Source organism: Plesiocystis pacifica SIR-1 (assembly GCF_000170895.1).
In the GTDB taxonomy this organism is placed as follows: Bacteria; Myxococcota_A; Polyangia; order Nannocystales; family Nannocystaceae; genus Plesiocystis; species Plesiocystis pacifica.
In genome coordinates this window covers 57,672-115,342 of record NZ_ABCS01000013.1, presented here as the reverse complement: position 1 = coordinate 115,342, position 57,671 = coordinate 57,672, and the positions used below count along the sequence as shown (strand labels likewise).

At 70.5% G+C, this 57,671-nt stretch carries 37 protein-coding genes and 3 tRNA genes (2 of these 40 cut by a window edge); 15 read left to right on the top strand and 25 right to left on the bottom strand.

Going from position 1 to position 57,671, the window contains the following annotated elements; all coding sequences use genetic code 11:
* On the bottom strand, positions 1-1,970 hold the 5' portion of the coding sequence (gene acnA, locus PPSIR1_RS09065; protein ID WP_006970731.1) for an aconitate hydratase AcnA. 856 nt of this gene lie to the left of the window's left edge; only the first 1,970 of its 2,826 coding nucleotides appear in the window; its start codon is at positions 1,968-1,970; the stop codon falls past the left edge of the window.
* A 111-nt stretch (positions 1,971-2,081) separates the two neighbouring features.
* Here acnA and PPSIR1_RS47600 point away from each other — a divergent pair, with 111 nt between their 5' ends.
* Entirely contained in the window at positions 2,082-3,158 is a 1,077-nt protein-coding gene (locus tag PPSIR1_RS47600) for a hypothetical protein (RefSeq protein WP_006970730.1), read from the top strand.
* 3 nt (positions 3,159-3,161) lie between these two features.
* On the opposite strand, the gene PPSIR1_RS09055 is transcribed toward PPSIR1_RS47600, so the two are convergent.
* On the bottom strand, positions 3,162-3,614 hold the full coding sequence (locus tag PPSIR1_RS09055; RefSeq protein WP_006970729.1) for a cytochrome P460 family protein: 453 nt from the start codon (positions 3,612-3,614) through the stop codon (positions 3,162-3,164).
* A 287-nt stretch (positions 3,615-3,901) separates the two neighbouring features.
* On the opposite strand from PPSIR1_RS09055, the gene PPSIR1_RS42255 reads away from it, so the two are divergent.
* Positions 3,902-4,561 (top strand): RDD family protein, encoded by a 660-nt coding sequence (locus tag PPSIR1_RS42255; RefSeq protein WP_006970728.1) that lies wholly within the window; start codon positions 3,902-3,904, stop codon positions 4,559-4,561.
* A 163-nt stretch (positions 4,562-4,724) separates the two neighbouring features.
* Here PPSIR1_RS42255 and PPSIR1_RS09045 read toward each other — a convergent pair whose 3' ends face one another.
* Complete coding sequence (locus PPSIR1_RS09045) at positions 4,725-5,321, bottom strand: single-stranded DNA-binding protein (RefSeq protein WP_006970727.1); 597 nt, start codon at positions 5,319-5,321, stop codon at positions 4,725-4,727.
* 187 nt (positions 5,322-5,508) lie between these two features.
* On the opposite strand from PPSIR1_RS09045, the gene PPSIR1_RS09040 reads away from it, so the two are divergent.
* Genes PPSIR1_RS09040 through uvrC form a run of 3 tightly spaced genes read left to right on the top strand, consistent with a single transcriptional unit; the run spans position 5,509 to position 9,638 of the window.
* The gene (locus tag PPSIR1_RS09040; protein ID WP_006970726.1) at positions 5,509-6,168 is read left to right on the top strand and encodes a hypothetical protein; all 660 of its coding nucleotides are present in this window, start codon (positions 5,509-5,511) and stop codon (positions 6,166-6,168) included.
* A gap of 18 nt (positions 6,169-6,186) precedes the next feature.
* A complete protein-coding gene (locus PPSIR1_RS09035; protein ID WP_006970725.1) occupies positions 6,187-7,482 on the top strand; it encodes a M50 family metallopeptidase in 1,296 nt (431 codons plus the stop codon).
* An 8-nt stretch (positions 7,483-7,490) separates the two neighbouring features.
* Positions 7,491-9,638 carry an excinuclease ABC subunit UvrC gene (uvrC, locus tag PPSIR1_RS09030; protein ID WP_006970724.1) on the top strand — a complete coding sequence of 716 codons (2,148 nt, stop codon included), beginning with the start codon at positions 7,491-7,493 and terminating at the stop codon, positions 9,636-9,638.
* On the opposite strand, the gene PPSIR1_RS47595 is transcribed toward uvrC, so the two are convergent.
* The 5 genes from PPSIR1_RS47595 to PPSIR1_RS09020 form a co-directional block, all read right to left on the bottom strand.
* A tRNA-Asn gene (locus tag PPSIR1_RS47595) sits at positions 9,639-9,767 on the bottom strand.
* Positions 9,768-9,848: 81 nt separating this feature from the next.
* Positions 9,849-9,980, bottom strand: a tRNA-Thr gene (locus PPSIR1_RS47590).
* Positions 9,981-10,012: 32 nt separating this feature from the next.
* Positions 10,013-10,143: transfer RNA gene (locus tag PPSIR1_RS47585), tRNA-OTHER, on the bottom strand.
* A gap of 102 nt (positions 10,144-10,245) precedes the next feature.
* A complete protein-coding gene (locus PPSIR1_RS09025; RefSeq protein WP_006970723.1) occupies positions 10,246-11,928 on the bottom strand; it encodes a TROVE domain-containing protein in 1,683 nt (560 codons plus the stop codon).
* A gap of 156 nt (positions 11,929-12,084) precedes the next feature.
* Positions 12,085-14,541, bottom strand: a complete 2,457-nt coding sequence (locus PPSIR1_RS09020; protein ID WP_157595355.1) for a lytic transglycosylase domain-containing protein — start codon at positions 14,539-14,541, stop codon at positions 12,085-12,087.
* A gap of 214 nt (positions 14,542-14,755) precedes the next feature.
* On the opposite strand from PPSIR1_RS09020, the gene PPSIR1_RS09015 reads away from it, so the two are divergent.
* A complete protein-coding gene (locus PPSIR1_RS09015; protein ID WP_157595354.1) occupies positions 14,756-15,649 on the top strand; it encodes a hypothetical protein in 894 nt (297 codons plus the stop codon).
* Positions 15,650-15,653: 4 nt separating this feature from the next.
* Here PPSIR1_RS09015 and PPSIR1_RS09010 read toward each other — a convergent pair whose 3' ends face one another.
* Entirely contained in the window at positions 15,654-16,643 is a 990-nt protein-coding gene (locus PPSIR1_RS09010; RefSeq protein ID WP_006970720.1) for a S66 peptidase family protein, read from the bottom strand.
* Positions 16,644-16,754: 111 nt separating this feature from the next.
* Between PPSIR1_RS09010 and secA the strand changes: the two genes are divergently transcribed.
* A complete protein-coding gene (secA, locus tag PPSIR1_RS42250; protein ID WP_006970719.1) occupies positions 16,755-19,949 on the top strand; it encodes a preprotein translocase subunit SecA in 3,195 nt (1,064 codons plus the stop codon).
* A 72-nt stretch (positions 19,950-20,021) separates the two neighbouring features.
* On the opposite strand, the gene PPSIR1_RS47580 is transcribed toward secA, so the two are convergent.
* The 7 genes from PPSIR1_RS47580 to PPSIR1_RS08975 form a co-directional block, all read right to left on the bottom strand.
* The gene (locus PPSIR1_RS47580) at positions 20,022-20,324 is read right to left on the bottom strand and encodes a PA14 domain-containing protein (RefSeq protein WP_006970718.1); all 303 of its coding nucleotides are present in this window, start codon (positions 20,322-20,324) and stop codon (positions 20,022-20,024) included.
* Positions 20,276-21,859: a hypothetical protein gene (locus tag PPSIR1_RS08995; RefSeq protein WP_006970717.1), complete on the bottom strand. Its 1,584-nt coding sequence runs from the start codon at positions 21,857-21,859 to the stop codon at positions 20,276-20,278. The genes PPSIR1_RS47580 and PPSIR1_RS08995 overlap by 49 nt, the downstream gene beginning before the upstream one ends.
* A 567-nt stretch (positions 21,860-22,426) precedes the next feature.
* Complete coding sequence (locus PPSIR1_RS47575; protein ID WP_157595353.1) at positions 22,427-22,642, bottom strand: hypothetical protein; 216 nt, start codon at positions 22,640-22,642, stop codon at positions 22,427-22,429.
* Positions 22,608-24,269 (bottom strand): hypothetical protein, encoded by a 1,662-nt coding sequence (locus PPSIR1_RS08990; RefSeq protein ID WP_006970716.1) that lies wholly within the window; start codon positions 24,267-24,269, stop codon positions 22,608-22,610. Before PPSIR1_RS08990 ends, PPSIR1_RS47575 begins: the two co-directional genes overlap by 35 nt.
* A gap of 1 nt (position 24,270) precedes the next feature.
* Positions 24,271-24,834, bottom strand: coding sequence for a DUF2150 family protein (locus PPSIR1_RS08985; protein WP_006970715.1), 564 nt, complete (start codon positions 24,832-24,834; stop codon positions 24,271-24,273).
* 73 nt (positions 24,835-24,907) lie between these two features.
* Positions 24,908-38,980, bottom strand: coding sequence for a Tc toxin subunit A-related protein (locus tag PPSIR1_RS08980; protein ID WP_338047283.1), 14,073 nt, complete (start codon positions 38,978-38,980; stop codon positions 24,908-24,910).
* Entirely contained in the window at positions 38,977-39,402 is a 426-nt protein-coding gene (locus tag PPSIR1_RS08975) for a hypothetical protein (RefSeq protein WP_006970713.1), read from the bottom strand. The genes PPSIR1_RS08980 and PPSIR1_RS08975 overlap by 4 nt, the downstream gene beginning before the upstream one ends.
* A 610-nt stretch (positions 39,403-40,012) precedes the next feature.
* Here PPSIR1_RS08975 and PPSIR1_RS08970 point away from each other — a divergent pair.
* From PPSIR1_RS08970 to PPSIR1_RS45825, 4 genes are all read left to right on the top strand, one after another.
* Entirely contained in the window at positions 40,013-40,438 is a 426-nt protein-coding gene (locus tag PPSIR1_RS08970) for a hypothetical protein (protein ID WP_157595352.1), read from the top strand.
* A gap of 41 nt (positions 40,439-40,479) precedes the next feature.
* Positions 40,480-41,070 carry a hypothetical protein gene (locus tag PPSIR1_RS08965; RefSeq protein ID WP_006970711.1) on the top strand — a complete coding sequence of 197 codons (591 nt, stop codon included), beginning with the start codon at positions 40,480-40,482 and terminating at the stop codon, positions 41,068-41,070.
* 165 nt (positions 41,071-41,235) lie between these two features.
* Positions 41,236-42,507 (top strand): ATP-binding protein, encoded by a 1,272-nt coding sequence (locus tag PPSIR1_RS08960; RefSeq protein WP_006970710.1) that lies wholly within the window; start codon positions 41,236-41,238, stop codon positions 42,505-42,507.
* Positions 42,508-42,615: 108 nt separating this feature from the next.
* The gene (locus tag PPSIR1_RS45825) at positions 42,616-44,265 is read left to right on the top strand and encodes a hypothetical protein (protein WP_006970709.1); all 1,650 of its coding nucleotides are present in this window, start codon (positions 42,616-42,618) and stop codon (positions 44,263-44,265) included.
* Positions 44,266-44,442: 177 nt separating this feature from the next.
* On the opposite strand, the gene PPSIR1_RS08950 is transcribed toward PPSIR1_RS45825, so the two are convergent.
* Genes PPSIR1_RS08950 through PPSIR1_RS08940 form a run of 3 tightly spaced genes read right to left on the bottom strand, consistent with a single transcriptional unit; the run spans position 44,443 to position 47,683 of the window.
* Positions 44,443-45,621: an iron-containing alcohol dehydrogenase gene (locus PPSIR1_RS08950; RefSeq protein ID WP_045115674.1), complete on the bottom strand. Its 1,179-nt coding sequence runs from the start codon at positions 45,619-45,621 to the stop codon at positions 44,443-44,445.
* A gap of 40 nt (positions 45,622-45,661) precedes the next feature.
* Positions 45,662-46,765 carry a hypothetical protein gene (locus tag PPSIR1_RS08945; protein ID WP_006970707.1) on the bottom strand — a complete coding sequence of 368 codons (1,104 nt, stop codon included), beginning with the start codon at positions 46,763-46,765 and terminating at the stop codon, positions 45,662-45,664.
* A gap of 27 nt (positions 46,766-46,792) precedes the next feature.
* Positions 46,793-47,683 carry a helix-turn-helix domain-containing protein gene (locus PPSIR1_RS08940; protein WP_006970706.1) on the bottom strand — a complete coding sequence of 297 codons (891 nt, stop codon included), beginning with the start codon at positions 47,681-47,683 and terminating at the stop codon, positions 46,793-46,795.
* Positions 47,684-47,982: 299 nt separating this feature from the next.
* Between PPSIR1_RS08940 and PPSIR1_RS08935 the strand changes: the two genes are divergently transcribed.
* The gene (locus tag PPSIR1_RS08935) at positions 47,983-48,267 is read left to right on the top strand and encodes a hypothetical protein (protein WP_006970705.1); all 285 of its coding nucleotides are present in this window, start codon (positions 47,983-47,985) and stop codon (positions 48,265-48,267) included.
* A gap of 130 nt (positions 48,268-48,397) precedes the next feature.
* On the opposite strand, the gene PPSIR1_RS08930 is transcribed toward PPSIR1_RS08935, so the two are convergent.
* From PPSIR1_RS08930 to proS, 6 genes are all read right to left on the bottom strand, one after another.
* On the bottom strand, positions 48,398-49,201 hold the full coding sequence (locus PPSIR1_RS08930) for an SDR family NAD(P)-dependent oxidoreductase (RefSeq protein WP_006970704.1): 804 nt from the start codon (positions 49,199-49,201) through the stop codon (positions 48,398-48,400).
* Positions 49,202-49,419: 218 nt separating this feature from the next.
* Entirely contained in the window at positions 49,420-50,649 is a 1,230-nt protein-coding gene (locus tag PPSIR1_RS08925) for an NAD(P)/FAD-dependent oxidoreductase (RefSeq protein ID WP_006970703.1), read from the bottom strand.
* A gap of 19 nt (positions 50,650-50,668) precedes the next feature.
* Entirely contained in the window at positions 50,669-51,508 is an 840-nt protein-coding gene (locus tag PPSIR1_RS08920; RefSeq protein WP_006970702.1) for an MBL fold metallo-hydrolase, read from the bottom strand.
* Positions 51,509-51,555: 47 nt separating this feature from the next.
* Positions 51,556-51,876: a hypothetical protein gene (locus PPSIR1_RS08915; RefSeq protein ID WP_006970701.1), complete on the bottom strand. Its 321-nt coding sequence runs from the start codon at positions 51,874-51,876 to the stop codon at positions 51,556-51,558.
* A 228-nt stretch (positions 51,877-52,104) separates the two neighbouring features.
* Positions 52,105-53,469, bottom strand: a complete 1,365-nt coding sequence (locus PPSIR1_RS42245; RefSeq protein WP_006970700.1) for a lysophospholipid acyltransferase family protein — start codon at positions 53,467-53,469, stop codon at positions 52,105-52,107.
* 134 nt (positions 53,470-53,603) lie between these two features.
* Positions 53,604-55,157, bottom strand: a complete 1,554-nt coding sequence (gene proS, locus PPSIR1_RS08905; protein WP_006970699.1) for a proline--tRNA ligase — start codon at positions 55,155-55,157, stop codon at positions 53,604-53,606.
* A gap of 174 nt (positions 55,158-55,331) precedes the next feature.
* Between proS and PPSIR1_RS08900 the strand changes: the two genes are divergently transcribed.
* The 3 genes from PPSIR1_RS08900 to PPSIR1_RS08890 form a co-directional block, all read left to right on the top strand.
* Positions 55,332-55,682, top strand: a complete 351-nt coding sequence (locus tag PPSIR1_RS08900; protein WP_006970698.1) for a hypothetical protein — start codon at positions 55,332-55,334, stop codon at positions 55,680-55,682.
* A 24-nt stretch (positions 55,683-55,706) separates the two neighbouring features.
* Complete coding sequence (locus PPSIR1_RS08895; RefSeq protein ID WP_006970697.1) at positions 55,707-57,209, top strand: oxidoreductase; 1,503 nt, start codon at positions 55,707-55,709, stop codon at positions 57,207-57,209.
* Positions 57,210-57,382: 173 nt separating this feature from the next.
* A protein-coding gene (locus PPSIR1_RS08890) for an LNS2 domain-containing protein (protein ID WP_006970696.1) crosses the window boundary here: on the top strand, positions 57,383-57,671 show its 5' end (the start). Its footprint extends 968 nt past the window's final position; 289 of the gene's 1,257 nt are visible here — the first part of the coding sequence; the start codon lies at positions 57,383-57,385; its stop codon lies off the right edge, out of view.

Genomic DNA, 57,671 nt, shown 5'->3' with positions numbered 1-57,671 from the left:
CGGAACATCTCGGGGTTGATCGAGCTGTGGACGACCTGGCGCAGCTCCTCGTCGCCGGGCCAGATGTCCTTCAAGAACACGTCCACCCCCGCGGCGTCCTTGCCGATCGGGTCCTCGTCGAAGTTGATGTCCAAGGTGCCGGCGATGGCGTAGGCGACCACCAGCGGCGGGCTGGCGAGGTAGCTGGCCTTGACCTTGTTGTGGACCCGGCCCTCGAAGTTGCGGTTGCCCGAGATGACCGAGCCGACGACGAGCTTGTTGTCGCTGATCGCCGAGTCGATGACCTCCGGCAGCGGCCCAGAGTTGCCGATGCAGGTGGTGCAGCCGTAGCCGACTAGATTAAAGCCGAGCTTGGCCAGGTCGTCGGACAGGCCGGCCTTGTCGTAGTACTCCGTGACCACCCGGGAGCCCGGCGCGAGCGAGGTCTTGACCCAGGGCTTGGTGTGCAGGCCCTTGGCGACGGCGTTGCGCGCCAGCAGGCCGGCGGCGAGCATGACCGCGGGGTTGCTGGTGTTGGTGCACGAGGTGATCGCCGCGATGACCACGTCGCCGTGGGTCAGCTCGAACTGCGTGCCCTTGTGGTTGACCGTGGCCTTGTTGCCCAGTTCGCCCTCGGCCAGGCCGTGGCCGTGGAGGCCGAGCTTGGCGGTCAAGCTCTCGTTGAAGTGGGTCTTCATCGCCGACAGGTTGACGCGGTCCTGCGGGCGCTTGGGGCCAGCGAGGCCCGGGTCGACGTCGGCCAGGTCGAGCTCGAGGCTGTCGGTGAACTCGGGGTCCGGGGTCTCGGCCGTGCGGAACAGGCCCTGGGCCCGGAGCACGGTCTCGACGTTCTTCACGTGGTCCTCGTCGCGGCCGGTCAGGCGCATGTAGGCGAGGCTCTGGTCGTCGACGGGGAAGAAGCCGCAGGTCGCCCCGTACTCCGGCGCCATGTTGGCGATGGTCGCCCGGTCCGAGAGCGAGAGGTGGTCGAGGCCGGGGCCGTAGAACTCGACGAACTTGCCGACCACGCCCTTTGCGCGCAGCAGCTCGACGATGCGCAGGGTCATGTCCGTGGCCGTGACCCCGGCGCGCAGCTTGCCGGTCAGCTTGAAGCCGATGACGTCGGGGGCGAGCATGTAGACCGGCTGGCCGAGCATGACCGCCTCGGCCTCGATGCCGCCGACGCCCCAGCCGAGCACGCCGATGCCGTTGATCATCGTGGTGTGGGAGTCGGTGCCGACGAGGCTGTCGGGGTAGTAGCGGACCTCCTCGGCGCCGTCCGGGCCGGTGGTCTGCTTGCGGAACGCGACCTGGGCGATCCACTCGAGGTTGACCTGGTGGACGATGCCGCGGCCGGGGGGCACGGCGCCGAAGTTGGCCAGGTTTTGCTGACCCCACTTGAGGAACTCGTAGCGCTCTTGGTTGCGCTTGTACTCGATGTCGAGGTTGCGCAGCAGCGCGTCCGTGTGGCTGCCGTCGACGTCGACCTGCACGGAGTGGTCGATGACCAGGTCGACGTTGACCGCCGGGTTGACCTTCTGGGGGTCCCCGCCGAGCTCGACCATGGCGTTGCGGCAAGCCGCGATGTCGACGACCGCCGGGACGCCGGTGAAGTCCTGGAGGATCACGCGCGCGGGGATGAAGGGGATCTCCTTGCGCTCGCCCTGGGGCTTCCAGCTGGCGATGGTGCGGACGTCGTCGTCGGTGACGAGGAAGCCGTCGTGGTTGCGCAGGGCCGACTCGAGCAGCACGCGGATCGAGAAGGGCAGCTTGGCCAGCTCGGTCCAGCCCGCGGCCTCGAGGGCGCCGAGGCGGTAGATGACGCCCTGGCTGCCGTCGGCGAGGGCGATGGATTCACGGATGTCGTTGGGGAGTGCGCTTGTTGCCACGGGTTGCTTCTCGCTGATCAGGTTGCGGTGCAGGGCCGGCTCGGGAGGGTCGAGGGGCCGCTCGGCGGGCGGACTATAGCGCAGTCCCGCGGGTGTCCCCATAGCCCTCGGATCGCCCCGATTCGCGCAAATTTGCCGGATTTTCATGGGTGAGCGCGGCTCGCTGGGCCGCGCCGGCTCCGCGGGCCTTCGCTTTCGTGTAGCGTTCGCTCCGTGGCCACGGGCAAGCGCGTTCAAGGCGGCACGAGCACCTCCAAGCTCGTGCAATCGGCACACATCGGTGACAACGCCGAGCTGTTTCGACGGATCATGGAGCTCCACGTCCCCGTGCACAGCCGCGTCGCGGACGTCACCTACGGCAAGGGCGTGTTCTGGAAGCTGATTCAGCCCGGCACCTACGAGCTGTGGGCCTCGGACATCGAGCTCGCCATCAAAGAGCAGGACATGTTCGTGCGCTATCGCGACGCAGTCGATTGTCGCGAACTGCCCTACGAAGACGACAGCCTCGACTGCGTCGTCCTCGACCCGCCCTACATGGAGGGCTTCTTCCGCCGCTCGCAGACCCACCGGGCTGGCTCGGGCACCCACGCCGCCTTCCGCGACGCCTACGCCGACGGCCGAACCTACCAGGCCGACGAGGGTGCGCCCAAGTGGCACGACGCCGTGACCGATCTCTACCTGCGCGCCGGGCTCGAGGCGCGGCGCGTGCTCAAGCCCGGCGGCAAGCTCATCGTCAAGACCCAGGACGAGGTCAGCGCCAACAAGCAGCGCCTGACCCACGTCGAGATCATCACGGGCTACGAGGACATGGGCTTTTACTGCAAGGACCTGTTCGTGCTCGTGCGCAGCAACGCGCCGGCCGTCAGCCGCCTGCTCGAGCAGGTCCACGCGCGCAAGAACCACTCCTACTTCCTGGTCTTCGAGCTGTGGAAGAGCCGGGCAAAGCGGCCCCGGAGCGTGCGCTGGTCCCCCGAGCGCGCCGACCCGCCCTCGCTCGAGCGCGGCGCGGACTCGGCCGCGGCGGTCGACGACAGCCCCAAGCCGAAGGTCGCCAAGCCGCGCAAGAAGGTGTCGAAGAAGCGGGCGAAGAAGGCGACCGCCAAAAAGAAGGCGACCGCCAAAAAGAAGGCGACCACCAAGGAGGTGACCGCCAAGAAGGTGACCGCCAAGAAGAAGGCGGCCGCCAAGAACAAGGCGACCGCCAAGAACAAGGCGACCGCCAAGAAAAAAGCGGCCGCCAAGAAAAAGACGGCCGCCAAGAAGAAGGCGACCGCCAAGAAAAAGCGCTGAGCCTCAGCGCAGCTGGTCGGCCTCGAGGCCGATCACCAGATCCGTGTCCGCGCCCATCTGCGAGTGGCAGTCGCGGCAGAACTCGACGTCGGCCCCGTTGCCCGCCTTGTTGTCGAGCACGTTGCCGTCGAGGTCGACCATGGCGAAGAACCAGTCGTTGCCCAGCGGGTTGTAGCCCTCCTCGAACTTGGCCATGACCGAGAGCATCCCGTGGGAGATCTGCGCGGAGTCGAAGTTCTCCTTGACCAGGATCGAGCCGCGGGGAAAGGTCGCCGTCGCGTCGGGATCGCCGGGGTCGATGGAGCGGAACACCTCGGCCGCCTCCGAGTTGGCGTAGAAGGCCGCCGTGCCCATGCCGTCGCCGTGGACCGAGGGAACCGGCTCGACGTCGAGGCGCTCGAGCGCGGTCTGGTAGTCGGCGGCCGTCGCCAGGACCTCCTCGGGGTCGTAGGTCACCTCCTCATCCGCAGGCTTGCACGCCGAGACACCCAGGAGGAGGGCAGAGGCCAGACACGGGAGAACGAGGCGGGCGAAAGGGCGGGGGGGGACGCGCTCCATCCCAGGCATGCTAGCCGGTCTCACCGCGCGGGAGGTCGAATTCAGGAGACCACGCCACTTTGGAGCAGACTCCGAGCCACATCGCGCATCCGGCGCAAGGTTGCCATGCGCGCCCAACTTCGAAGCTCCCCAGCCGGTGATGGAACCGGAACACGAGGCGGCCTAAGATTGTACGTCAGCGCTGCATGCCCACGCTGGAGAGCCACGTGAACGACAACCCCTACGCCTCCAACTCGCCGGACCAAAACCCCTACGGCTTGCCCCCGCAAAATCCCTACGCGGCGCCGCCCGGCTCCGAAGCGGCGAACCCCTACGCCTCGAACCCACCCAACTCGGGAGGGGTGCCGGCCAACGTCGGCCAGCCTGCCTACAACCCCTACGCCCCGCCGAGCGCCGCCGTCGACACGGCCTGGGCGAACCCGACCCCCGCGCTCCACCAGCCCCTCGCCGAGCGCGGCACTCGACTCGGCGCGGCGATCGTCGACGGGATGCTCTACGTCGTCCCGGCGATCTTCGCCGGCATTGGCTTCGGCGCCGAGCTCATTCCGCTGGGCCTGCTCGGCTTCGTGGGCATCTTCGCCCTCGCCATCTACCAGTGGTACCTGATCTCGACCACGGGCCAGAGCCTGGCCAAGAAGTGGATGGGCATCCGGATCGTGATGGAGGACGGCAGCCCCGTCGACTTCGTCCACGGCGTGCTGTTGCGCAGCTGGGTCATCGGCGTGGCTAACCAGATCATCCCCTTCTTCGGGCTCGTCGACGCCCTGATGATCTTCGGCGAGCAGCGTCGCTGCCTGCACGACCACATCGCCAGCACCAAGGTCATCGTCGCCGCGGACGGCTGATCCGAGACGCACCCTCGAAACGAAAAGGCAGCGCACGGCTTCGTGCGCTGCCCTTTTTGTTCGAGCCGTACTCTCGGGGGCGACCCCCGTTGCCCACCAAGCCAGAGCGGAGGAGCGGGAGCGACGAAGCGTCCCCGGCTCCGAGCCGACCGTGGGGGCAAGATCAAAAGGGGATGTCGTCGTCGTCGCCCCCGCCCCCGCCCACGGGCGAGTAGTCGCCGGGGTCGTAGGGCGCGGGGCCTCCACCGCCGCTGTTGCCTCCGCCGCCGCCACCTCCGTAGCCGCCGCCTCCGCTACCACCACCGCCGTAGCTGCTTCCGCCGCCACCTCCGTAGCCGCCTCCGCCGCCGCCACCTCCGTAGCCGCCGCCTCCGCCTCCGCCGTCGTAGCCACCGCCACCTCCGCGACCTCCACCGCCGCCGCCATCACGGCCGCCCAGGAACTGCACGGTGTCCGCGATGATCTCGGTGGAGTAGCGCTTGATGCCTTCCTTGTCGTCGTAGCTGCGGGTCTGGAGCCGACCCTCGACGTAGACCTGCCGGCCCTTGGACAAGTAGTTGTTGCAGTGCTCTGCGGTCTGGCCCCACACCGTGACACGGTGCCACTCGGTCTCCTCGACCATCTCGTTGGACTGCTTGTTGCGCCAGCGCCGGGTGGTGGCGACGGACAAGCGGGCGACGGCCGTGCCGCCTTGGGTGTAGCGAAGCTCGGGGTCGCGCCCGAGGTTACCGACGAGGATGACTTTGTTGATTCCGGCCATGGCGGCTCCTGATTCGGGAATGTTCGGGCCTGGACACGAGGATGGCAAGCGGCGGGGGCCCGAGCGAGACGCGCCTGCCCTCCCTCATCGGCCGCGGCGGCCCGACGTTGCGCGCAACATGTTGAAGCAGCCGGGGGCCTCCCTTGACCCGCGGTGATCGGCCGGGTCAAGCTCCCTGCGCCCCGCCATGCCCGACCTGTCCATCGCCCTGTGCCTGCGTGACGACGAGACCCGCCTCCCCGAGATGGCCCGGGCCGCCGCGGAGGTCGCCAGCAGCCTCGCCGCCGAGCTCGAGGCCGGCGAGTGGCGAGACACGACCACGCCCCCCCAGCGGGGTGAACGTGAGGAAGCCACGATCTCCGGAGATCTGCCCCTGCGTCACGAGCTCCTCGCCCTCGACGAGGGCTCCCGGGACAACACGCTGAGCGTGCTGAGCATCCTCCACCGCAAGTTGCCCGAGCTACGCTCGATCCAGGACCTCCCGCGGGGCACGGCCGTGCGCCAGCTCGCGCGTACGGCCCGCGGGCGGGTGTGGCTCATCGTCGATGCGCCATTCGAGGTCGATCGGGCTCTGTGGGCGGCGCGCCAGGTCTTCTGCGGCGATCCAGCCGCGCTCATCCCGGGCGAAGTGCTCGCCGTCGGGCGAAACCTCGGCCAGGCGGCCCTCGGCTGGCACCGCGGCGGGCTCGTCAGCGCCCAACGCGAGGTTCAGGCCATGCTCGACTCCCACGGGCAGCACGCGGCCTGGAGCCCGCCGCGCGATCACGGCTTGCGCCAGCGCGCGACCTTGTTCGTCCGCGGCCGCCTCGGCCGGGTGGGCTTGGGCCACTTCGACCGCAGGCGCTGAGCCGACTATAGTCCCGGGGTGTCCTGGCTCCTGGCCATTCTCGCCCTCTCGCTCCTGATCGTCATCCACGAGTTCGGTCACTTCATCTGCGCCAAAATCGGCGGGATGCACGTCGACCGCTTCAGCGTGTTCGGCATCGGCCCGGTCATCCTCCGCCTGTTCACCTACAAGGGCACGGAGTACGTCATCAGCGCGATCCCCTTCGGCGCCTACGTGCACATCGTCGGCATGGAGCCCGAGGAGTACTCCCTCGACGAAGAGGGCAACCTGCCCCCGGCCCCCGTCGGCTACCGCAACTTCCGAGACAGCCCGCTGTGGGCCCGGCTCCTGGCCATCGCCGGCGGCCCGATCACCAACTACCTCGCCGCGATCATCATCATGGCCGGGGTGTTCGCCTCCGTCGGCGTGCAAGAGCCCGTCGGCGTCGAGATCGGCGGTTTTGGGGTCGGCAGCCCGGCCGCCGCCGCGGGCCTCGAGGTCGGCGACGAGATCATCGCCATTGACGGTGAAGAGGTTCGCGGCCCCGAGGCCCAGGGCAAGGTCATCGAGATGACCAAGGAGAAGCTCGGCGAGACGGTGGTCATCAGCGTCGAGCGCACCTCCGAGGGCGGCGAGGTCGAGCCCCTCGAGTTCCCCGTGGCCCTCAACGCCGAGGCCCCCGCGCTCAACACCACCTTGGCCGTCAAGGGCGACTACATGCCCGTCAACCCGGCCAAGGCCGTGTGGATGGGCGTCGAGTGGCCCTTCGCCCAGACCAAGCGCCAGCTCCAGTTCATGGCCAAGGCCATCAAGGGCGAGAGCAAGGGCAAGGTCGGCGGGCCCGTGGCCATCGCCAAGGCCATCAAGACCAGCGCCGACCAGGGCGTGATCGACTTCCTGGTGATCAGCGCGCTGATCTCCACGGCCCTGGGCATGTTCAACCTCTTCCCCATCCCCGCCCTCGACGGCGGGCGCCTGGTGTTCCTGTTCTACGAGCTCATCGCTCGCCGGCCGCCCAACAAGATGCTCGAGGAGCGCGTGCACATGGTCGGCATGATCGCGCTGCTGGGCATGGTCGCCTACGTCACCGTGTTCAACGACATCGGCGGCGACAAGGGGCCGGTGTGGCGCCAGGTCGCGGCGGAGTTCGAGGCCGAGGCGATGAAGATCGAGGCCGGCGAGTCCGAAGGTGAGGGTGAGGCTGCGCCCGAGGCTGAAGAGGGCGAGAAGGCCCCCGAGGCCGAGGCCAAGCCCGAGCCTGCGGCTAAAGACCCGGCCCCCGAAGCCGAGGCCAAGCCCGAGCCTGCCCCCGCCGAGCCCGCCCCCGCCGAGTGAGCCCCGCCATGGCCCGAAGCCGTCGCCTCGCGCCGGCCGACGAGGCCGCCGACATCCCCCCCGACTGGAAGCCCCGGGCCCGCAACCGCGAACAGCTCGTCGAGCTCGTCGAGCGCCTGCCCGCGGACCCGGGCGTCTACGTGATGCGCGACCGCAAGGGCCGGGTGGTCTACGTGGGCAAGGCCCGGCGCCTGCGTCAGCGCGTGCGCCAGTACTTCAACGGCCACGACACCCGGCGCTTCGTCCCGACCCTGGGCCGCATCCTCGGCGACATCGAGGCGGTCATCACCTCCAACGACAAGGAGGCGATGCTGCTCGAGAACAACCTGATCAAGCGCTACCACCCGCGCTTCAACGTCAAGCTCCGCGACGACAAGCAGTACCTGGTGCTGCGCCTCGACCCGGACAAGGACTGGCCCAAGCTCGACGTCGTGCGCAACATCGCCAGCGACAAGGCCAACTACTACGGCCCCTACCACTCGGCGACCTCGGCCCGCCACACCCTGCGCGTGGTCAACCGCCACTTCCAGCTGCGGACCTGCTCGGACTTCGTGCTCCGCAACCGCAAGCGGCCCTGCCTGCAATATCAGATCGGCCGCTGCCCCGCGCCCTGCGTCTACGAGGTCGACGAGGGCGCCTACGCCGAGCAGGTCAAGGACGTCGGCCTGTTCCTCTCGGGCCGGCACACGGAGCTGGTCAAGGGCCTGAGCGCGCGCATGGAGGCGGCGGCCGAGAACCTCGAGTTCGAGCAGGCCGCCCGGATCCGCGACCAGCTGCGGGCGATCGAGACCAGCCTCCAGCGCCAGGAGGTCGTCGGCACCGACGAGCTCGACCAGGACGTCATCGGCATGTACCGCGAGGGCGGGAGCGTCGAGTTCGTGGTCATGCACGTGCGCGCCGGCAAGCTCATCGGCAGCCAGCGCTTCGGCGCCTCGGGCATGGAGCTCCCCGACCCCGAGGTCCTGTCGAGCTTCCTCTCGGCCTACTACGACGAGGCCCCGCTGGTCCCCGAGGAGCTGCTCTTGCCCTTCGAGCTGGCCGAGGACGACGCCGCGCCCCTGGCCGACTGGCTGTCCGAGCGGCGCGGGGAGCTGCTCGCCGACCGCCGCCGCAGCGTGGCCATCAAGGTCCCCAAGCGAGGCCCCCGCAAGCGCCTGACCCTGCTCGCCGAGCGCAACGCCGCGAGCAACTTTGCGACCCGCCGCAGCAAGCGAGACGACGCCGAGCAGGCGCTGACCCGGCTGCGCGAGCGCCTGCGCCTGAGCCGGCTGCCCCGGCGCATCGAGTGCTACGACGTCAGCCACATCCAGGGCAGCGATCCGGTCGCGTCCATGGTCGTGTTCACCGACGGCCAGCCCGACAAGGCCGCCTACCGCCACTTCAAGATCAAGGGCCAGGTCGACGACGGCGGCGCCGGGCTCAGCCAGGGCGAGCGCCAAAACGACGACTTCCGCTCGATGTACGAGGTCCTGACCCGCCGCTTCCGCCGGGCCCTCGACCGCGGGGCCGAGGACGACAGCTGGGCGCTCCCCGACCTGATCGTCATCGACGGCGGCAAGGGCCAGCTCGGCCGGGTCATCGCCGCCATGCAGGACATGGGCATCGCCCTGGGCGACGAGGGCGTCGACCTGGTGTCGCTGGCCAAGGAGCGCCGCTTCGCGCCCACGGCCACCCGCGCGGGCCTCGAGGAGCTGCGCGAGGCCGCGGCGGAGGAAAAGGCAGACGCCGAGGCCAAGGTCGCGGGCGAGTACGCCGGCCAGGCCCTCGCCGACTACGTCGTGGCCACGGCCGACGCCGAGCAAGACGACGGCCAGAGCGATGAGGGCAAGGTCAAGCCCGAGCGCGTGTTCGTCCCCGGGGCGCGCGACGCCATCGCCCTCGCCCACGGCTCGTCCGAGCTCTACCTGATGACCCGGCTCCGCGACGAGGCGCACCGCTTTGCGATCACCCACCACCGCAAGCGCCGCGGCAAGCGAGCCCTGACCTCGACCCTCGACGGCATCAAGGGCGTGGGGCCGGCGACCAAGAAGGCGCTGCTGCGGCACTTCGGGACGGTCAAGGCGATCCGCGCAGCAGACGTGGACGCGCTCGCCGAGGTCAAGGGCGTGGGGCCCAAGCTCGCCGAGCAGATCCACGCGAGCTTGAGCGGGGGATAGGCGCGCCGGTCGGACTCGAACCGACAACCCTACGATTAACAGTCGCTAACGATCATTCCTTCGGCCCAGCTCGCGCCGGGCAAGGCGTGGACGACCGCGTGAAGTGCTCTGCCATTGAGCTACGGCGCGCATGTGGCTATTCGATTGTGATGGTCACCAGCCATGACGAGCGATACCCGTCATGGTGGTCTCGAGAGCGGCGCTCTCGAAGTGCTCCGGCCGGAGTCGAACCGGCACCTCAACATTACAAGTGTCGCGTTAACGGTCCTTCCTTCGGCCCGACTCATATCGGGCAAGGCACGGATGACCGCGTTTTGTACTCTACCATTGAGCTACGGAGCACATGGTTCCGCACAGTATTGATTCGTGCGAAGGCGCGTCGACCGGACTCGAACCGGTAACCTCGCGTGTTTCAGACGATAACGGTCTTCCCGCGGCCCAGCTCTCGCCGGGCAAGGTTTGGAGGACCGCGTTTTCGCGCTCTATCCCATTGAGCTACGACGCGCGTGAAGGGTGGTCGGGCAAGGTGTGTCCTGGAAGTTCCCCCCGCGAGGAGGGACGAGGTTCCAGTTCGCGTTAATCCAGGACCTCGGCCCGACCGAGGAACTCAGCTCCGCGTGAAGTCGGCCATGATGGCCGGCGCGGCGCTGTCGAAGCCCACGACGTCGAGCATGCCGGCGTCGTCGGGATCGGCGATGGTGAACTTGGTCGCGGTCATGCCCACGACGATCAGCTTCGCCGGGATGCCCGTGCGCTCCCGGTAGGTGCGCAGGGCTTGGTGCGGGTGGACCTGACCGTGCCAGGTCTCGTTGTCCGTGTAGACGTAGAAGGCGTCGACGGGGACGCGCTCCTTGGTCGCCCAGACCATGGGCGCCGCGCAATCGGTGCCGCCCATGGGGATGCGAGCGAGCTTGTTGACGACGTCCTCGAGGCTGCTCCGCTTGCCGATCGACACGCGCTGGAGCGCGGTCGAGAAGGCCGTGAGCTCGACCTCCGGCTCGGTCCGCAGCGCGACCATGGCCATGGCCGCAGAGCCGACCGCGGGGGTGATGCCGGGCAGGCCGGCGATCTCGCCCCAGCCCATCGAACCCGACACGTCGAGGGCGATGAGCACCCGCTTACTGGCGGGCCGGACGTTGTCGAAGCAGGTGTAGAAGGCCGCGTCGAGGCTATCGACGACGGCGCTCACCGGCTTCCAGCTCAGGCTGCCGCGCACGCCCTTGCCGCGGGCGTAGACCCGCAGGGCCGTGAGCACGGCCAGGGGGTGCAGACGAGCCTTGCGCAGGCGCTCGGCGTCGCCGAGGCGAGCGCGGACCAGACCGCTGGCCTCGCTGTGCGGCGCGAGCACGCCGACCTGGGTCAGCTTGCCGAGGCTGCGCACGAGGGCGCCGACGGGCATGCCGGGCAACAGGGCCTCCCACACGAGCGGGCTGGCCTTGAGCTCGCTGGGCACCATCTCGTGGGTGAGGCGGTAGTCGGCGATGACCTTGGCGGCCTCGCGGCCGCGCTTGGCCCCGGTCAGGGCGGCGCAGGCCTTGAGCGCCTCGACACCCGCGAGGATGCGCGGGAGCTGCTCGCGGCTCAGGCGACCGTAGTTGACGGCCTTGGCCTCCCCGTGCTTGCCGCCCCGACGGACGCTGCGGGACTTGTCGAAGCCCTCGACGCCGTCCACGGCCCAGCGCAGCACGACCTCGTGCTCGACGGCGTGCGGACCGATGGCGCCGCCCGCCTTGCGCAGCACGTCGCGGTGCGACCACCCGTTGCGCTGCCGGTACTTGGCGACCTGGTAAGCCAGGGCCTCGGCGTCGCGCTCGACGTACCAGCGGGCCACGGCGCGCCGGAGTCCCCGGCCCCAGCCGCGGAAGTGCTGGACGTTGTCCACGAAGGTGAACAGGTGGCTGCCGGTGCGGCACACCCGAGGCAGGGCCTCGAGCGCGGCCGCGCGGGTCGCCTCGTCGGCGTGACCAGATGCGACGGCGAGGGCGAAGATCGCCACGTCGTTCTTGGGCGCGCGGCCTGCCTCGCTCAGCGAAGCGATGGCCTCGACCGTTCCCGGACCGTCGGCGTCGAGGCAGCGGACCAAGCACTCGGCGTTGGCCAGGCTCAGCGCGCGCTCACCCACGTAGTAGGTGCCGCCCTCGCTGCCGAGGATCAAAAAGCGCTCGAGACGATCACGATCGTTGAGCGTGAAGCTGTACCCGCCGGCGTGGTTGCGCGCCTGCTTGGGCGACGCGGGCTCCGACTGCGGAGTCTTGCGACGCGAGAAGTACTTGCTGAGCTTCAGCACCATGATCCACCTCCAACTCTTGTCTGGGCCGCCCGACGTCCAACTATCCGAGTCGGGGACACAGACCAACTACGTGCCCAGAAGTAGCAGGGCCGCGGAGGCGCGCAAGCAATTATTTTGGGTCGCGCGAGGGACCGCGCGGCTCCCAACCCCGATACGCTACTTCGAGCGCGGCGGGATCGTCAGCGGCAGGTAGGGCATGCGCTCGCCGGCCTCGCCCGCGCCGTAGATCCAGCGATAGGCCGCCCACCGCCCGAGCACGCTCTGGGTGTAGTGGCGGGTCTCGTCGAAGGGGATGGCCTCGACGAAGAGATCGAGGTCCCAGCTGCCGCGCTCTTTGAGCCACTGGTCGGTGCGCCCGGGGCCGGCGTTGTAGCTGGGGATCGCCAGGGCGACCTGGGCCTCGCTGCCCTCGCGCGCCTCCCAGCGCCCGACCAGGCCGGCGAGGTAGTGCTGACCGAGCTCGAGGTTGGTCGCGGGGTCGTAGAGCTCGCTGGGCTGGACCTGCACGCCGATGCGCCGGGCGACGGTCTCGGCGGTGCCAGGCATGAGCTGGATGAGCCCGCGCGCGCCAGCCCACGAGGTCGCCCCGGGGTTGAAGCGGCTCTCGGTCTGCATCACGGCGTAAGTCAGCAGCTCGGGCACGCCCCGCGCTTCCTCGCCCGGACCGACCAACGCCCGGAAGGGCACGGGGTGCGCGAGCTCCCACAGCGCCCGGTAGTCGCCCGTGGCGGCGTTGCGTCGCCAGCTGCTGCCCTGACTGGCGAGGAGCTTTTGGGCCTCGTTGTAGAGCCCGGCCTGGGCCAGGGCGGCGACGGCTGGCCAGCCCTTGATGCCCGCCTGGCTGAGCTCCGCCTTGGCCTCCTCGCCCAGACCCAGGCGCGCCCACACGCGCACGCGCTCGGCCGCCGGGGAGCTGGGCAGGGCGAGCTCGGGCAGCGGCTGGGCGCTGGCCTCGGTCAGCCGCGCCAGGCCCTTGGCCTCGGCCTCCTCGCCGCGCTCGCGCAGGCGCGAGAGGGCCTGGAGCGAGGGGTAGCTCAGCGGGCGCGTATCGATGGCGCGCAGGTAAGCGGCCTCGGCCTCCGCGCCCTCCCCCGTGCGCTCGAGGGCCTTGCCGCGGAAGTAGTGCAGCTTGGCCAGGGCGTCGCCGTGGATGCGCCCGCCCGCGATGGCCTCGTCGGCCAGGCGGACCACGTCGGCCTCGCGGCCCTCGGCGAAGGCCTGGACCAGCAGGCGGCGCAGGGCCTCGTCGGCCATGTCGCCGTCGGGGTGCTTGGCCAGCGAGCTCTCGTAGGCCTTGCGCGCCTCCTCGGCCTTGCCCGCGCTCTCCCACGACTCGCCCGCCTTGATCCACGCGTCGTCGGCGTAGCTGTGATCGGGGTGGTCCTTGGCCAGGGCCTCGAAGCGGGTCCCGGCGTCGCTGTACTTGCCCGCGGAGTAGCGCCCGCGCGCGGCCTGGTAGCGGCTCTTGACCTCGCGGACCTCGTCGCCGGCCTTCTTGCAGTGCTTGCTCGCCTGGTCGAACACCGGCTGGGCCGCGGGGCGCTTGCGCTGCTTGAAGATCGCCGAGCCCTTGGCGTAGAGCGCCCGGCAGCGATCGCCCTCGCTCGCGCCGAGGCCCCTGGCCTGCTTGATGAAGCGGTCGGCCGCGGTGATGGTCTCGGCGTAGCTGCGCTTGCTCAGGTGCGCGTCGATCTCGGCGAGCTTGCGCTGGCGATCGAGGGACTTCGACTCGGCCTTGGAGCGCTCGACGACCTTGGTCCGCTCGAGCTTGGCGAGCTCGCTGCGGGCCTCCTCGGCGTAGCTCGACAGGGGCACGTCGACGCTCAAGCGCTCGAACAGCTCGGCGGCGGCGCGCTGGTCCTCGGCCTCCCCGCCGAGCAAGAGCACGGCGAGCTTGCGCCGCGCCTCGTGGACGCGGCGACCCTCGGCGAGCTCGAGGTAGGCGCGGTAGGCCGCGATGGCTTCGTCGCGGGCCATGGTCCGCGACAGGGCGTCAGCCTTGACCATCAGCGCGCGCGCGGGCACGCCCGCCTCCTGCCCGGCCTTGGACCGCGGATCCAGATCGCGCACGAGCTCGAGGGCGCCCTCGCTGTCCTGGGCGTCGAGGCGCGCCTGGGCCTCGACCACGCGCAGGTGGGCCTCGATGGGCGCGAGCGCGGGGGAGGTCCGGGCCTTCGCCAGGCGCTCGGCGGCGAGGGTCCAGTCGTCGCGGCGCAGGTCTTCGTAGGCGTGGAGCAGCTCGGCGGCGGCGCGGTCGTCCGCGGCCAGCTCGGGGTCCGCGAGCAACACGTCGAGGTGGGCGATGGCCCCCTCGTGATCGCGCCGCTCTCGGGCCAAGATCGCGTCCCGGCCCGGACCGTCGGCAAACCACAGCGCGCGCTCGCCCTCGGCCGCGGGCGCCTCGTCCGAGGGCTCCTCGTCCTCGATCGGGCGCGTCTCGACCGTGCCGACGGAGCTGCTCTCCGCCATGGACAGGGCCGGCGGTGACTCGGCGTGACAGCCGGCCGCGCCAACAACCAGGCTCGAGGCCAGGCCCAGCGCGAGCAAGGTCGATGTAGACAAAAGTCCCACCTTCGCCGCCGCGTCCCCTCCGGTCTGCTCGCTCCTGGTCATGGCTTCAGGCATCGCTTCGAGTTGTAGCCGCGCTCGCGCCTCGCTCCAAAAGAGCAGCGGAAAACCCGTGCAGTGCCTACGCATCGGGGCCCGGCACCCTTCCCGCCCCTGGCCAGGCGCAGAAATCTCGACTCGACACTGATCTACACCGGCACCGGCTGGAATCACCCCAGTGATGTTCCTGCGAGACTTCCACACGCGACGCGCTCTCCCCTTGACGGCTCTGCTGCTCGGATCGGCGGCCTTGCTCCCCGCCTGCGACTCTGGAGCCGAGCTAGCCGGCGAGCCGGACGCCTTCGAGCTCGAGGCAGACGCAGAGGCCGAGCTCATCCGCGTCGACAACCGCGGCGAGACCCCAGCGGAGCCCGGCCTCGACAACGCCGTCGAGGCCATCCCCGACCACGTCCTGCACCTCGACGGCGGCTCGACGCTCAGCTTCTTCATCGACGAGGCCGGCGTCGCCATGCTCGAGGACGTCCCGGCCGACGCGGGCGTGGCCTCGATCCTCGACGACCCGCGCTTCACCGACGCCTCCCCGGCGCTCGTCTGGTACGCGCTGACCGACGCAGGCACCGAGATCCCCGAGGGCTTGCGCGAGCACCACGGCCAGCTCGTGCAGCGCGGAGAGGTCGAGCCCCTCTCGCGGGCGCTGGCCGGGCAGGCGCGGAGCCTCGCCCCCGCTCCGCTCGAGAGCGGCTCGCCCTGCCTGAACGCGACCTTCAACACCGCCCACTGCTCGAACGCCGCCTACGACGACGACCAGTGCTGGTTCAACGTCAACGGCGAGCTTCACTGGGTCGTCCCCAGCGCCGAGCGCTACAAGGCCGGCTTTTGCCTCCAGCAAGGCTCGGCCCGGTCCTGGCTGTCCTACTACGACGCGTGGCCCGACCCGATCCTGGACTGCGCGACCTCGTGGGTGACCTCCTACGCGTGGGGCAGCGCCAGCCACATCGACGGCACCAACTACCACGCGCAGACCTACCGCAACTACGTGTACTGGGCCGGGAGCAACGGCTACCGCCGGACCTACACGCTCCACGCCGAGGGCAACCCCGGCGCCGTCTGGGACCTCGGAGCGCGCTGGACGATCAGCCCCTGCGGCACCTAAAGGGCTAAGACTGCGACAGCGCCGCGGGCGGTGACCACTCGAGGATCTCCAGGCTCGCGCCCTCGAGGTCCAGCCGCGCCGGCGCCCCGAAGGGCAGCGCCGCGTTGCGCTTGGGGGCGTGCCCGAAGGGCAGCCCGGTCAATACGGGGACACCCAAGCGCCCAAAGCGATCCTCGATGACCTCCTCGGCGCTCCAGCCCTTGCTGCCTCCATTTTCGGGCTCGACGCAGGCGTGCAGCTGCCCCACGGCGACGCCCGCGACCCCGCGCAGGGCTCCGCTCTCGAGCAGGTGGGTCAGGGCGCGATCGAGGCGATAGGGTCGCTCGCCGATCTCCTCGACGGCCACGATCGCGCCGCGCAGGTCCGGGAGCCACGGCGTCCCGATCAGCGTACGCAAGATCTCGAGGTTGGCCGGAAACAGGCGGCCCTCGACGCGCCCGGCCCCGAGGGTCGTGCACGGCTGGCCGTCCTCACCAGCCACCAACGGCTCGGGCAGCTCGCCCTCCAAGAGCGTCCACAGCCGCTCGAGGTCATCCGGCGGCAGCTCGCCGAGCTGACCCACGACCGGGCCGTGCACGCCCATGAGCCCGGCCTGGGTCCAGGCCCAACACAGCAGCGCGGTCACGTCGGAGAAGCCCACGAGCAGCTTGGGGCGCTCGCGCAGCGGGGCCGGGTCGAGGCGCCGGAGCAGGCGGGTCAGCCCGTAGCCCCCGCGCGCCGCCCAGACCACCCGGGCCTGCGCGTCGCGGAAGGCGGCGTCGAGGGTCGCCAGGCGGGTGGCGTCGTCGCCCGCGAAGTAGCCGGTGCGCGTGGCCAGGTTCGGGGCCTGGGTGGGCTCGCCGCAGCGCCTGCGGATGTGTGCGAGCCCACGCGCGAGGCGATCGGCCTTGACCGGCCCCGAGCCCGCGACGACGTGGATCGCGGCGCGGGCCTTCCCGAGTGCGTGGCTGTCAGATCCCTCGTGCGGGCGGGTAGCGTTGTCCTCGTCCGTCATGCGTCGGCGCCGAGCATAGCGCTGCCCTCGGCAGGACACAGCCTGTCCGCCCGCGTGGACAGCGCGAGTGCCCGCCCTTACCCTCGCCCTCTACTTCGCCTCCGCGTCGCCATGTTCAAGCGCATCGTCAAGAAGGTCTTTGGCACCAAGCACGACCGGCAGATCAAGAAGATCATGCCGCTGGTCCACCGCATCAACGATCTCGAGAAGACCCTCGAGCCCCTGTCCGAAGACCAGCTCAAGGCCAAGACCGGCGAGTTCAAGGAGCGCCTCGACAAGGGCGAGCCCCTCGACTCGCTGCTGCCCGAGGCCTACGCCGTGGTCCGCGAGGCCAGCCGGCGCGTGCTCGGCATGCGCCACTACGACGTCCAGATGATCGGCGGCATCGCCATGCACCGCGGCATGGTGCTCGAGATGCGCACCGGCGAGGGCAAGACGCTGACCGCGACCTCGGCCCTCTACCTCAACGCCCTGACCGGCCGCGGCGCCCACCTGATCACCGTCAACGACTACCTCGCCAGCCGCGACGCCGAGTGGATGGGCGAGATCTACAACTACCTGGGCCTCTCGGTCGGGACCATCGTCAACGGCATGTTCCACCGCGAGCGCCAAAAGGCCTACCGCGCGGACATCACCTACGGGACCAACAACGAGTTCGGCTTCGACTACCTGCGCGACAACATGAAGGAGACGATCGAGAAGTACGTGCAGCGGGAGCTGCACTACGCGATCGTCGACGAGGTCGACTCGATCCTGATCGACGAGGCCCGCACGCCGCTGATCATCTCGGGCGAGAGCGCCAAGCCGGCCGCGCTCTACAAGACCGTCGACAAGGCCATCCCCTCCCTGCGCCGCGACCTCGACTACGTCGTCGACGAGAAAGCCGGCACTGTCCAGCTGACCGACGCCGGCGTCGACCGGGTCGAGCGCCTGCTCGGCTGCGACAACCTCTACGCCCGCGAGAACGTCAGCCTCAAGCACCACGTCGACCAGGCCCTGCGCGCCCACGTGCTCTACAAGCGCGACGTCAAGTACCTCGTCGAGGGCGGCGAGATCGTCATCGTCGACGAGTTCACCGGCCGCAAGATGTCCGGCCGGCGGTGGAGCGACGGCCTGCACCAGGCCATCGAGGCCAAGGAGAACGTGCCGATCCAGCCCGAGTCCCAGACCCTGGCGACGATCACCTACCAGAACTACTTCCGCATGTACGAGAAGCTGGCGGGCATGACCGGCACCGCCGACACCGAGGCGGAGGAGTTCCACAAGATCTACAACCTCGAGTGCATCGTCGTCCCGACCAACCGCCCCATCGCCCGCGATGACATGGACGACGTGGTCTACAAGAACGAGAAGGGCAAGTTCCGGGCCGTCGTCGAGCAGATCCGCGAGTGCCACGAGCGCGGCCAGCCGGTGCTCGTGGGCACCACCTCCGTCGACAAGTCCCAGGTCATCCACGCCCTGCTCGACCGCGCGAAGATCCCCCACTCGGTGCTCAACGCCAAGCAGCACCAGCGCGAGGCCTACGTCGTCGCCCAGGCCGGCCGCAAGCACGCGGTCACCGTGGCCACCAACATGGCCGGCCGCGGCACCGACATCATCCTCGGCGGCAACCCGGAGATGATGGCCAAGGCCCACTTCGACCCCGAGGAGAACCCCGAGGAGTTCGCCAAGCTCCACGAGGGCCTCAAGGAGCAGTGCGCGGCCGAGAAGAAGGAGGTCCTCGCGCTCGGCGGCCTGTTCATCCTCGGGACCGAGCGCCACGAGAGCCGGCGCATCGACAACCAGCTCCGCGGCCGCGCCGGTCGCCAGGGCGACCCCGGCGGCTCGCGCTTCTTCCTGTCCCTCGAGGACGACCTCATGCGCATCTTCGGCGCCGACCGGATCACCGGGCTGATGGAGCGCCTGGGCATGGAGGAGGACGTGCCGATCGAGGCGCCGATGGTCAACAAGTCCATCGAGGGCGCGCAGGAGAAGGTCGAAGCCATGCACTTCGACACGCGCAAGAACCTGTTCGAGTACGACAACGTCATGAACGAGCAGCGCAAGGCGATCTACGCCCTGCGCCGGCAGATCCTCGAGGGCCGCTACCAGCCCGAGATCCTCGACGACGAGGCGCGCAAGGAGCAGCAGGCCAAGCTCCCGCCGCCCCCGGACAAGTCGGGCCCGCACACCGTCGCCTCCTTGCGCGAGACCATGCGCGAGCGGACCGTGGCGATCATCGACCACCACTGCCGCCGGCGCCTCGCCGACGCCGGCCTCGACCCCGACGTCAGCGAGCCCTTCCCGCCCGACGGCATCCTCGCCCACGACCTGACCCACGACCTCTACCGCCACTACGGCTCGCGCGTCGTCCTCGACGACGTCGCGACCGACCGGGCCAAGGTCATCGAGCGCAGCCTCGAGGTCATCGCCAGCTCGCTCATCCAGCAGCGCGAGCGCATCCACGACCTGTGCTACGAGCACGTCGAGCGCACCGTCACCGAGCTGTGCCCCGAGGACGTCCACCCCGACGAGTGGGACCTCGAGGGCGTCGAGGAGGAGATGAAGACGCGCTTTTACATCGCCGTCGACCTCAGCGACGTCGACGACGACATCAACGCCTTGGTCGACGACTGCTGGGGCCAGGTCGAGGCCTCGCTGCTCGAGCGCGAGCAGGAGTTCGGGCTCTACACCTTCCTCTACCAGATCCGCCGCATCTACCTGCGCGAGATCGACGAGCAGTGGATCGCCCACCTCAAGAACATCGAGGACCTGCGCGCCGGCATCGGCCTGCGCGGCTACGCGAACCGCGACCCCAAGAACACCTACAAGGTCGAGGGCTTCAAGCTGTTCCGCGACATGTGGGAGAGCATCTCGCAGACCGTCCTCGACGACGTGCTGCAGATGCGCCTGTCCGAGGAGGACCGGCGCCGGGCCGAGGAGGGCGCCGAGTACGAGTCGACGCTCACCAAGGCCTCCCGCCGGCGCGAGCGCGGTGCCGCGGCGCGGCGCTCGAGCGGCTCCCTCGACAAGCTCGACGCCGCGGCCAAGGCCGCCGTCGCCAAGCTCAAGGCCGGCAACATCGGCGGCCCGAGCCTCGACCCCGCCCAGGCTGCCAAGGCCGCCATGGCCCAGCGCGCCCGACTCCAGGCCCAGGCCGCCAAGGCCAACCAGGCCGCCGCGCCCTCCGTGCCCGTGCCGACCACGGACGAGACGATCTTGAAAGCGCAGGCCCAGGCCCTCGCCAACATGAAGAGCAGCAAGGGCAGCAAGAAGAAGTCCGGACGTCGCAAGCGGCGCAAGAAAGCCGAGACCGAAGAGGTCTGAGGCCTAGACCCGGCCCAACAAAGAGACCCGGACGCCTGCGCGCCCGGGTCTCTCGCGTTATCTCGTTGCCGCTCAACCCTCGTGAGCGGCCAGGTCCCGCTCGAAGGCCTCGGGCGGGACGACCACGTAGGTGTTCGCCCCCGGCAGCTTCCACTCGAGCTGCAGCGCGATCTGGTAGCGCGGCCCCTGGAAGTAGTCGACGCGGATGGCGTGGCTGCCCGCGTTGAGCTTGAGCACCTTGCTGGTCTTCGACGACGCGCCGTGGATGCCGTCGTTGTCGATGATCTGGTTGCCGTTGAGGTAGACGATCGAGCCGTCGTCGGAGGTCACGCGGAAGCGGTACTCGCCGGCCTCGGCGACGCGCAGCGTGCCCACGAAGCGGATCCCAAACCACTCGACGAGCTCCTTGCCGTCTTGGCCACGCCCGGGAAGCCGGCCCGGAAGTCGCGCGCGGGGACGTCGAGGTTGCCCACCGCGACCGAGGTGACCGGGGTGAGCGCGCTGAAGTCCGGGAGCTTCTTGGTGTTGGTGGGCAGCTGGTAGACGTTGCCGAGCAGGCCCTTGCCGCCGGGCACCGGCGTGACGAAGGGTCCGCCGGTCTCGACGATCACGATGCGGTGGCGGCACACGGTCTCGCCCACGGTCACGCTGAGCGTCCCGGACTTCGCCCCCTCGGGGACGGTGAAGACGATCGCGCCGCCCTCGACGGCGTCGGGGTGGAAGCCCGCGGCCCCCGGCACCTCGAGGGTGACGTCCTCGGGCCGCAGGCTCTTGGGCAGCTTGCCGATGTAGGACACCGTCGAGCCGGCCGTGGAGGTCTCGGGCACCAGGCGCATCGAGGCGCAGTCGAGCACCGGCCGGTCCGGGGGCAGGGGCTCGAGGGGCGGCTGGGGCGTCGGCGTGGGCTTGACCGGCGGCAGCGGGATGGTGTCGACGATCCCGTCGACCCAGTTGTTCGGGTCGACGCAGTCGGTGTTGTCCAGGCGCGTGCGCAGCATCGACGAGAACTCGACGAAGAGCTCGGCGAGCACCTCGCGGTCGCTGAGGCAGCCCTTGATCTGCAGCAGCTGGGCGATGACCCAGTTGCGCAGGCGCAGGTCGCCGTGGTCGATGCGCACGTTGAGGTTGTTCTCGATCTCGATGACCAGCGCCTGGATGCGGTTGATCTCGACGCGGAACACCTCGATGAACTGCTCGATGTTGATCTCGGTGATCTCGTTCTTGACCAGGACCGCGATCTCGTTGGAGATCTGGGTGATCACCTGCTTGATGATGGTGTCCTGGATCGTGAGCGAGAAGCTCTCGAGCTTGGTGATGATGATGGCCTCGAGGTCGGTCTGGATCAGCGTGACGATCTCGTCGCGGATCAGCAGCACCCGCTCCTCGACGCGCTTGTTGATGATCTCCGTGTAGCGCTCGTGGATCTGTTCGAGCACGGTGTTGGTGATCACCTCGCGCTGGGAGATGAGGATGGTCTGGGCCTCGCGGTGGACGACCTCGCGCACGATGTTGCGCATGATCCCGTCGATGCGCTCGTCGAAGTGCTTCGACCAGGCCTTGAAGGCGACGTCGAAGCGAGCCTCGAGGGCGACGTTGTAGGTCCGCATCATCAGCTCGAGGCGGGCGATCTGCATGCCCAGGACCTTGATCTGACGCGAGTAGTCCTTCAGCAGCCAGTGCTCGAGCTGATCCCAGTAGTGCGCCTCCTGGGCGGGCGTGTCCGTGTCCTTGACCTCGAAGGAGGTCTCGACCTTGGCGGACACCTCCTGCCACAGGGCGTCGAACTCGGCGCTCGACAGCCCGATCGACGCGGAGAAGCTCGCCTCGGCCTCGGCCCCGACACCGGCGGAAGCGGAAGCGGAGGCACCAGCGACAGCGCCGCCTTCGTTGTTGTTTTCGTTGTCACTCATCTGTCTCGTCCCCGTTTTGGGTTTCACTCACTCGTTCTCGAGCTGCGTCCGATGTGTATGCATTACGTGCTGCCCGAGCGGCCAATGCGAAGCACGGCACCGCGACGACGCGCGGCACCACCAAGCTGCGGGCACGGGCAGGTTCAGCCCTGCGCAGCCCACATCTGCATTCAACCTGCCCGAGCCATGCGCGGGGGTCAACTCATTTAATGGCGTGAATCGTAGCGCCTATCTCCAAGTCGCCACACCCTTTGGTCAGGTCCAAAACGCCCCACGATTGCATTCCAGAATCGAAACACTTTGTGCACCGACTCCTGGTTCGGGAGGCGCCCCCTCAGAGCGGGTTGCGGGTGTGGGAGTCGTAGGCCTACCGAGAAAGGCAGCCGCCCACGGGTTCAACGCCAGCTGAGTCCGTGGACGATGCTTTCGTGGATCATGGGTCCCGGCGCGGCCGGGGTGGGCGACTGCTACCGAGAAAGGCAGCCGCCCACGGGTTCAACGCCAGCTGAGTCCGTGGACGATGCTTTCGTGGATCATGGGTCCCGGCGCGGCCGGGGTGGGCGACTGCTAGGCGAGCGCGGTCGAGCGCCCCCCGTGGATGGTCTCGTGCAGCGAGTGGAAGAAGCAGTCTCCGCCGCCGGCCGTGGCGCTGGGGTGGAGGAGGCGGTCGGCCGCACCGCGGACCGGCGCCCGGACCAGCGGCGCGGCCGACAGCCCGACCTTGGTCTTCGCCGGGGTCCCCGCCTGATCAGACGTACTTGTTGAACTCGCTGGCGAGGGCAAGGGTGCTGTCCGAGTTCGACTGCAGGAAGTCCGAGACGAAGCGGCCGATGTGGCTGCCGCTGCGGTACTCGATCACGTAGGCGATGTCGCCGTTGGGCCGCTTGAAGACCGGCGCCGGCTTGTTGGCGTAGGTATGCAGGCGGTTGAGGCCGCGGTCCTTCTTGCGGATGCGATCGATGACCCGGTCGGGACTCAAGCGCACGCCCTGCTCGTAGCGGGTGAACTGCTCCGCGGCGTGCTTGACCATCGCGCTCGAGCCCTTGCCCTCGTTGATGCGCTGCTTGAGCGGGGTGATCCGCCCGAGGTAGCCGGCGATCATGAAGTCGTCGACCTGCTCGGGCGGCACGTTGACCAGGTCCTTGGGCGAGAGCGACTTGCTCGGCAAGCCCCTGCCCGGGCGGTAGCGCGCCGCCATGAACCGCTCCTTGGTCTTGGGCACCACGCGCTGGAGCTCCTTCGCGGTGTGCGTGGTCGTGACCTGGACCGGCTGCCCCGAGATCCCGGTGTTGCCCTTGAGCTCGCGGGCGATGTAGTCGCGCATGCTCTGCGGGACCTCGGGGCTCCACTGGAACTGGTCGAGCCAGGTCCCGTCGGCCTTCTTGTTGAGCAGCTGGGTGCGGACCTGGAGCAGCAGCCCGGGGATGTCGGCCTCGGCCTGGGGCGGGTTGATGACCAGCTCGATCTTCGCGGCGCTCTGGCTGAGGTGGTCGAGGTGCACCTCCACGGGCAGCACGGGGTGCTTCATGATCCCCTTGTGGCCCCGCGCCCCGGCGAAGCGGCGGAAGGCCGAGCTCGCCCCGCCGTAGCTGATCTTGGTCCCGTTGAGCTCCATCTCGACGCCGAAGCGTTGGACCTCGTTGGTCCGCGCATTGGCCTCGCTCATCTCTTGCCAGGTCAGGTTGTCGAGGACGTCGATCGCCTCCTGGGTCGTGTACTGCTCGAGGTCGTAGGGGGTCAGCTCCGTCCACCGGTCGAGGCGGCGGAGCAGCTTGGGCTGGTTGGCGAGGACGGTCCGTAGGTTGCGGTCCGTGACCCGGGGGACGTTCTGGCGGTAGACGTCCGCGAGGTTGATCATCCGGGTCCACTGCCCGTCGCGGACCTGCGCCGACACGCTGTTGAGCAGGATCTGGGCCTCCTCCTTGGTCACCCGATCCATGACGATCTCCACGAAGCGCTCGTAGGTCTCGGCCTGCTCGGCGGCGTCCATGAGCTCGGCGAAGGCCGTGTCCGCGGCGTCCTCGGCGATGCTGCGCAGGCCCCTGCGGTCCGCCGTGGTCGCGCCCAGGCGAGTCGGCTGATCGCCCACGGGGTGCTCGGCGTCGACGGACCCGACCACCGGCTGGAGCGCGGCCCGGAGCGCGAGCGCCTCGGCGTTGGCGAGCTCCAGGGCGAACTCGGCCTGCGCCTGGTCGATCGGCGGCTCGTTGGGGTTGTCCTCCGGCGGCGGGGTGACGACGATGGTCAGCGGCTGCGGCTGCACGGGCTGGGGCTGCACCAGCTGCAGCACCGGCGTGTTCGGGGGCGTGTTGGGGACGTCGAGGGTCGTCGCGCTCTGGCTCGTGTCCACGGTCAAGCTGTCCTTGCGCTTTTGCTTGCCAGCTCGTTTCTTGCCTTTGTTCGGGGGCATCTCAGGCTCCTGGGTCTTGCTGTGAGGTCCGCGCGTCGAGCACGGCTTGGGTCGCGTTCAGGGCTTGGCGACGGGTCTGCTCGGGCTTGGCGGTCTCGCCCGCGCGGGCGAGGAGGATCAGCTCGACGGCCTCGAGCGCCTGCTCGCGGGTGAGCTCCTCCCCCGCGACCACCCGCGCGCCGATGTCCGCGGCGGTGGTGAAGGCGGCCTCGAGCGCGACGGCGCGCTGGTTGGCCTCGGTGTCCTCGACGGCGGCGTTGGGCTGGGCCTCGCGGAAGGCGTCGCTCGCCGCCTGCTCGGCGAGCGCCCGCCGGGTCTGCTCATTGTCGGGAGCCCCAGGCTGGGACTCGGCCACGAACTTGGCGACCGCGGCCTCGGCCACGGCCCGCGCCTCTCGACGCGAGAGCTTGCCCGCCTCCGCAGGTCGGACGCCCGCGTCGACGGCCGCCTGGTGAGCCGCGGCCACGGCCTGCGCCCGCGCCGAGGCCTCGCTCGGGATCCCTCGACGACCGGAGGCGGCCGCCCGCGCGGCGGCCTGGGCATCGGCGCCGCCCGAGATCGCCACGGCCCGCCTCCGTCCCCGAGATTGACCCCGCGCCTGGGCCGCCCGCTTTCGCTTGCTGCGTGAGGCCATCGGCTCAGCCCCGCTTGGCCTTGTAGGTCATGACCAGGTTGACGTTGCGGAGCAGCCGCTTGTCGCCGGTCAGCACCAGGGTCAGCGTGGTCCCCGAGCTGCGCACGCGCAGCCCCGGGGTCTCGAGGCGCCCGCCGTCGACGAGGGCCAAGCTGCGGTCCCCGTTGATGGCGAACTGGGCCCGGCCGGTGCCGGCCCCGACCCGGTCATAGCGGGCGTAGATCGCCGTGATCGCCGAGCTCGTCATGTTGCGGAACTGCGCCCGCGAGAGCGTCAGCTCGAGGGTGTCCGAGTCGTTGGTCAGGAAGTCCTGCCACTGGTCGCCGAAGTCGAAGGCCATGTCGAAGTAGCGCAGGGCCTCGTGGGGCGTGAGCATGCCGCGGACCCGCTGGGCGAAGGCCTCGCCGCCTTGGGCCGCCGTGTACTTGACGTTGACGGTGACGTCGACGAGCTCCGCGAGGTCGACGTTGGCGGGCTGGCCGTTGAGCTCGAGGCGCCAGCTCGACACCGCGCCGGTGCCCTCGAAGGGCAGGTAGCGCTCGCTGTCATAGCGCAGCTCGAACATCCCGTTGTTGTCCTCGTAGGGGTCGTGGCGCGAGAGCACGACCTGCTGGCTGGCCTTCCAGTCGCTGCGGATCGTCGCCGGCGGCAGGTCCTTGGGCGCGAGCAGGAACTGCACGGCCTTCGGGTCCGGCTCCATCACGGTGCGGTCGGTGAGCTGGGTCAGCGTCGCGTTGAGGTAGATGTCTTCGCCCGCGTCGAAGGTCGCCGCCATGGTCTTGATCTGGCGGCGGTAGTGGCCGGGGAAGTCCTGGTCGTAGAAGGCCTCGTCGAGGTGGAACTCGCAGCTGCCGGTGTGCTTGAGCTGGAGGAAGGCCAGCGGGTCGAGGTCGAGGAGCGAGACGTCCCGCGACACCTCGAGGCGGCGCGCGTCGGTCTCGACGAAGGCCTGATCCATGCGGTCGAGGTCGAGGCTCAAGCGCGCCCCCGCGAGCAGGCCCTTGCGCTGGCTGTCCCAGTAGTGGCCCTGGACGAAGCTGGCCTCGCGCACGGGGCAGCCGCGCTCGAACTGGTAGGCCCGCTCGGCGCCCTTGGCCATGTCGAGGGCCAGGCGGTAGCCCTGGTAGACCAGGCTCGACAGCCCCGAGGCCATCCACATGTAGAGCTGCTCGTTGGAGAACTTGCTCGTGTAGTGCCTGGCGATGGCCTCGTTGTGCTCGAGCTCTTTGTCGAGCACGGCGATCTCGTGCTCGACGGACTGGATCTGCGCCTTGGCGCCTTCGATCTGCGCCTCGATCTGCGCGATGTCGATGACCGCCATGTCGCGCTGGAGCTTCCACTCGTCCTTCATGCGCTCGTGCTGGGCGACGATGCCGAGCACCTCGCCGGCGATGCTGAAGGCCTCGGCGAAGGACTCGGACACCCCGGCGATGCTGTCGAAGATCGCGTTGGCGTTGGTCCCACCGTGCTTGACGCCCGTGATGAAGGGGCCGACGAGCACGTCCGGCGCCGCCCCGCCCGCGGCCGCGGCGATGCGCGATCCGCCGGCGATCAGGTGGGCCACGCCGGCGGCGCTCATCAGCGCGAGCTGGGCGATCTCGTAGGGCGAGAAGTTGGTGCTGATCCACCCGCTGTAGGTGTCGCGGCGCTTCTCGGCCTGGCGCTTGGACTCCTCGAGGGAGGTCAGCGAGTGCTGGGCCTCCTCGAGCTGGGCCTGACGCACGCGCGCGGTCAGCCCCAGGATCTCGCCTTGCTGCTGGGTCTGGAGCTTGCTCAGCGCCTCCCCGTCCCGGCGCTCGAGCACCGAGAGCAGCTCACCGCCGAGCTGAGCGACCCCGTCGGCGAGGGCCCGCGCCTTGGTGATCAGGAAGCTGTAGCGGTAGTGGGGCGTGGGCGCGGACAGGGCCGCCTGGGCGCCCCCGAAGCCCCCGCCCGCGGCCGTCGCCAGGACCAGCGCCATGGGGTCGATGGCGGGCTGGAACAGCGGCAGGGGCACGCGCTGACCGAGGATGTCGAGGCAGTGCCGGATCTTGTACAGGCGGTCGCCGACCCGGTCCCAGTAGCCCAGGAAGCGCTCGTTCTCCGGGATGTAGAAGTAGGAGGTGTCGGCGACGGTGTCGTGGATCGTCGCCGCCCGGCTCAGGCGCAGCTCGGCCGGCGGCAGCATGTTCTCGAGGTAGAGCAGGAACTCGTAGTCGTCGCCGATGTCGACGAGCTCGCCGTAGCTGCGGTCGGGGCTGAGCACGCGCGTGGCCAGGTTCTCCGGCCGCGGACCGAGCAGGTCGTGGGCCAGGAGGTAGAGCATGCGCGCCTCTTGGATGCTCTCCATCGTGTACTGCGTGAACAGCAGGTCGCCCCAGTCGAGCAGGTTGTCGACGTAGTGCATCACGACGGACTTGCGGTAGGCCACCCGACGCAGGGCCGCGATCGCGTGGGGGTCGAAGGGGTCGTCGAGGTAGGCGGCCAGCTGGGCGCCGGACGAGGCCTGGGCGTCGTAGACCTTGATCAAGCGCTCGATGACCGCGGCCAGCTCGAGCAGCCCGACCTTGAGCTGCTGGAACTCGGCCACGAGCTTGGCGTCGGCGGCCCCGAAGCTCAGCGACGCGACCGCCCCGCGCAGCTGGTCGGCCTCGCTGTTGCGGCGCTGGAAGCCGACCAGGGTGTCGCGCTCTTGGCCGCTGAGATCGCGGTAGCCCAAGAAGGCGTCGCGCATGGGCCACAGCAGCTCGAACACCTCCTTGGCCTCCTTGCGCACCCCCGTGACCGCGACCCCGAGGCCCTCGAGCAGGGCGACGCGCTCGTCGACGGAGTCGCGCAGGCCCTGGATGTCGGCGGTCAGGAAGGGCAGGAAGGTCCAGTAGTCCCCGCGCGAGGTCGGGTCGAAGATCCGCTCGTACCAGGCCTTGGCCTCCTCGAAGCGCTGCGCCGTGTTCAGGGCCTGCGCGATCAGGAAGGGCGCGTGGAAGAAGGCCTCCCAGTAGTAGACCCCGTTGGCGCTCTCGAAGTCGAGGTGCGAGCTGACCGGCAGCGAGGCGATGCGGTCCCCGTAGACCTGGATGACCGTCGGGTTGTTGGCCCGCGCCGGGGAGTCCGGCCCGAGCTGCACGAAGGCCGGGGTCTCGTCGACGGACTGGGTGTCGAGGCTGAGCAGGCGATCGAGGCCGCCGGCGAACAGGGCCTGGTTGAGGGCCGCGGCCGTCGAGGTCGTCAGGCGGATCAGGTCGAAGCGCGCCGTTTGGATCTCGTAGGGCTCGGCCTCCTGATCGTCGTCGAGGACGTAGCGCGAGTACTCGTCGCCCTTGAACAGGTACAGGTGCGTCGCCGTGGTCAAGGCCGCGTCGATGCCCGACTTGTAGACCGCGTCGAGGTTGCCCCAGTTGCCGGCGATGGGCGCGTAGTCGAGGTCCTCGCCGGGCTCCTGGCCGTTGGCGATGCCGGCGTAGCGATCGCCCTGGAACAGGAAGCGGCGCCCGCCCAGGGTCATCGAGGCGTCGACGACCGCGCGGGTCTTGGGGTAGCCCTCGTCCATGGTGTCGCCCGCGCCCTTGGGCCCGAGGGTGTAGCGGGCCAGCTCGTCGCCCGCGCTCAGGTAGAGGCGGTCTCCGTCGAGCCAGGCCCCGTCGACCCCGTCCGTGAGGATGTTGGTCTCGACGGCGCCCCAGCGCGGGATCAGGGGTTCGGCCTGCGACCACGCCTGGCCGTGGCGGGGACGGCTCGCCCAGCTGCCCTCGTGAAAGGCCAGCCACTCGCCGTCGTCGGTCTCCGTGGCCGCGTCGACGCCGGTCCACTCCGGGAGCCCGTCGGGGTTGCCCGCCAGGGCCTTCGGGTAGCCCTCGTCGGGCGCGTCGAAGTCGCCCGAGTAGCGCACGTAGACGCCCCCGGAGATCAGGAAGATGTGGTCGCCGGTGCGCAGGGCCGCGTCGACGCGGTTGTTGACCGGGAAGGCCTCCGAGGACACGCCCCAGTCCGAGCTGACGTTGACCACCTGCGGCCAGATGCCGTTGAGTAGATCAGCGAGCGCCCGCTCGTCCAGGCCGTCGAGCCGGATGCTCACGTACTGGCTGCCGCTGAACAGGTAGGCCTCGCCGTCGAGGCCCGCGAACGCGGCGTGCACGTTGCGCTCGAGGGGGTAGATGGCGTCGGAGCCCTCGAGGTGCAGGGAGTGGTCGCGGAACCTGACGGTCCGACCGCCCACGGCCAAGAGCGCGCGGACGCTGGCGTCTTGCCCCCCGGCCTCGACCTCGGTGCCGCGCAGGGTGTAGACCGTGCGCCCGGCGTGGAGGGTCACGACGCCGTCGTGGCTGGTCGCCGCGTAGACCCGCGAGCGCTTGTAGCTCGACTTGTTGTTGGTGCAGCCGAGGTCTTCGAGCACCGCGTAGAGCGTCGACTCCTTGGGGTAGCCGGCGTCGAAGCTGTCGTAGGCGTCACCGGTGTAGCGCACGAACTCGCGCTGGCCGACGACGTAGGTGTGCTGGCCGCGGACGAAGGCTGCGGTCACCGGCGGGTCGCCGTCGTCGGGGAACACGCTGACGGTGTCCACCCCGAACTTGGCGCGCAGCGAGAAGGTGCTCCCGAGGTGCTCGCTGTCCGTATAGACGCCGTCACCGAAGAAGTAGGTCTTCCCGTCGCGGTGCTCCACGGCCGCGTGGAGCCGCGACCACTGGGGCAGCTCGTCCGCGTTGCCTGTGAGCGAGAGCGGCCCGCCGCGCTCGGCCAGGTCCTTGCCGCTGCGGTAGCGCAGGTACTCGTCGTTGCGGAACACCAGCAGCTCGTCGCGCCCGCGCCGGCTGAGCACGGCGTCGACCCGGTTGTCGCGGATCACCGCCGTCGACACCTTGCCCCACTTCTCCCTCACGGCCGCCTCGGCGAGCTGGCCCTGGACGCTCTGGGCGTAGCGCCCCGCCGCCTTGTTGAAGAACAGCTGGCCCTCGACGGGCAGCTCGACGGCCGCGTCGACGCGCTCCCACTCGGGGAAGTCGTCCTCGTTGCCGGCGAGCGGCCGCGGCAGGTTGTCGGGGCCGAGGGCCGACTCGGCCGGCTTGCACAGGAAGCTGCCGCCCTTGTGGTCGAAGCTGAACCACGGGCCGTCCGTGGACTGGTCGTAGGTGTTGAGCGGGACCACGTTGCCGACGGCGTGGATCTCGGTGGCGTCGGCCTGGGAGAACAGCGAGGTCAGGAACTCCTCGCGCAGCTCGGGGACCGGCCGGTCTCCGACCTCGCGGGTCACCAAGTCGTCAGACAAGGAGTAGAAGCGCGAGCTCCCCTGGTCGCCCGCGCGGTACTTGGCGCCGACGATGATGTTCTCGTGCACGCTGTCGCCAAAGCGCTCGGCGTTCTCGACGTAGAGCTTGTCGATGACGATGTGTTTGCGGTCTTCGATGCTCGTGTTGAGCAGCTGGGGCTGCACCCACTCCTCGTTGAGGTTGTAGAAGGAGTAGTGGAGCTGGAGCTCGTAGGCCAGGTCGGCGGAGTTGGTCACCTCCTGGCCGCCCTCGACGTTGTTGACCTCGACCACGGACGAGGCCGAGCCCGAGGACTTGGCCTCGACCACCGCCCAGAACACGAAGGTCCGGCCGAAGGCGTAGACGGGGTAGACCCGGTCGGCGTTGATCTCGATGCCGACCGCGCGCCACGGCTGCCAGACCACGGAGTTGCTCTGGCCGCGGTTGAAGGCCGCGCTGCGGTAGTAGTAGCGCCGCGGGTTGGTGCGCGTGTGCCCGAACAGCAGCAGCTCCTTGTCGTAGGGGCTGTCGGGGTCGTCGTAGACGTAGCCGCCGGCGATGTTCAGCCGCGAGACCTCGGTGTACTCGTCGAGGTAGCGCTTGTAGACCTTGGTCGCGAGGGTGTCGTTGAGCTCGCCCTGGAGCAGCTCGTCCTCGAGGGTCTCGAAGGCCGGGGTCTTGGAGTCGCGCAGCTCGGGGCGGACGAAGTCCTCGGGGTAGAGGAAGACCTTGCGGTTCGCCTCCCACACCCGATAGTTCTTCATCCACGCCCAGCGCTGGCGCAGCTGCTCGCGGACCACCCCGTCGAGCTCGCCGCGCGGATCGAGGATCTCGAGGTTGACGAAGTAGCGGTGGAAGTAGAGCTGGAGCGCGGCCGCGGCCTCCTTGACCCGGGAGGTCTCGGCGCAGCTGCTCATGGCCACGTCGATGAGCAGGTAGTCGCTCAGCTCGCGCCAGTTCGCCAGCGTCGACGTGTGCGCGACGACGTGGGCCGCGAGCGCGTCTCGGCATAGCGTCGCGAGCTCGTCGCGGAGCTGGCGCTGGAGCACGTCGAAGCTCGAGCCCGGGTTGAGCACGGCCAAAGAGCGCAGCAGCGCGTCGCCGATCGCGAGCTCGTCGCGCTGCCCCGCCTCGGCCGCCTCGCCGTAGGCTGGGGTCCACGCGCTCTCGAACAGCTCGCTGGGGTAGGTGCCCAGGCGCGCGCACTCGCGCAAGGTGGCCGCGATGCGCAGCAGCAGCTCGAGCTGGAAGGCCGCCTCGGGCGAGGCCGGGAAGCTGCGGCGCAAGAAGGCGTCGCGGCGCTTGAGCCAGCGAAGGTCGTCGATGGCCCAGTCGAACAGCTCGGCGAGCAGCAGGTAGGGCTCCTCGTTGTCGCCGTGGCTCGCGCGCAAGAAGGCGATCAGCTGCTGGCGATCGCTGGCCTCGGCGAGCAGCCGGCGCAGGCCGTCGAGGATGTGCAGGTCGCGGAGCTGGATGGCGTTCCACGAGCCCCAGCGGGTCACGAAGGGCTCGGCGCCGAGCGGGCTGATGCGCCGGTGTTCCGGGCGCTCGAAGCGGACGTAGCGATCCCCGCGGGCGAGGTAGCTGCGCCCGTCCATGGCGAAGGCCCCGGTGAGCCCGGCCTCGAAGTCCGGCGGCAGGTCGCCCCAGTCGTCCCGGATGCTGCGCGGGTAGCCGGGGTCGACGAGCTCGGCCGTGGACTCGGAGTAGCGCGCGAAGTGGCTGCCCTTGAACACGTAGAGCGCCCCGTCGCCGGCCACGAAGGCCGCGTCGAGGGCCACGTTGGCGGCCCCGGGCGTGTCCTCGCCGCCGACCCCATCGCCCGCGCCGAAGGGGTTGTGGACCCGGCCCCAGCGCGCCGTCACGCTGCCCTGCTCGAAGGCCAGCTTGCCCTGACCGTCGAGCCCCGCGCTCAGGTGCCGCTCGCCCTTGAACAGGTGCAGGCGCCCGTCCGAGCCCAGGAAGGCCGCGTCGATGTCGTAGCGGAAGGGATCGGGGAGGTGCCCCCCGCTGAGCCCGGGCACGCCGAACAGATCCTGGCCGAGCTGCTCGAGCGGCCGGGGGTAGCCGGAGTCGACGTGCTCGCGGCTCAGCTCGGTGTAGCGCACGTACTGATCGCCGCGGACCAGGTAGCTCAGGCCCGCGCCGTCGACGAAGGCCGCGTCGACGGACACGCCCGCCTCGGCCTCGGCGTCAGCTTCAGCCGCGTCGAAGGTGTTGCGCAGGCGCCCGAGGGCTCCGAGCGCACGGCTGCGCGCGAGCTCGAGGGAGGCCGAGTGCAGGCGCGAGCCGAGCATCAGGTGCACCGTGGGCCCGGTCCCGACCACGGCCGAGACGCCCGAGAGCTCGCCGCCGAGGCGCTCGAGCTCGGCCTCGAGGCTCTCCGGGAAGGCGGCGAAGGCCGCCTCCTTGCGCAGCTCCCCGGCGATGCGCTTGGGGTAGCCCGCGTCGACCCGGCGGTAGTCGGCGCTCGAGTAGCGCACGTACTGCTCGCCGGAGAACAAGAAGGTGTGCTCGCCGAGGACCACCGCGGCGTCGACCCGGGCCCGGGTCGCGATGCGGTTGTCGACGATGCCCCAGCGCCCCTCGATGAGCTCGACGCCGCTGACCAGGGCCTTCGCGCTGGCGTCGTAGGCCACGCACGCGCCCTCGCCGAACACCCAGGTCCAGCCGTTGGGGGCGCGGAAGGCCGCGCGCACGCCCTCGAGGTCGGGGTGCCGCTCGGGCAGCCCGCGCCACAGCAGCTCGATGGCCCGCGGCTGGGACCAGCGCCCGGACTCGGCCTCGTAGTGCACGAACTCCCGGCCGCGCACGAGCACGCGGTCGGCCTGCTCGTCGACGAGCACGGCGTCGACGCGGTCGAAGCCCTGGGCGACGATCTGCGCGGGGATGCCCCAGTAGTCGAAGCTCGCCTGGCTCGGCCCCTCGGCGGGCTCGCCCTCGTAGTCCTCGCCCTCGAACACGACGTAGCGGAACGAGCCGTCGTCCCCGGGCGCCTCGCACAGCACCGTGCGCTCGCCGTCGACGTAGGCGTGGCGGACGTTGCTCAGCCCCCAGCGCTCGCTGATCGACTCGGGCAGGCCGTCGATGAAGCCCGGCGCGGCCCCGCTCAGGGCCTCGGCCTCGTAGCGCACGAAGTGCGCCCCGCTGAACAGGTAGACCTTGCCGTCGCGCCCGGTGAACGCCGCGTCGACCCGGCCCTCGTCGAACAGGGGGTTCTCCGCCCGGCCCCAGGCCTCGGCGCCCAGCACCGCGCGGCGCATGTCGAGGTCGTGGCATTCGGGCCCCTTGAACACGTAGGTGTTGCCGTCGCGCCCGTGCAAGATCGCGTCGACTTCGGTCTGGAAGGCGGCCGGGACCCGCCGCAAGGAGCGGGGCGCGGACAGGAACAGGCGGCGGTCGGCGGACTCGGGGTCCGAGAGCTGGCGCCAGCCCGCGAGGGTCTCGACGTAGACCGAGCCCTCCTCGACCACCGCCGCGCGCAGGCCCAGGGCCTCCGCGTCGAGGGCGTAGGCGCCGTGGTGCTCGACGGACGCGACGTGGATCTGGCCGCGCTCGACCAGGTAGACGTTGCGCGCGTCGGCGAAGGCCGCGTCCACGGATCCGCAGGCCCGCGCCGGGAGGTTGACGAAGCGCGGCTCGAGGTGGAGCGCGGACTTGATCTGCTTGGGGTAGCCCTCGTCGACGTCGCCCTCGGTCGAGCCCGTGTAGCGGTAGAACTGGTCGCCGCTGAACAGGTAGGTGTGCTCGACCTCGACCTCGACCGCCTCGCCCTCGGCGTCGGTCTGGGTCACCATCGAGCGCAGCACCAAGGCCGCGTCGACCCGGCTGGTGCGTTGGATGGTGTTGCGCACCCGGCCCCACACCGACTTGACCGTGCGCGGGTAGCCCTCGTCGACGATGTTGTAGTCGGGGTCCGAGTAGCGCACGAACTGCGGATCCGGGGCCGCCGTCGAGAACAGGTAGCTGCGCCCGTCCTTGCCGGTGAAGCCCGCGGACACCCGCTCGAAGGGCAGGCTGTTCCAGCGCTCGGAGATCGGCGTGGGCTCGGACCACCAGCGGTGGTTGTGGTCGAAGCGCACGTAGACCCCGGCGCCGAACAGGTAGACGCTGCCGTCGGTGCCGACGAACACGGCGTCGGGGCGGTCGAAGCCGGCCTCGATCAGCGCCGCGGGCAGGTTCCACCAGTTGTCGTCGGTGGGCTTGGGGAAGCCCTCGTCGGCGACGCTGTAGTCCCGGGTCGAAAAGCGCAGGTAGATCGACCGCTCGCCCTGGCGCCCGAACAGGTAGGTCTTGCCGTCGAGCACGAAGGCCGCGTCGACGGACTCGAGCCCGCCCCAGTCCGGGGCGATGCGCCGGGGGTAGCCCTCGTCGACGAGGCGGTAGTCGGCGCTCGAGTAGCGGCAGTACTGGTCGCCGCTGAACAGGTAGACCTTGCCGTCGAGGCCGGCGAAGGCCGCCTCGACCTCGCCGCTCGTTTGCAGCTCGTTGCCGACCCGGCCCCAGCGCTCGTAGATCGGCCGCGGCTCGATCACCGGGCGGTCCGCGGCCATGGACACGAACTCGCGCCCGCGAAACAGCATGATCTGCCCGTCCCACATGCGCGCGGCCGCGTCGACGCCGTCGTGGAAGGCGGCCGGGAGCCCGGGCAAGAGCTCGGGCAGCGTGGTCGGGTAGCCCTCGGTCGCGAGCACGCCCTGGTTCTCGAGGTTGTCGCGGTAGGCGAGGACCTGATCGCCGAGGAACAGGCACAGCTGGCCCTCGTGGCGGAGCGCGGCGTCGAGGCGGCCGAGGCCCTCGAAGTCGTTGTCGACCACGCCAAAGCGCCCGGCGATGGCCCGCTCGAGCTCGGGCTCCTCGGAGCTGAAGTAGTGCTCGCCGGCGAACAGGTAGGTCACGCCGTCGGGGGTCTCGAGGGCCGCGTCGACGCGCTCGGCGAGGTCCTCGGAGCCCTCGGAGTCCTCGGAGCCTACCCGGCTCCCGCCGTAGCTGACGTCGCCCAGCTCGGGCAGCCACTGCGCCAGCGGCAGGGGGCAGCCCTCGTCGACGAACGCGTAGGCCCCGGTGTAGCGCAGGAACTCCTCGCGGGTCAGCAGGTAGGTCCGCCCGTCGCGGGTGACCAAGCTGGCGGCGACCCGGGTCAGGCCCTCGAAGGTATTGGCCGACTCGCCGAAGCGGCGCTCGACGGAGACCCAGCGCTCGCTGTCGACGGCGCGCTCGAGGTAGAGGGCGTCGGCGAGGATCCAGCGCGAGCCCGCGCTGTCGACGAAGGCCGCGTCGACGGACTCGACCCCAGCCAGGGCGCTCGTCAGCTCGCTCAGGGCCTCGCCTTCCTCGTCGCCGAGCGCCCCGGTCGCGGCGTCGTAGCGCCAAAAGCGAGCGCCGCTGAACAGCAGGATCTCGTCGCCGTCCTCGAGCAGCGCGTCGATGACCTCGACCCCCGCGGGCAGGGCGAGGCGCTCGGGGAACTTCTCGACCAGGTGCTGCTCGTCGAGGGCGATCTGGCTCAGGTCGTGGTCAAAGCCGAGCTGGCGGACCAGCGCGGCGAGCTGACCCAGGCGGGTGAGGCCGAGCTGGAAGGCCGGAGCCGAGGGCACCGCGCGCAGCACCCCGAGGGCGTCGACCTCGTCGAGCACCCTGGCCAGGAAGGTCGCGCTCGGGTGGGCGTCGTTGGACTGGCTGCGCACGAGCAGCAGCTCGGCGACGGCCACGTCGAGCTCGAGCAGCTCGGCGAGGGCGTCGAGCACCAGCTGGCGCTGGCGATCGGCGAGCCGCGCGAGCTCGGCCTCGACGGAGTCGAGCACCTCCGCCGTGGCCTTGGCGACCTCGTGGATGGCGAAGAAGATGTCGCGCTCGTAGTCCTCGAAGGCCTCGACGCGGAAGCTCAGGGCGTTGTCGACGGCCAGGTAGTCGTCGAGGGTGTCGAGGCTCAGCTCGCCGTCGGCGAGCAGCAGCTCGTCCTCGGCGAGGACCTCGAGCAGCTCCGCGGACTCCTCGGCGGAGAAGGTCAGCTCGGCCAGCGAGGCGGGGCTGAGCCGGTAGCGCGCGGCGGCCTCTTCGATGCTGACCACGCGCGCGCGGGCGCGGACGAGCTCGTCGGCGAGGAGGAAGGTCGAGGGCGCGTCCTCGCCCGCCTCACCCGCTTCGACCTGGGCGTAGGCCTCCTCCGCCGCGATCGCGTCGCCGAGGGGCTCGAGGCTGTCGGCGGTGAACACCAGGAACTGGCGCCGCAGCCCCTCGATGGCGGCCTGCAGCGCCCCCAGGATCGCGCGCCGGTGCGGGTAGAACTGCACGGCCAGGTCGAAGTCCTCGATGGCCATGGCCGCCAGGGCGAGCTTGTCGACGACCACGCCGTGGGCGTCGATGTGGCCGTTGAAGCGCAGGTTCTCGACGAGCTGGGTCTTCTCCTCGGCGCTCAGCGGCAGCGCTGGCCACATCGCCTCGTCGACGCTGAGCGGGGCCGCCTGGAAGTCCTCGACGGCCGCGCGCAGGTAGGCGTGGACCTGGGCCGCGTGGCGCTCGAGGGGGCTGTTGACCGCGGCCTCGCTCAGCGAGCCGGCGTCGACCAGGGCCGCGGCGTCGCGGACCAGCTCGTCGGCGTCGACGAGGCCGTTGAACTGCAAGTTGGCGTGGAGCTCGACGACCGCCTCGCTCGACAGCGCGAGGGCGCCGAGGTCCGAGGGGTAGAGCGAGAGCTCGACCTCGGCCTTGGGCACGCCCTGGGCCGCGTAGGCCTCCTGGAACAGGGCCGCGATCAACTCGAACAGCGGGCCGCGCTGCTCGTCGAAGTCCGTGCTCAGCCGGAAGTCCTCGGCCGCCTCGCTCAGCGTCGACTCGGCCAGCGCCCCCGTCGGAGTGAGCAGGCCGCGGTGGACCAGGTGCGCGTGGACCTGGGCGGCCACCCGCGCGCCCACGCCCAGCCCCAGGAAGTCCTCGGGGCTGCGCTCGTCGAGGGCGTCGAGGGCCGCCTTGGTCGCCGCGCGGACGCCCTGGGCCTCGACCGTCAGCAGCTCCGGGCGCCCCGGCCAGGTCAGCCCGCGCTCCGGCTCGCTGACGCCGTCGAACACCAAGCGCGCGGTCCGAGGGTCGAGGACCCTGGCGAGGGTCTGGGCGCTCGCGGCCTGCTCGGAGAAGCTGTGCTGGAGGCCGTCGAGCAGCACCCGCAGCTGCTCCTCGGCGGCCTCGTCCCGGGTCGGCCCGAGGGTCAGGACGCGCAGCGTCGCGGTGCTCAGCTGGGCCGCTCGGAGCCACCTGGCGATGGCCACGATCGCCTGCACGAGCCACGCCCGGGTCTCGATCGCCGCGTCGTCGGCCCCGGCCTCGAGGGCCCCGTGGGCGTCGAAGCCGGCCGTGCTCGTCGGCGCCGAGGCGTCCCCGGGGATCAGCAGCGCGTAGACGTCGGAGCTGCGCGCGCTCGGGTCGAGCTCGAGGATGTCGAGGATGTCGAGGAGCTCGCTGACGTCGAGGTCGAGGGCGTTGGCCAGGGTCGCGACCCGAAACAGCAGGGACAGGCCCTGGGCGTCGGGGCTCGTCGCCAGGCTCGTGCTCGCGTCGCGGGCCTGGGCGTGGGCCCGGAAGCGCTCGACGATGGTCGTGACCGCGGCCTCGCTCAGGGACAGGGCCCGGCGCAGGTGCAGGCGGTAGGCCTTGTTGTCGAGGCTGAGCAGATCGCCCGAGGCCGAGAGCACCTCGAAGTCCGCGAGCGGCTCGGCGACGTAGCCCCCGGGCGAGGCCACGTAGCGCTCCGCGAGCTGGGCGTGGCGGCCGTTGAACACCCGGTTGAAGGGGTCGCGCAGCGAGCTGAGCTCGAGGCCGTCGCCGATGCCCAGGGTGTCGACGGGCGCCAGCAGGGCGCAGGCCAGGTCGATGTCGATGTCCAGGGCGTCGCGCAGCTCGACGATCACCGCCAGGCGGCGCAGGCCCGCGGCGTCGATGCGGTTGCCGGCGCAGGTCCGCAGCGCCCGCTCGAGGCTGACCAGGGAGATCCCGGTCCAGCGCGCCAGGCGAATCAGCCGGTTGGCGCGGTCGAACCAGCTCAGCGAGGGGGCCGACTCGCCGTCGGCCGCGACGATCGTGCGCTCGTCGGCGTCGAGGCGCGCGGCCCCAGCTCCGGCGTTGGGGAACAGGGCCGAGGCCTGGCCGCGCTCGACGTGGCCGCCGCTGTCCCGGGCCGACTGGCTCAGCTCGCCGTAGAGCAGCTCGCGCAGCTGGGCGCCGCTGAGCTCCGTCGCCGTCAGGAAGCGCTCGACCACGCGCAGGGCGTCGAAGCCCTCGCCCTCGCCGAGGCCATAGCGGGCGCGCAGGCCCGCCGCGTCGCTGACCGGCGCGGTGACCATGGCGTAGGCGCCCTCGGACAGGCCGAGGCGCTCGCGAGCGGTCAGGTCCTGGTCGATGGCCCCGCGCTCGAACAGGCGCTGGAAGTCCGCGGGCTTCAGCTTGGACAAGCCCAGCAGCTTCTTCAGGCGCTCGTGGCCGCGGTCGAAGGGCATGGCGATCGGCGCCTCGGCCTCGCGCAGGACCGCGTAGGCGTCCTCGCGCTCGAGCCCGGCCGCGGCCGCCAGGCTGAGCACGTGGCGCTCGAGCAGCTCGTTGACGATGCTCAGGTGGGGGGCGACGGTGAAGGTGTTGTCGCCGTTGAGGTCCAGGGCGCGCACGTCGGGGCGGCGCGCGAAGAAGTCCTCGTCGGTGAAGCTGTCCTCCATGAGCTGGAGGAGGTCGGCGAGGTAGGCCGCCGGCGAGAACACGGTCCGGCCGGCGTCGCTGGTCTCGAGGTCGAGGGCGCCGAAGAGCTCTCGATAGCTGGGGATGTCTTTGTTGATCGCCATGTCGCTTGCTTCCCTTCGCGGCTGACTCAGCCTTCGCCGTGGCCCTGCACCGTGGTCGCGCCTCGGGTGTGCGCTTCGAGGCCCTGGCGGGCGCGCACGTAGGCCAGCACCAGCGCGCTGCGCCGGGCCTTGGCCGCGCCGTGGATCGCCGCCGCGCGCTCGAGGTCCCCACCAAACAGGTCGACGAAGTCAGCCTGGAAGCGGCGCAGGGGCATGGCCGCGACGTGGATCGCCGAGCCCACGCCCCGCTCGAGCAGGCCGAACACCAGCTCGCGCTGCCCCTCGCCGACGAGCCGCTCGACTCGCTGATAGGCGCGGAGCATGTCGATCAAGCCCTCGCCCGCGTCGGCGAAGCGCTCGAGCAAGGCCGAGCCCTCCGACAGATCCGCGCCGGCCTCGCTCAGGTTCAGGTCGGGGTTGGCCGCGAACGCGGCCTCGAGGTCAACGAGCAATGCGGAACGATCAGCGGCGGGCTTCGACACGAGACTTCTCCATGCGCAGGTCGTCGACGCGCCACAATGGGCGGCCGACGGACGGGCGCATAGCAGGGCACAGGTGCCCAAAGAGTGTCAACCGAGCTCTTTGCTGCACACCCAGCCCACCCCCCTGGCCTGGCCCAGTGCCCTCGGCCCAGACCCTTGGATCAACAAGTGCGCCGATTAACAATTCGATACATGTGTGGATACATGCTGACACCAATACAGAGAACGTTCTCGCAACCATGGGGCTTTTTGGTCCCCGCCTCGCGGGCGGTCGCCACCGGCCGGCCGACGCAGCGGCCCCCCGTCCCACGCCCTGAGAGGGGGTGATTGCACCCCCGTCTGTGCGCGGGTAAGTCGGCCTGCCCGACCCGATCTCGCGCCACGCCGCGGCGCCCTCGTGACGATTCACAATGCGTTCGCCAACCAGGATTCGAGTGCCAATCACCACCGTGAGTCGAAAGAACACACCACAAAGTGGTTCCCGTCGACTCGTCAACGCTCGGCGCAGATCAAAAAGAGCCCACCGGTGGGCGATCGCCGTCCATTGTCTACGCGCTGGCGCGAGGCCATGAACTTGGACATGAAGACTCGCATCACCGCCGTGCACACCGCCCTGCTCATGACCCTGACCGGGGCCCCCGTGGCCATGGCCAGCACCGCCGCCCACGCCAAGGAGTACAAGGTCAAGATCAACAACACGAGCGCCAACAAGTGGAAGGTCAAGTGGATCTGCAAGAAGAGCGACGGCTCGACCAAGACCATCGACGCCGACACCTACCCGAGCTTCTCGTCGACCAAGCGGACCACCAACGTCACCTCGAGCAAGTGCTCGACGGGCGACTGGTGGATTCAGTTTTACTACGGGGTCAACAACGCCTGGTTCCACGTCCCCTTCGCGTCCCTCGACGACGTCGTGACCCAAAAGGGGCGCGAGGACGACTTCAACAGCAGCGAGAAGATGTGCATGGTCGCCTACCACAACGCGATCGTTCAGGTCCCTTGCTGACCCCCGCCACCCCCAACTGACGCAACACGAGGACGCGCCCCATGCTCTCGCTGCTCCCGTCCCCGCCGCGCTCCCACCGGGACGCGCAGGCCCGACGCCTCGCTCGCCGCCAAGCGGGCGTGCTCGGGCTCGGTCTGGCGCTGCTGGCCCTCGGGCTCGCGCCGCTGGGCCTCGACCAAGGCCGGGACCGGGACCAGCCCACGCTGGGGCACGCCTCCGCGTCCCCCTCGACGTCCACCCGCAGCGCGCCCCATCCATCCGCGCCGACCCGCCCTCGCTCGCTCGGCCCGACTCCCCGACCCTCGTCCAGCCCGCCCGCGCCCCAGCCCAGCGCGTCCCCAAGCCCCGAGGCCCGAGCCTGGCGCGAGCTCGGCCGCGCCCGCCGGACCCTCGACGAGCGCGTGCTCGAGCTCGACGAAGACCTTCGCGCGCTCGCGGCCGACAGCGAGGCCTTCGAGGGCCCCGGGGTCGAGGAGGCCCTCGAGGCCATCGAGGACGAGCTCGAAGTCGCCGCAGCCCAGCTCGGCCAGGTGCGCGAGCTCGAGGACGGCGAGGCTGCCGACGGAGCCACGGCCGCCGAGATTCGGGCGCTGGTCGCCTGGATTGAGGACGACAGCGAAGCGCGACCCTAGCGCAGGGCGGGAGACGCTCGTCCCGATGGGGGGCCTTCGCAGGCCCTCCCCCGTGCCGGCAAAGCCGTCTCGGATCCCTCTCCCCGGCGGTCGGGCCAAGCCCTCCTGTGCCCTGGACTCATGGAAGTAATCCCTGAGCCAGGGGACTAGACACGCGATCGCAATGTGCGAGACTCCGCGGCCGTGCCGCGCAAGAAGAAAGTCTCCAAGCAGGTCGAGGTCTCGGTCCAAAAGGACCACCTGCGCAAGCTCTCGAAAGCACGCCGGCCGCTCCAGGCCATCCAGGAGCTGATCTGGAACAGCCTCGACGCCGACGCGACCCGCGTGGAGGTGGCCTTCGACAAGAACCTGTTCGGCGGCATCGAGCGGGTCTCGGTCATCGACGACGGCGAGGGCTTCACGCCCCAGCGCGCCTTCGAGGTGTTCGAGCGCCTGGGCGGCTCGTGGAAGCAAGAGGTCGAGGCCACCGCCAAGGGCCGGCGCCTCCACGGCAAAGAGGGCAAGGGCCGCTTCGCCGCCTTCGCCCTCGGCCCGGTGGTCGCGTGGACCTCGGTCACCCAGGACGAGGACGGCAACCACCACAGCTGCACCGTCGAGACGACCGAGGCGAAGATCGATCGCTTCCAGATCACCGGGCTGGCGCCCCGCGGCGAGGTCGCCCTCGGCACGACGGTGACCGTCTCGGAGATCCCCGAGAGCGTGCACGGCCTCGTCGGCGCCGACGCGGTCGCGGCCATGCTCGACAAGTTCGCGCTCTACCTCGTCAACTACCCCGGGGTGACCCTGGTCTACGACGGCCAGACCCTCGACCCCAAGTCGATCATCGCGGCCACCCAGGCCAGCGAGGTCGAGGTCGAGGTCGGCGGCGAGACCCTCAGCGTGGCCCTCGAGATCGTCGAGTGGTCCAAGAAGGGCAGCCGCGGGATCTTCCTCGGCAGCGCCGACGGCTTCGCCCTCGGCGAGCTGCCCCTGGGCGTGAACACCCAAAACCGCCGCTTCACCCTGCACCTGCGCGGCGCGGCCATCGAGGCGCTGCACGAAGAGGGCGCCCTGAGCCTCGGCGACCTGCACCCCGGGGTCCGCGCCCTCGTCCACGCCGCCCGCGAGGAGCTCATCGACTACCAGGACAAGACCTCGCCCCGGGCCACCGCCGCCCGCGTGAAGGCCTGGCGCAAGCAGGGCGTCTACCCCTTCCCCGAGCTCAAAAAGGGCGCCAAGCCCAGCCTCCAGCAGCGCGCCTTCGACCTGCTCGCCAACGAGGCCGAGGAGCGGGCGCCGGAGCTGCGCAAGCCCAAGAGCAAGTCCAAGCGCCTGCTCTTTCAGCTGCTCGCCGGCGCCCTCGAGGGCGGCCCCGAGCCGGTCGAGACCCTGTTCGCCGAGGCCTTCGAGCTCAACGAGGCGCAGCGCAAGCAGCTGGGCAAGCAGCTGTCGCGCTGAGCGAGCTCGCCCTGTCGTGCTCTCCAGGAGCCGAGGCGGGACCGAGTGGCAGCTCTCCCACCGCGATCGTATGCTGGTCCGATGAGGAGATGCGCGTGGGTTGCTGGGATGTCGGCGCTGCTGTTCACCGTCGCTTGTGGGACCGACGAGGTCGGTAAAGACAGCGACGAGGCCCTCGGGGACGAGGAGAGTGAAGGGAGCGGAGACGGCGAAGACGACGCCGACACGACGACCGACGACGACGACGACGACGGGACGACCACCGACGGCGACACGACGACTACCGGCGACACGGACTCCGACTCCGACTCCGATACCGACTCCGATACCGACTCCGACTCCGACTCCGACTCCGACTCCGACTCCGACTCCGACTCCGACTCCGACGAGAGCAGCGACGAAGACGGCGGCGAGCCGCCGATCGAGCCCGAGTTCTTCCCCGATCAAGATCCCCCCGACGTCCCCTGCGCCGTCACCCTCGGGGACCACGAGGAGCTCTGCGCGGACCTGCCCTGCCCGGTCGTCATGGACTACGTGATCGCCTGCGCGGGCGTCGAGCAGGTCACCCGCGGCCCCGAGCTCGGCCTGAGCGACGAGCGGGTGTTCATGAATTTTGCGGTCGACCACTGGTGGGCCAAGAAGTTCTCGTTCATCGGCGACGCCGACGGTCTCGCGCACGTCGCCCCCTTCCCCGGGCTCCGGTTCAGCGGGCAAGACAGCGCTGGCCGGCTCTACCGCACGACCGAAGAGCTCGCCTACGTCCACCGCGTCGAGGGCGGCTGGCAGTACGACCCGATCCCCGATCCGCCGGGCACCAGCTCGGGCCACTTCCTGGTCCGGCCGATGGTCGACGGCGACGACGTCTTGAACTTCGCGGTCCGCCGCCACCCCCCCGCCGACGACTTCAGCGGCTACAACTACTACTGGTGGAGTCCCGACCCCGGGGACGAGCAGACCTGGTCGCCGCTGGGCATCGGCTCGGCCGACGCCCAGTCGGGCCCGATCGCCTACGGCTTGACCGCCGACGATCGCGTGTTCGTGCTCAACTCCAACTACGACTACGGGGACGAGGCCGCCCACTGGATCTCCTTTTACTTGCCTGGGGAGGGACCCGACGTCGACGTCGGCGCTGACGACTCCGCGACCTACCCCGGCGGCCAGCCCACCTTGGTCCCTCGACCGCCGCGCCCCTACCTCGCCCCCCAGGCCCCGACCCTGTCCGTGCTGCGCGGGCGCTTCGACGGGCTCACGCTGCTGTCCATCGACGGCTACGAGGGCCACATCGAGAGCGCGATCCCCGGGAGCCCGCCGCTGGACCTCACCTGCCCCTGGCTCCCGCCGCCGGTCGAAGGCGAGTGCCCCGGCCCCTGCGTGGAGACGGTCTCGGGGCGCGAGCACGGAGCCCACGACATCGCCCAGACCGCCGACGGGCGGGTGTGGGTCAGCTGGATCATCACCACCGCCGACGTGGTGCACACCTACGCGCTGGTCAACGGCAACTGCGCGCGCAGCTCCACCATCGACGCGACCGCCGTGCTCCACCTCGAGGCGCTCACGCCCGAGGGCGCGTCGACGAGCTCGGTGCTCCTGCCCCTCGGGCAGGTCGCCGAGGGCGAGCCCCACTTCGGCCGCGACCTCGGCCTCGGGGCCTTCGGCGAGCGCCTCGGGCTCGCCTTCGAGATCGCCCGCGGCTCCGAGCGCGAGCCCGTGGAGGCCCTCGAGCTCCGGCTGCTGGTGTTCGACACCAGCGAGCTCTAGCAGCAGGACATCGGAGAAGTCCTCACGACACCTCGCTTGGTCTTTTCGCCGAGCTGACTTCTCCGATGCCCTACCGAGAAAGGCAGCCGCCCACGGGTTCAACGCCAGCTGAGTCCGTGGACGACGCTTTCCTGGATCATGGGTCCCGGCGTGGCCGGGGTGGGCGACTGCTAGCGACTAGCTCAGGTCACCCGCGAGGGCCTTGAGGAACACGCGCTCGCACTGCTCCTCGTTGGCCGGGATCGGGTTGCCGCCCATGGACGGGTCGGCCACGGCCAGGGGCGCCAGGCGCTTGGCCATGGCCGCGTCGAAGCCCTCGACGTCCGCGAGGGTGTGCGGCAAGCCCAGAGTCTTGCGCAGGCTGATCATCCACGAGAGCACGGCGTCGAAGCCGTTGCTGGCCACGGGGATGTCGAGGATGCGCGCGAGCACGTCCATCTTGTGGGCGATGGCCTCGCGGTTGAAGACCATGACGTAGGGCAAGAAGATCGCGTTGGCGGTGCCGTGGTGGACGCCCAGGGCCCCGCCGAGGGGGTGGCTCAGGGCGTGGACCAGGCCGAGGCCCTTTTGGAACGCGGTCGCGCCCATGGACGAGGCCATCAGCATCTCCGTGCGCGCCTCGATGTTCGTGCCGTCCTGGTAGGCGTCCACGAGGTTCTGGCGGATCAGCCACATGCCCTCGAAGGCGATGCCGTCGGCCATGGGGTGGTAGCCCGGGGCGCAAAAGGCCTCGAAGCAGTGGGCCAGGGCGTCCATGCCCGTGGCCGCGGTGAGTCCAGCGGGCAGGCCCACGGTCAGCTCCGGGTCGGCGAGCACCAGCTCGGGCAGCATCTTGGGGTGGAAGATGATCTTCTTGTTGTGCTCGGGGTCGGTGATCACCGAGGCGCGGCCGACCTCCGAGCCCGTGCCCGCCGTGGTCGGCACGGCGATCTTCGGCGGCATCTTGCTGGGGTCGACCTTGGTCCAGTTGTCGCCGACGTCCTCGTAGTCGAACACCGAGCCGGGGTTGCCGACCATGAGCGCGATGCACTTGCCCACGTCCAGGGCCGAGCCGCCCCCGACGAGCACCAGGCCGTCGGCCCCGTGCTCGCGGTAGGCCGCGACGCCAGCCTCGACGTCGGCGCCCGTGGGGTTGGAGTGGACCGCGGAGAAGGTCGCGGGCTCGAGCTCGGGGGCCGCGGCGAGCTGCCCGGCCAGGGCCGTGAACCACGGCAGCGCGACCAGGCCGGGGTCCGTGACGATCAGCGGGCGGCGCATGCCCTGCTCGGTGCACGCGGCCGCGAGCTCGCGGATCCGGCCGGCGCCGATGCGGTAGGGAGTGGGGTAGTTGAAGTTGCCGACGAGGGAGGTGCTCACGCGGGGCCGATGGTAGCCCACCTCCCGCGGCGTCGGGGCTTTAGGCCGGGCAGATCTGGATGGCCGCGTTCTCCGTGTCGAGCACGCAGGTGTCCTCGGCCTCGGGCGGGTTGTCGAGCCACTGGCAGCAGGGCAGGTCGTCGGGGATGCCCGGGTAGCCCTCGGTGGGGCACGGGGTCCCGCCCGCCAGGCAGCAGCCGTAGTCCGAGGCCGAGCCCCCGGGGATCACGTCGCCGTCGATGACGAAGCCGTCGCAGTCCTCGTTGCACTCGACATCGCAGAACACCGGCAGGGCCGGGTCGAAGGGGAAGCCCTCCTCGATGCACAGGGGCTGGCAGTGGGCGATGAGCTTGTCCCGGTCGACCTGATCGCCGTCGCAGACCTCCGGCTCGAGCGTCCCGACCCCCTCGTCCCCGCCGATGGTGATGTCGAACTCCCCGTCGAGCACGCCGTCGCCGCAGTAGCTGCAGTTCTCCCGGCTGAAGATGCACGCGTCGGTGCAGTGGAGGATGTAGCCCTTGGTGTAGCTGTCCTTCTCGTCGTGCTCGGGCTCGAAGTTGGAGCACTCGAGCTCCGGGGAGAAGCCCCCGAGGGCCGGGAGGCACTGCTCGAGGAAGCTCGAGCAGGCCTCGCCCTCTTCGCAGTCGTCGTCGCCCTCGCACTGCTCGTTGGGCGTGCACTCGGGGGTGAGGTCGCCGGGCGGGCGACCCACGCACTCGCCGACGCACTCCAGCCTGCAGCTCGAGTTGCAGCTGACGAAGCCCAGGGCGCACTGCAAGTCGATCGCGTCGCTGTCGGGGACGGACCCGTCGCACTCCTCGTCCCCGCGCACGACCCCGTCGCCGCAGATGTTGCAGTCGTCGTCGCTGTCGAGGATCTCGCAGGTCAGCGGGTCGCAGCCGGCGTCCCGGGTGAAGCCCTTGTCGCGGCAGGCCGAGGCGTGGCGCTGGTTGGGGTCGTTGGGGTCGCACTGCTCGAACTCCGGGTCGAGCCAGCCGTCGCCGCAGGACAGGCCCCGGGGCAGGGGGCAGCCGAGCGCGAACACCCCGCCGACGCACAGGCCGATCAGCGCGGGGCTCGCGAGCGAGCGCAGCGCTCGCGCGACCGCGACCGCCAGGCCCAGCTGTGTCGAGCGCCCCGACATGGGGTCAGTATATAGACGAAATCGAGCTCATTCGAAGCCGAGCAGCTTCAGCTTGCGGTACAGCGTCGTCTTGCCGATGCCCAGGATGCGCGCCGCCCTGCGCTTGTTGCCCTCGGCGTAGTCCATGACGCTGCGGATCGCCCGACGCTCGGCATGCTCCAGGCTCATCTCGGACTCGGAGGGCGCGGGCAGGTCGACCGCCGCGCGCAGCTTCACCTCCTTGGGGAGGTCGCGCAGCTCGACGTCGACGCCGGCTCCAGCGAGCACCGCCTCGCGCAGCACGGCCTCGAACTCGGCGAGCTCCCCCGGCCACGGGTAGCGGCGCAGGCAGTCCAGCGCGGCGCTCGACAGGCCGCCGACGGGGCGCACGAGCGGCAGCGTGGCCATGGACTGCAGCGCCAGCGCCTCCAGGTCGTCGACGCGCTCGCTCAGCCGGGGCAGGGCCAGGTGCTCGGCCCGGCCGCGGACCGCCGCCAGCGTGGCGGTGTCCAGGGCGTCCCCGTGCTCCGTGCAGAAGATCCAGCGCACGCGCGAGTCGAGCTCGGCGCGGGCGAGGAGCCGGGCGCGTTCGACCGGCGCGCGCTGCTCGAAACCCAGCACACACACGGTCCCGCTCGTCGGGCTCGGCGGCGCCTCTCCCGGCGCGCAGCAGAGCATGGCGCGGGTGTCGCCACCGTTCGCGGGCACCTGGGCGCCTTGCCCCAGGTGATGCACCAGGGCCGCCGCCCGGATCGTCCCCGAGCCCATCGGGCCGGACACGAACAGCGCTCTGGGCTGACGAGAGAGCTCGAGCAGGCGGGTCCGCAGGTGGATGGCCTCGGGGCTGCGCCCGGCCAGCAGCAGCCGCGAGGCGGCCAGCGAAGGCGCGGTGGTGCTGGGAGGCGTGAAGGCTTGGGAGAGTTCGGTCGCGTTGTTCATCCGGTCCACTCGGAGGGGCACGTAAAGCGCAGTGGGAGAGCGACCAGGGGAATTCGCAGGCCAGGAGCCCTGCGCGACATGCGTGTTCTCACGCGGCTTGGTCTTTGGGTTGCGCGGGAGCCTTGGACGATCGGCCCGACGACGGGCAACGGACAGACACGAGCCGACAGCGAGCCCGGCGGATGGCCAATGGGTCGAGCCACGGTCTTCCCAGGGCGAACACCGATCCAAAGGACCGTTCGCAATGTTGGCCAGACCTCGATACCGTTTGCCTCCCTACCTCACCGATCGGGAAACAAATGAAGAAGTACCTCACCGCCAGCCTCGCCCTCTGCTTCTCCCTCGGCGCCCTTTCGGGCTGCACCGCTTCCGAAGAGGACTGCGTCAAGCTTGGAGACAAGTTCGTCGAGCTGTTCATGAAGGACCAGCCCGCCGACAACCCCCTGGGCGAGGAGATCCTCAAGTCGGCCGCCGAGGCTGGCAAGGAGGAGGTCATCAAGCAGTGCAAGGCCGAGCCCCCGCTCAAGGCGAGCATCGACTGCGCCCTCAAGGCCGAGACCCTCGACGCCCTCGAGCAGTGCTGAGCCTCGCGTGAGCCCCGCGGCTCACCACACAAAAAGCCCCGGTCGTGACTGCCGGGGCTTTTTGCGTTTGGGTGCCGCTGTTCTAGCCGTCGTGGACGACGCCACGCCCTCCCTGCCCCACGTCCACGACTCAGCCGACCGGAATGCCCGAGGCGGCCAGCTGCCCGCCGTCGATGTCGATGATCGAGCCGGTGACGAAGCTGCTCGCGTCGGACGCGAGGAACTGGATCAAGTTGGCGATCTCCTCGGGCTGGGCCATGCGGTGCTGGGGGATGGACTTCAGCACCGCCTTGCCGATGGCCTCGTTGCCCCAGATCGCGCTCGAGAACTTGGTCTTGACGAAGCCCGGGGTCAGCGCGTTGACGTTGATCTTGGCGTCCGCGAGCTCGACGGCGAGGACCTGGGTGAGCATGCAGACCGCGGCCTTGGACACGCAGTACACGCCCATGCCCGGCTGGACCCGGCGCCCGGCGACGGAGGCGATGTTGATGATCCGCCCGCCCCCGCGCGTTTGCATCTCCGGCACGCAGGCCTTGACCATGCGGAAGTAGCCCTTGACGTTGACGTCGTAGGTCTTGTCCCAGTGGCTGTCCTGGGAGCTCATGATCGGCCCGAAGTGGGGGTTGGTGGCGGCGTTGTTGACGAGCACGTCGACGCCCCCGAAGGCCTCGACGGTCTTGGCGACGACGCGCTGCACGGCCTCGTCGTCGCCGGTGTGCGCGGGCACGGCGAGGACCTCCCCGCCGGTCTGCTCGCGGATGTGCGCCGCGGCCTGCTCGAGCGGCTCGGGCTTGCGCGAGGCGATGACCACCTTCGCCCCCGCCCGGGACAGGGCCGTCGCCGTGGCCAGGCCGATGCCGCGGGAGCCACCGGTGACGATGGCGACCTTGGAGTTCAGGTCGAAGGACGAGGACGCGGACGAGGGCTCGGACATGGCCGCGTTGTACCGCGCCTGAGCAGCCCTGGCCCGGCTCTGGCTGCGCCCTGGCTCGGGGGAGAGCTCACTCGACGACGCTCGCCACCTCGCCGATGGGTTGTTGCCCGAGGCAAGCGAACGCCGCCACCGCCAAAGACTCGCAAGCCGAGGCGGGCTGCGCCCAACTCCCGCGGCCGAGTCGGCGTCGACGTCTGCCTTGGCGCCGGGCAGGGCCCCTACGAAAAGCGGCGCATGTACTGGCGCATGAGGAAGCGGCGAAACCAGATGTTGAGGCCCGCGCCCGGCAGCGCGAGGCCGCCGTAGATCACCAGCGAGCGCGCCCCCGCGCTGACGCCGTGGGGGAAGTCGCGCCACAGCGTGTGGGGGTGCATGGGCGGGACGCCGTCGGCGTACTCGCTGTCGGGCGAAGCCGCGGCCAGGCGGAGGATGTTCTTGGCGATGGCTTGGGCGGCGAAGATCGCCTCGATCGCCCGCTGCATGGTCGGCCACTGCCCGTCGCCGCCGTAGATCCGCGCCACGTCCCCGCCCGCGAAGATCTCGGGCTCGTCGGTGTGCTCGGGGTAACACTGCAGGCTCGGGCCCACGCGCAGCCAGCCGCGGGCGTCGAGGGGCAGGCCGAGCTCGGGGAGGATCTTCGGCGGGCGCACGCCGCCGGCCCAAAAGCCGAGCGCGCAGTCGAGGGTGCGCGCGCTGCCCTGGCCCGACAGGCGCAGGCGAAGAGCGCCGCCCTCGGCCGCCTCGACCGCCTCGACGCGCGTGCTCAGGGCCAGCTCGACGCCCTGCTCGGCCAGCACCCGCGCCGCCCACCGGCCGCCCCGAGGGTGCAGCCCGGGCAACAACCGATCGCCGCCGTGGACGAGCACGACCTTGGGAACCCGCCAGCCATCGGGGCGCGCGGCGGCGAGGTGGGCGAGCTCTCCGGCCATCTCCACGCCGGTGATGCCCCCGCCCACGACGACCACGCAGGCCTCGCCCTCGTCTCCAGACCGGGACAGGCGCTCGGCGATGGCCGCCTTGCTGGCCTCGAACTCGTCGCGGAACTTGTAGGCGCGCAGCAGCTCGCCGCCTGGCAAGCCCGCGGGCGCGCGGACCTCGGAGCCCAGGGCCACGACCACCAAGCGCCCCGAGAGCGCGCTGCCGTCAGCCAGGGTGACCACGTGGCTGACCGGATCGAAGGCGGCGATGTCCCCCTGGACCCAGCGCGCCGGCGAGCGCTGGCGAACCCAGTCGGCGCTCGGCAGCACGGTCTTGGCGTCCACGCCCGCGGCCAGGCGCTCGGTCAGCAGCTCGTGGGTGAGCGGGATGTAGGGGTGGTCGACGCAGCGATCGACCACGGCGATGTCGAGCTCGCGGCCCCGTCGACGCCGCCGCAGCTGGCGGACCAGCTCCACCCCCAGGAAGCTGCCCCCGAGGATCAGCACGTCGACGTCGTAGTCGTGACTCATGGCTGGCCCTGAAGTCGGTTCAGTTCCCGAACACGAACACCTTGTCGCGCACCGACGCCGGGAAGCGCTCGCGCACGACCTGCTCGGCGAAGGCCTTGGTGTGCCGCAAGCTGCGGTGCACGAGCACGAGGGCCTCGCCCTCGAAGCGCTCGGCGTGCTCGATGATCTCGTCGACGTGGGTGTGGCCGTAGGCCCGGGTGTCCTCGACGCCGCGGGTGTCCGACCACGAGGTGCACTCGTGGACCAGGACCTTGACCTGGCGCATGAGCGGCGAGGCCAGGAAGGCGTCGATGGTCGTGTCGCCGGAGACGCACAGCAGGGGCACGTCCGTGGACTCGGTGATCGTTTCGCCGCGCTCTTTGGCCGCGCGGATCTCCTGGTTGGGCTTGCCCTGGAACGCGGGCAGCAGCTTGTTGACCCGGCGCTCGATGACCCACGCGAGGCTCGGGACGCGGTGCACCGTGGGCACGGCGATGGCCGTCAGGCCCCGGCCCAGCTCCACCCGATCGCCAGGCCCGGCGGGGCGCAGGTCGTAGCGGTAGTCGAAGCCCTCGACCGCCGACCACAGCTCGAGCATCTGCTCCAGCTGGGGCGCGAGGGCCTTGGGCGCGGCGATGGTCGGCACCTTCTGCTTCCGCATGCCGCGCTGCGAGAGGTAGTAGTGGATCCCGCCGAGGTGGTCGGCGTGGCCGTGGCTGATCAGCAGGCGATCGAAGCCCAGGGCCTTGGGCGGGCACATCCCGATGTCGAACATCACGCCCAGCTCGGGCACGCGCAGGTTGGTCTCCACGCCGCCCTCGGTCACGCCGACCAGGCGCAGACCCGAGACGACCAGCTCGTCTTCTCGCGGGCGGGGCATGGGCGGGGGTTGTAGCAGATCGCGCCGTGATGGCTAGTAACGACCGCTCAACGAGCCCGCCCGGTCTCCGCGGCCTCCTCGACGAGCAGGGCGAAGCGCCGCCACGCCCCCGCACCGTAGCCGCAGCCCTCGGCGAGCTCGAGGGCCTCGTCGGCGCACGCCCTCGCCTCGTCCCAGCGCCCCGCTTCCAGGTGGGTCAGCGCCGTCTGGGCCAGGCCCAGGGCCTCCTCCCCCTCGTCGACCTCGCCCTCGTCCTCGGCGCTCAGCCAGCCGCCCTCGGCCCGCGCCTCGGCCTCGGCGGCGACGAGGCTGCGCCGGGCGAGGGCGATGGCCGCGACGGTGCGCGGATCGGCGATGTCGTCGTGCATGCGCGCCGAGCATCGACCATCCCCCGCGCAGGGACAAGCGCGCGCGTTTCAGGCCCTCCCTGCCCCACGTCCACGACTCAGAGATTGTCAATGAATCCACGCCCCCGCGAGCGGGGGCGACCACGAGCCTTGTCCAAGGCACGAACTTCATTGCCCACCAAGCCAAAGAGGAGGAGCGGAGCGACGAAGCGTCCCCGGTCCTGGGCGGCTGTGGGGGCAAAACAGAACTCAGGCGGCGTCGCCGGGGACGAGCTCGGCCAGGGCGTAGACCTCGTCGCGGATCGCCGCCCGCTCGGCCGCGATGGTCTCGCCCAGATCGCGGTGGCGCAGCAGCTGCCAGGCCGCCCACGCCCGCGCCGCGGCGTCCTCGGTGAGCTCGACGAAGCGCAGCGCCGCGAAGCCCAGGAGCGGGAGCACGAGCAGCGCCGCGCCGGCCGAGCTCCACCGGTGCAGCAGCCCGGCGACGACGGCGAGCGCGACCCAGGTCAGGGGAAAGAACAGCAGCCCGCCCGTGAGCTTCAAGGTTGCGAGCACGTCCTCGAAGTCGTCGGTCGCGGCCTGCTTGGGCGCGAGGCGGTGGGCGATGAAGTCGACGGCGCGGTAGGGCAGCCAGTGCGTCAGGATCCCGAGCACCCCGGGGACGACCAGCAGCGCCAGGCTCAGGCCGCGCACGATGGTCCAGCGCAGCGCCCGGCGCCGCCCGATGGCCGCGGGGTGATCCACGCCCATGCCCAGCGCGTCGAGCTGCGCCTCGAAGGCCCGGACCCGGCGGACGACGACCTCGAGGCGCCGGGGCGCCTTGGCCTGGAGCTGCTCGTAGCCGTCGATGAGGCGCTGCTCGAGGTCCAGGCTGGCCCGCGCGCCCTCGGCCCAGCCCTCGCCCCCGTCCCGCGCCGCCGCGCTCAGCACCCGCGCCGTGGCCCGGGCGAGCTCGACGGCCTCGTGGGTCCGCGACTGGACGATCACCTCGCCGAGCGCGTCGGCGATTTGATCGGTCAGCTCCTGCGCCGCCTCCTTGGGCGGCCGGGACCGCTCGTCGAGCGCGACCACCGGCGTGGTCAGGGGCGCGCCGTAGACCAAGGTCGCGTCGCTGCGGAAGGTCTTCTTGTCCGCGTAGTTGAGGCCCACGGGCACGATCTGCACGGGCTGCGCCCCCCCGGCGCTCGCGCTCAGGGCGATGCGCGCGGCCCCGGTCTTGAGCGGCGCGAGCAACGGCTCGCTGTGCGAGATGCCCTCGGGGAACAGCGCCAGCGCCTTGCCGCTGGCCAGCAGCGCGATCGAGGTCTCGACGCTCTTTCGGTTCTGCTTGGGGTCGGCCCCGTCGCGCTCGCGGTAGACCGGCAAGCACTCGAAGGCGCGCACGAAGTGCTTGACCAGGACCATGTCGAACAGCGGCGCCTTGGCCAGGAAGGTCACCGGCCGGGGCGAGCGGCAGAGGATGAACAGCGGATCGAGCAGCGCGTTGGGGTGGTTGAGGACGAACAGCACCGGGGTGTCCGCGCCCGCGGGGACCTGCTCCATGCCCACGCTCTCGATGCGGCGAAAGAAGATGCGCAGCAAGAAGCGGCACAGGGCAGTCATGAGCGCTCGCATGGCCTGGGCTCATGCTACGCCGCCGCGCCCCCGAGTGCCGGTCTTTGTTGCGTCGCCGTCTGGTCCGCTCGGGTCCCGCGCCCCGTCGACCGGTCGCCATCACGATCGCCGCGGCCCGCCGCCCGCGGGCGCGCTCAGTAGGCCTTGGCCATGAGCACGCGCTGCTTCGAGGGCTTGCCCGAGAAGATGCAGGTCCCGGGCTCGGCGGCGGGCCCTTGCCCCTCCAGCGGGACGCAGCGAATGGTCACCTTGGTCTTGTCCTTGATCGCCGCCTCGGTCTCCGCCGTGCCGTCCCAGTGGCACCACGCGAACTTGCTCTCGTCGCCGGCGAAGGTCGCCTCGAACTCCTCCCAGGTGTCGAGGGTCACCGTGTTGGCCGCGCGCCGGGCCTTGGCGGCCGCGAGCAGGGCGTCTTGGTAGTCGAGCAGGCGCTGGCGGACGCTGCCCAGGAACTCGGCCTCGGGCAGGAACTGCTTGCCGCTGCACGCCGGGGTGTCGACGCGCATCTTCATGCAGACCTGGCCCTTGTCGAGGTCCTTGGGCCCGAGCTCGATGCGCATGGGCACGCCGCGGCGCTCCCAGTCGTAGAACTTGGCCCCGGGCCGCATGTCGCGGTCGTCGATCACGACCTCGAGGAAGTCGCGGTAGCGGGCGCGCTCGGGGGCGATGTCGATGGCCGAGAGCTGCTCTTTGAGGCGCTCGGCGGCCTCCATGACCCGCTCCTTTTCGTGGGCCTTGCGGAAGATCGGGATGATCGCGGCGTGGATCGGCGCGACGCGGGGCGGCAACACCAGGCCGTCGTCGTCGCTGTGGGTCATGACCAGGCCGCCGATCAGCCGGGTGCTCACGCCCCAGGAGGTCTGCCACACGTGCTCGAGGTCGCCGGCCTCGTTTTGGAATTTGACGTCGAAGGCCTTGCCGAAGTTCTGGCCCAGGTCGTGGCTGGTGCCGGCCTGGAGGGCCTTGCCGTCCTGCATCCACGCCTCGATGCAGTAGGTCTCGAGGGCGCCAGCGAAGCGCTCGGAGGCGGTCTTGATCCCGCGGGTCACGGGCACGGCGAGGACCTCCTCGGCGAAGTCGCCGTAGACGTGGAGCATCTGCAGGGTCTCCTCGATGGCCTCCTCGTGGGTCGCGTGGGCCGTGTGCCCCTCCTGCCACAGGAACTCGGTGGTCCGCAGGAACATGCGCGTGCGCAGCTCCCAGCGCATCACGTTGGCCCACTGGTTGATCTTCAGGGGCAGGTCGCGGTGCGAGTCGATCCACTTGGCGAAGAAGTGGCCGATGATCGTCTCCGAGGTCGGGCGGATCACGTAGGGCTCCTCGAGCTCCTGCCCGCCGGCGTGGGTGACCACGGCGAGCTCGGGGGCGAAGCCCTCGATGTGCTCCGCCTCTTTCATGATGAAGGACTGCGGGACGAGCAGGGGGAAGTAGGCGTTGCGGTGCCCGGTGTTCTTGAAGCGCGCGTCGAGGTCGCGCTGGATCTTCTCCCAGATCGCGTAGCCGTGGGGGCGGATGACCATGCAGCCCTTGACCACCTTGGCCGGCTCGGCGAGCTCACCGAAACGAACGACGTCCTGATACCACTTGGGGTAGTCCTCGGCCCGCGTCGTGATGGCCAGCTCGTGCTGCTTGCCGCCCTTGCTGCCGCCCTGCTTCTTGCCTTGCTTGTTGCCGCCCTTGCCGGACATGCCGGGAGTGTCGCCGATTCGCGGGCCAGCGCAAGGGCCGGGCCCGCGCCCGCGCCCGTGACACAGCGCGCGCGCGGGTGAGTCAGGCTGACACGCCCCGGGGCTCAAACAGCCGCCAGCGGGGGCTCCGGCGGCCGCCAGCGCTTCGGTACGGGTCTTGCTCATGTCCCCCCCATGACCAACGAACGAGCCGACTTCCTGTCCTCCTCCCTGCTCTCCCTCACCGCCTCGTTCGCGCTCTTGGGCTTCGCGCTCTCGGGCTGCGACGGAAAGGACGGCTCCGCCACCGAGACCCCCGGCGACGACGCCAGCGTCGAGGCCAAGGCCGAGGGCGGCGACGGCGAGGCCGACAACCTGTGCACCAAGTACACGAGCTGCAGCGCGTGCATCAGCGGTCAGCAGTCCGAGGGCAAGACCGAGGGCGAGGCCGAGACGCAGTGCGGCCTGGCCGTGGCCGGCTGCTGGGTGACCTGGGACAAGCCCGTGGTGTGCGGCGACGAGACCTATGACGAGAAGCCCGAGTAGACCCAGACCTGTTAGGGTCTCGCCATGTGGACGCCGCCCGAGCGCATCCGTCACCCCGTCGCCGAGACCGCGTGGCCGAGCGCCGCGCAGGCCCGCGAGAGCCGGCTGTTCTCGCCCGTGGACCTGGGCCCGCTGCGCCTGAGCAGCCGGACCTGGGTCCCGGCCATGGTCCCGTGGCGGGCGACCGGCGAGGGCGAGGTCACCGAGGACGTGATCGGCTGGTACCGGCGCTTCGCCGAGGGCCGCCCCGGGGCGGTGGTCGTCGAGGCCACGGGCATCCGCGACATCCCCTCGGGGCCCTTGCTGCGCATCGGCGACGCCCGCTTCGTCCCGGGCCTGCGCCGCCTCGTCGACGCGGTCCACGAGGCCAGCGAGGGCGAGACCAAGGTGCTGATCCAGTGCATCGACTTCCTCGCCGTCAAGCGCCGGCCGCCGCCGCAAAAATTCTTCGCGCGCTTTTTGAAGCTCGGCCCCGAGCACAAGCGCCGCTTCGCCGAGCACGCCCGCGATCCAAGCTGGCGCGAGGCCGACGACGCGCGGGTCCGCGAGGCCCTGCAGGCCTGCCTCGAGCGAGGTGACGACGCGACCCTCGAGGCCGTGCTGACCGCCCGGGAGCTCCGGGACCTGCGCTACGGCTACCGCGAGGCCGTGACCGACACCCACCTCGCCCACATCCGCGGCCTGCCCGAGGTCCTGCCCGGGCTGTTCGCCGACGCGGCCCTGCGGGCCCGAGAGGCCGGCTTCGACGGCGTCGAGCTGCACTACGCCCACGCCTACACCATGGCCAGCTTCCTGTCGCGGACCAACACCCGCGGCGACGGCTACGGGGGCGACACCGCCGGCCGGCTGCGCCTGCCCCTCGAGGTCTACGCGGCCGCCCGCGCCGCCGTGGGCAGCGACTACGCCCTGGGCTGCCGCTTCCTCGGCGCCGAGGTCATCGAGGGCGGGAGCACCCTCGACGACGCCCTCGCCTACGCCGTCGCCTTCGCCAGGGCGGGCATGGACTTCTTGAGCGTGTCCAAGGGCGGCAAGTTCGACGACGCCAAGCAGCCCAAGGTCGGCGACGCGGTCTACCCCTACACGGGCCCGAGCGGCTACGAGTGCATGCCCACGGTCTACTCCGACGCCCGCGGGCCCTTCGGCCGCAACCTCGAGCTGTCCGCGGCGATCCGCGCGGCCGTGCGCGCGAGCGGGCGCGAGACCCCGGTCGTCGGCGCCGGGGGGATCAACTCCTTCGCGCTGGCCGAGGCGGCCCTCGAGGCCGGCCAGGCCGACATCATCGGCGCCGCGCGGCAGAGCCTGGCCGACCCGGACTGGTGGCTGAAGATGCGTGAGGGTCAGGGCGCGCAGATCCGCCGGTGCAAGTTCACCAACTACTGCGAGGCCCTCGACACCAAGCACAAGCAGGTCACCTGCCAGCTGTGGGACCGCGTCGCCCTCGACGCCCCGGACGTGCCGCTGAGCCACGACGGCCGCCGGCGCCTGCTCGCGCCGACGTGGGATCGAGAAGCGCGCGCAAAAAAGTAGCCCGGGCGAGGTCCGACACCTCACCCGGGCTTCCCCGGTTCCCGATACGGTGCCGCGGGACCCCCCGGTCTCCGCGGCAGACATCTCCCCATACGTCCCCCCTGCGCGCGCGTTACAGCCTTTCTCGATCTTTCTCGATCCGCCCTCGTGTCACGCTTTGGTAGCGTCGAGCGATGCGCCTACCGCCTCGCCCGCTCACCCGTGCTGCCCTGACCACGTGTGCGCTCGCCTGCACACCCCTCGCGCCGCTGGCTTGCACCGACGACGGGGGCGAGGCCGACGGCGGCGTCGACGAGATCGGCGCGACCGAGGGCGAGAGCGCCGAGGACGAGTCCACCGGCGAGTCGGGCACCGAGGCGGGCACGACCACCGAAGAGGGCGAATCCGAGAGCACGAGCGAGGGCGAGAGCGCCGACGCCGACACCAGCTCCGAGGGCTCCGAGAGCGCCGACGACACGACCA

Coding starts and splice junctions, on each gene's coding strand:
- PPSIR1_RS08945 (WP_006970707.1), bottom strand. CDS start 46,765: ATGTCGGGGCGCTCGACACAGCTGGGCCTGGCGGTCGCGGTCGCGCGA.
- PPSIR1_RS09010 (WP_006970720.1), bottom strand. CDS start 16,643: ATGACGGACGAGGACAACGCTACCCGCCCGCACGAGGGATCTGACAGC.
- PPSIR1_RS08940 (WP_006970706.1), bottom strand. CDS start 47,683: ATGAACAACGCGACCGAACTCTCCCAAGCCTTCACGCCTCCCAGCACC.
- PPSIR1_RS08990 (WP_006970716.1), bottom strand. CDS start 24,269: ATGCCCCCGAACAAAGGCAAGAAACGAGCTGGCAAGCAAAAGCGCAAG.
- PPSIR1_RS09025 (WP_006970723.1), bottom strand. CDS start 11,928: ATGGTGCTGAAGCTCAGCAAGTACTTCTCGCGTCGCAAGACTCCGCAG.
- uvrC (WP_006970724.1), top strand. CDS start 7,491: ATGGCCCGAAGCCGTCGCCTCGCGCCGGCCGACGAGGCCGCCGACATC.
- PPSIR1_RS08895 (WP_006970697.1), top strand. CDS start 55,707: ATGTGGACGCCGCCCGAGCGCATCCGTCACCCCGTCGCCGAGACCGCG.
- PPSIR1_RS08920 (WP_006970702.1), bottom strand. CDS start 51,508: ATGCCCCGCCCGCGAGAAGACGAGCTGGTCGTCTCGGGTCTGCGCCTG.
- PPSIR1_RS45825 (WP_006970709.1), top strand. CDS start 42,616: ATGTCGGCGCTGCTGTTCACCGTCGCTTGTGGGACCGACGAGGTCGGT.
- PPSIR1_RS08970 (WP_157595352.1), top strand. CDS start 40,013: ATGAAGACTCGCATCACCGCCGTGCACACCGCCCTGCTCATGACCCTG.
- PPSIR1_RS08995 (WP_006970717.1), bottom strand. CDS start 21,859: ATGAGTGACAACGAAAACAACAACGAAGGCGGCGCTGTCGCTGGTGCC.
- PPSIR1_RS42245 (WP_006970700.1), bottom strand. CDS start 53,469: ATGCGAGCGCTCATGACTGCCCTGTGCCGCTTCTTGCTGCGCATCTTC.
- PPSIR1_RS08935 (WP_006970705.1), top strand. CDS start 47,983: ATGAAGAAGTACCTCACCGCCAGCCTCGCCCTCTGCTTCTCCCTCGGC.
- PPSIR1_RS08930 (WP_006970704.1), bottom strand. CDS start 49,201: ATGTCCGAGCCCTCGTCCGCGTCCTCGTCCTTCGACCTGAACTCCAAG.
- PPSIR1_RS09040 (WP_006970726.1), top strand. CDS start 5,509: ATGCCCGACCTGTCCATCGCCCTGTGCCTGCGTGACGACGAGACCCGC.
- PPSIR1_RS42255 (WP_006970728.1), top strand. CDS start 3,902: ATGCCCACGCTGGAGAGCCACGTGAACGACAACCCCTACGCCTCCAAC.
- PPSIR1_RS08915 (WP_006970701.1), bottom strand. CDS start 51,876: ATGCACGACGACATCGCCGATCCGCGCACCGTCGCGGCCATCGCCCTC.
- PPSIR1_RS08900 (WP_006970698.1), top strand. CDS start 55,332: ATGACCAACGAACGAGCCGACTTCCTGTCCTCCTCCCTGCTCTCCCTC.
- PPSIR1_RS08925 (WP_006970703.1), bottom strand. CDS start 50,649: ATGAGTCACGACTACGACGTCGACGTGCTGATCCTCGGGGGCAGCTTC.
- secA (WP_006970719.1), top strand. CDS start 16,755: ATGTTCAAGCGCATCGTCAAGAAGGTCTTTGGCACCAAGCACGACCGG.
- PPSIR1_RS08965 (WP_006970711.1), top strand. CDS start 40,480: ATGCTCTCGCTGCTCCCGTCCCCGCCGCGCTCCCACCGGGACGCGCAG.
- proS (WP_006970699.1), bottom strand. CDS start 55,157: ATGTCCGGCAAGGGCGGCAACAAGCAAGGCAAGAAGCAGGGCGGCAGC.
- PPSIR1_RS09020 (WP_157595355.1), bottom strand. CDS start 14,541: ATGACCAGGAGCGAGCAGACCGGAGGGGACGCGGCGGCGAAGGTGGGA.
- PPSIR1_RS09045 (WP_006970727.1), bottom strand. CDS start 5,321: ATGGCCGGAATCAACAAAGTCATCCTCGTCGGTAACCTCGGGCGCGAC.